Source organism: Aeromonas enterica, assembly GCF_054052465.1.
Genome location: NZ_JBSTYL010000018.1, coordinates 56,297 through 101,953, shown reverse-complemented (window position 1 = coordinate 101,953; position 45,657 = coordinate 56,297). Strand labels below are relative to the sequence as shown.

At 60.7% G+C, this 45,657-nt stretch carries 49 protein-coding genes; 23 read left to right on the top strand and 26 right to left on the bottom strand.

The window, feature by feature from the left end:
- Positions 1–127 precede the first annotated feature (127 nt).
- From ACW5XD_RS17230 to ACW5XD_RS17200, 7 genes are all read left to right on the top strand, one after another.
- Positions 128–328 (top strand): hypothetical protein, encoded by a 201-nt coding sequence (locus ACW5XD_RS17230; protein WP_456495910.1) that lies wholly within the window; start codon positions 128–130, stop codon positions 326–328.
- Between the two features lie 56 nt (positions 329–384).
- Positions 385–621: a hypothetical protein gene (locus ACW5XD_RS17225; protein ID WP_456495909.1), complete on the top strand. Its 237-nt coding sequence runs from the start codon at positions 385–387 to the stop codon at positions 619–621.
- A 118-nt stretch (positions 622–739) separates the two neighbouring features.
- Positions 740–1,102, top strand: a complete 363-nt coding sequence (locus tag ACW5XD_RS17220) for a VOC family protein (protein WP_456495908.1) — start codon at positions 740–742, stop codon at positions 1,100–1,102.
- Between the two features lie 370 nt (positions 1,103–1,472).
- On the top strand, positions 1,473–2,192 hold the full coding sequence (locus tag ACW5XD_RS17215; protein WP_456495907.1) for a hypothetical protein: 720 nt from the start codon (positions 1,473–1,475) through the stop codon (positions 2,190–2,192).
- Positions 2,193–2,475: 283 nt separating this feature from the next.
- Positions 2,476–2,772, top strand: a complete 297-nt coding sequence (locus tag ACW5XD_RS17210; RefSeq protein WP_043135238.1) for a putative quinol monooxygenase — start codon at positions 2,476–2,478, stop codon at positions 2,770–2,772.
- A 115-nt stretch (positions 2,773–2,887) separates the two neighbouring features.
- Positions 2,888–3,691, top strand: a complete 804-nt coding sequence (dkgB, locus tag ACW5XD_RS17205) for a 2,5-didehydrogluconate reductase DkgB (RefSeq protein ID WP_456495906.1) — start codon at positions 2,888–2,890, stop codon at positions 3,689–3,691.
- A gap of 380 nt (positions 3,692–4,071) precedes the next feature.
- On the top strand, positions 4,072–5,253 hold the full coding sequence (locus tag ACW5XD_RS17200; protein ID WP_456495905.1) for an MFS transporter: 1,182 nt from the start codon (positions 4,072–4,074) through the stop codon (positions 5,251–5,253).
- A 96-nt stretch (positions 5,254–5,349) separates the two neighbouring features.
- Here ACW5XD_RS17200 and ACW5XD_RS17195 read toward each other — a convergent pair whose 3' ends face one another.
- The 8 genes from ACW5XD_RS17195 to ACW5XD_RS17160 all read right to left on the bottom strand — a co-directional run bounded on the left by ACW5XD_RS17195 (position 5,350) and on the right by ACW5XD_RS17160 (position 11,802).
- On the bottom strand, positions 5,350–5,958 hold the full coding sequence (locus tag ACW5XD_RS17195; protein WP_456495904.1) for an HvfX family Cu-binding RiPP maturation protein: 609 nt from the start codon (positions 5,956–5,958) through the stop codon (positions 5,350–5,352).
- Positions 5,955–6,749, bottom strand: coding sequence for an HvfC/BufC family peptide modification chaperone (locus tag ACW5XD_RS17190; RefSeq protein WP_456495903.1), 795 nt, complete (start codon positions 6,747–6,749; stop codon positions 5,955–5,957). Before ACW5XD_RS17190 ends, ACW5XD_RS17195 begins: the two co-directional genes overlap by 4 nt.
- The gene (locus tag ACW5XD_RS17185) at positions 6,742–7,599 is read right to left on the bottom strand and encodes a DUF692 domain-containing protein (RefSeq protein WP_456495902.1); all 858 of its coding nucleotides are present in this window, start codon (positions 7,597–7,599) and stop codon (positions 6,742–6,744) included. Before ACW5XD_RS17185 ends, ACW5XD_RS17190 begins: the two co-directional genes overlap by 8 nt.
- The gene (locus ACW5XD_RS17180) at positions 7,587–7,922 is read right to left on the bottom strand and encodes a hypothetical protein (protein ID WP_456495901.1); all 336 of its coding nucleotides are present in this window, start codon (positions 7,920–7,922) and stop codon (positions 7,587–7,589) included. Before ACW5XD_RS17180 ends, ACW5XD_RS17185 begins: the two co-directional genes overlap by 13 nt.
- Positions 7,915–8,874 (bottom strand): MBL fold metallo-hydrolase, encoded by a 960-nt coding sequence (locus ACW5XD_RS17175; RefSeq protein ID WP_456495900.1) that lies wholly within the window; start codon positions 8,872–8,874, stop codon positions 7,915–7,917. The genes ACW5XD_RS17180 and ACW5XD_RS17175 overlap by 8 nt, the downstream gene beginning before the upstream one ends.
- Before the next feature lie 78 nt (positions 8,875–8,952).
- Entirely contained in the window at positions 8,953–9,075 is a 123-nt protein-coding gene (gene cydX / locus ACW5XD_RS17170; RefSeq protein ID WP_042865745.1) for a cytochrome bd-I oxidase subunit CydX, read from the bottom strand.
- A 16-nt stretch (positions 9,076–9,091) separates the two neighbouring features.
- A complete protein-coding gene (gene cydB, locus ACW5XD_RS17165; RefSeq protein WP_456495899.1) occupies positions 9,092–10,231 on the bottom strand; it encodes a cytochrome d ubiquinol oxidase subunit II in 1,140 nt (379 codons plus the stop codon).
- Entirely contained in the window at positions 10,231–11,802 is a 1,572-nt protein-coding gene (locus tag ACW5XD_RS17160; protein WP_456495898.1) for a cytochrome ubiquinol oxidase subunit I, read from the bottom strand. Before ACW5XD_RS17160 ends, cydB begins: the two co-directional genes overlap by 1 nt.
- A 121-nt stretch (positions 11,803–11,923) precedes the next feature.
- Between ACW5XD_RS17160 and ACW5XD_RS17155 the strand changes: the two genes are divergently transcribed.
- The gene (locus ACW5XD_RS17155) at positions 11,924–13,366 is read left to right on the top strand and encodes an aminotransferase-like domain-containing protein (protein WP_456495897.1); all 1,443 of its coding nucleotides are present in this window, start codon (positions 11,924–11,926) and stop codon (positions 13,364–13,366) included.
- A 49-nt stretch (positions 13,367–13,415) separates the two neighbouring features.
- On the opposite strand, the gene ACW5XD_RS17150 is transcribed toward ACW5XD_RS17155, so the two are convergent.
- Positions 13,416–13,874: an N-acetyltransferase family protein gene (locus ACW5XD_RS17150; protein ID WP_456495896.1), complete on the bottom strand. Its 459-nt coding sequence runs from the start codon at positions 13,872–13,874 to the stop codon at positions 13,416–13,418.
- 189 nt (positions 13,875–14,063) lie between these two features.
- Complete coding sequence (locus tag ACW5XD_RS17145; protein ID WP_456495895.1) at positions 14,064–14,714, bottom strand: tellurite resistance TerB family protein; 651 nt, start codon at positions 14,712–14,714, stop codon at positions 14,064–14,066.
- 143 nt (positions 14,715–14,857) lie between these two features.
- On the opposite strand from ACW5XD_RS17145, the gene ACW5XD_RS17140 reads away from it, so the two are divergent.
- The 4 genes from ACW5XD_RS17140 to ACW5XD_RS17125 all read left to right on the top strand — a co-directional run bounded on the left by ACW5XD_RS17140 (position 14,858) and on the right by ACW5XD_RS17125 (position 16,412).
- Positions 14,858–15,175 (top strand): hypothetical protein, encoded by a 318-nt coding sequence (locus tag ACW5XD_RS17140; RefSeq protein ID WP_456495894.1) that lies wholly within the window; start codon positions 14,858–14,860, stop codon positions 15,173–15,175.
- Positions 15,176–15,195: 20 nt separating this feature from the next.
- Entirely contained in the window at positions 15,196–15,666 is a 471-nt protein-coding gene (locus tag ACW5XD_RS17135) for an acyl-CoA thioesterase (RefSeq protein WP_043135262.1), read from the top strand.
- 82 nt (positions 15,667–15,748) lie between these two features.
- Complete coding sequence (gene rsmS / locus ACW5XD_RS17130) at positions 15,749–15,904, top strand: pleiotropic regulatory protein RsmS (RefSeq protein ID WP_456495893.1); 156 nt, start codon at positions 15,749–15,751, stop codon at positions 15,902–15,904.
- 40 nt (positions 15,905–15,944) lie between these two features.
- Positions 15,945–16,412 carry a GyrI-like domain-containing protein gene (locus ACW5XD_RS17125; protein WP_456495892.1) on the top strand — a complete coding sequence of 156 codons (468 nt, stop codon included), beginning with the start codon at positions 15,945–15,947 and terminating at the stop codon, positions 16,410–16,412.
- 30 nt (positions 16,413–16,442) lie between these two features.
- Here the strand turns inward: ACW5XD_RS17125 and ACW5XD_RS17120 are convergent, their stop codons facing one another.
- Complete coding sequence (locus ACW5XD_RS17120; protein ID WP_456495891.1) at positions 16,443–17,285, bottom strand: LysR family transcriptional regulator; 843 nt, start codon at positions 17,283–17,285, stop codon at positions 16,443–16,445.
- Between the two features lie 110 nt (positions 17,286–17,395).
- Between ACW5XD_RS17120 and ACW5XD_RS17115 the strand changes: the two genes are divergently transcribed.
- Together ACW5XD_RS17115 and ACW5XD_RS17110 are read left to right on the top strand one after the other, a co-directional pair.
- Positions 17,396–17,929, top strand: coding sequence for a nucleoside deaminase (locus ACW5XD_RS17115; RefSeq protein WP_456495890.1), 534 nt, complete (start codon positions 17,396–17,398; stop codon positions 17,927–17,929).
- Positions 17,922–19,169, top strand: a complete 1,248-nt coding sequence (locus ACW5XD_RS17110; protein WP_456495889.1) for a cyanate transporter — start codon at positions 17,922–17,924, stop codon at positions 19,167–19,169. The genes ACW5XD_RS17115 and ACW5XD_RS17110 overlap by 8 nt, the downstream gene beginning before the upstream one ends.
- A 52-nt stretch (positions 19,170–19,221) precedes the next feature.
- Here ACW5XD_RS17110 and rluF read toward each other — a convergent pair whose 3' ends face one another.
- Positions 19,222–20,256: a 23S rRNA pseudouridine(2604) synthase RluF gene (rluF, locus tag ACW5XD_RS17105; RefSeq protein WP_456495888.1), complete on the bottom strand. Its 1,035-nt coding sequence runs from the start codon at positions 20,254–20,256 to the stop codon at positions 19,222–19,224.
- The gene (locus ACW5XD_RS17100; protein ID WP_456495887.1) at positions 20,246–20,368 is read right to left on the bottom strand and encodes a hypothetical protein; all 123 of its coding nucleotides are present in this window, start codon (positions 20,366–20,368) and stop codon (positions 20,246–20,248) included. The genes rluF and ACW5XD_RS17100 overlap by 11 nt, the downstream gene beginning before the upstream one ends.
- 558 nt (positions 20,369–20,926) lie before the next feature.
- Here ACW5XD_RS17100 and gdhA point away from each other — a divergent pair.
- Complete coding sequence (gene gdhA, locus ACW5XD_RS17095; RefSeq protein ID WP_456495886.1) at positions 20,927–22,273, top strand: NADP-specific glutamate dehydrogenase; 1,347 nt, start codon at positions 20,927–20,929, stop codon at positions 22,271–22,273.
- A gap of 371 nt (positions 22,274–22,644) precedes the next feature.
- On the opposite strand, the gene ACW5XD_RS17090 is transcribed toward gdhA, so the two are convergent.
- Entirely contained in the window at positions 22,645–23,013 is a 369-nt protein-coding gene (locus ACW5XD_RS17090) for a VOC family protein (protein WP_456495885.1), read from the bottom strand.
- A gap of 154 nt (positions 23,014–23,167) precedes the next feature.
- Positions 23,168–23,632: a hypothetical protein gene (locus ACW5XD_RS17085; RefSeq protein WP_456495884.1), complete on the bottom strand. Its 465-nt coding sequence runs from the start codon at positions 23,630–23,632 to the stop codon at positions 23,168–23,170.
- Between the two features lie 155 nt (positions 23,633–23,787).
- Between ACW5XD_RS17085 and ACW5XD_RS17080 the strand changes: the two genes are divergently transcribed.
- Positions 23,788–26,931: a DUF3427 domain-containing protein gene (locus ACW5XD_RS17080; RefSeq protein WP_456495912.1), complete on the top strand. Its 3,144-nt coding sequence runs from the start codon at positions 23,788–23,790 to the stop codon at positions 26,929–26,931.
- Between the two features lie 41 nt (positions 26,932–26,972).
- Here the strand turns inward: ACW5XD_RS17080 and ACW5XD_RS17075 are convergent, their stop codons facing one another.
- The 4 genes from ACW5XD_RS17075 to ACW5XD_RS17060 all read right to left on the bottom strand — a co-directional run bounded on the left by ACW5XD_RS17075 (position 26,973) and on the right by ACW5XD_RS17060 (position 30,106).
- Positions 26,973–27,560, bottom strand: a complete 588-nt coding sequence (locus ACW5XD_RS17075) for a histidine phosphatase family protein (protein WP_456495883.1) — start codon at positions 27,558–27,560, stop codon at positions 26,973–26,975.
- 141 nt (positions 27,561–27,701) lie between these two features.
- Positions 27,702–28,355, bottom strand: a complete 654-nt coding sequence (locus ACW5XD_RS17070) for a helix-turn-helix transcriptional regulator (RefSeq protein ID WP_098985182.1) — start codon at positions 28,353–28,355, stop codon at positions 27,702–27,704.
- Positions 28,356–28,410: 55 nt separating this feature from the next.
- Positions 28,411–29,700 (bottom strand): L-cysteine desulfidase family protein, encoded by a 1,290-nt coding sequence (locus ACW5XD_RS17065; protein ID WP_456495882.1) that lies wholly within the window; start codon positions 29,698–29,700, stop codon positions 28,411–28,413.
- Positions 29,701–29,722: 22 nt separating this feature from the next.
- Positions 29,723–30,106, bottom strand: coding sequence for a RidA family protein (locus ACW5XD_RS17060; RefSeq protein ID WP_043135200.1), 384 nt, complete (start codon positions 30,104–30,106; stop codon positions 29,723–29,725).
- 248 nt (positions 30,107–30,354) lie between these two features.
- Here ACW5XD_RS17060 and ACW5XD_RS17055 point away from each other — a divergent pair, with 248 nt between their 5' ends.
- The 3 genes from ACW5XD_RS17055 to ACW5XD_RS17045 all read left to right on the top strand — a co-directional run bounded on the left by ACW5XD_RS17055 (position 30,355) and on the right by ACW5XD_RS17045 (position 34,421).
- The gene (locus ACW5XD_RS17055; protein WP_043557169.1) at positions 30,355–31,650 is read left to right on the top strand and encodes an SLC5/6 family protein; all 1,296 of its coding nucleotides are present in this window, start codon (positions 30,355–30,357) and stop codon (positions 31,648–31,650) included.
- Positions 31,651–31,861: 211 nt separating this feature from the next.
- A complete protein-coding gene (locus ACW5XD_RS17050) occupies positions 31,862–33,868 on the top strand; it encodes a methyl-accepting chemotaxis protein (RefSeq protein WP_456495881.1) in 2,007 nt (668 codons plus the stop codon).
- A gap of 262 nt (positions 33,869–34,130) precedes the next feature.
- Entirely contained in the window at positions 34,131–34,421 is a 291-nt protein-coding gene (locus ACW5XD_RS17045; RefSeq protein ID WP_456495880.1) for a hypothetical protein, read from the top strand.
- 61 nt (positions 34,422–34,482) lie between these two features.
- On the opposite strand, the gene ACW5XD_RS17040 is transcribed toward ACW5XD_RS17045, so the two are convergent.
- Together ACW5XD_RS17040 and speA are read right to left on the bottom strand one after the other, a co-directional pair.
- Positions 34,483–34,671 (bottom strand): hypothetical protein, encoded by a 189-nt coding sequence (locus ACW5XD_RS17040; RefSeq protein WP_042865725.1) that lies wholly within the window; start codon positions 34,669–34,671, stop codon positions 34,483–34,485.
- 288 nt (positions 34,672–34,959) lie between these two features.
- Positions 34,960–36,861, bottom strand: a complete 1,902-nt coding sequence (gene speA / locus ACW5XD_RS17035) for a biosynthetic arginine decarboxylase (RefSeq protein WP_043135196.1) — start codon at positions 36,859–36,861, stop codon at positions 34,960–34,962.
- Between the two features lie 144 nt (positions 36,862–37,005).
- On the opposite strand from speA, the gene ACW5XD_RS17030 reads away from it, so the two are divergent.
- The 3 genes from ACW5XD_RS17030 to ACW5XD_RS17020 all read left to right on the top strand — a co-directional run bounded on the left by ACW5XD_RS17030 (position 37,006) and on the right by ACW5XD_RS17020 (position 41,076).
- Positions 37,006–37,344: a hypothetical protein gene (locus ACW5XD_RS17030; RefSeq protein ID WP_456495879.1), complete on the top strand. Its 339-nt coding sequence runs from the start codon at positions 37,006–37,008 to the stop codon at positions 37,342–37,344.
- 595 nt (positions 37,345–37,939) lie between these two features.
- The gene (pepT, locus tag ACW5XD_RS17025; protein WP_456495878.1) at positions 37,940–39,163 is read left to right on the top strand and encodes a peptidase T; all 1,224 of its coding nucleotides are present in this window, start codon (positions 37,940–37,942) and stop codon (positions 39,161–39,163) included.
- Between the two features lie 143 nt (positions 39,164–39,306).
- Positions 39,307–41,076 carry a lysophospholipid acyltransferase family protein gene (locus tag ACW5XD_RS17020; protein WP_456495877.1) on the top strand — a complete coding sequence of 590 codons (1,770 nt, stop codon included), beginning with the start codon at positions 39,307–39,309 and terminating at the stop codon, positions 41,074–41,076.
- Positions 41,077–41,131: 55 nt separating this feature from the next.
- On the opposite strand, the gene ACW5XD_RS17015 is transcribed toward ACW5XD_RS17020, so the two are convergent.
- The 4 genes from ACW5XD_RS17015 to ACW5XD_RS17000 all read right to left on the bottom strand — a co-directional run bounded on the left by ACW5XD_RS17015 (position 41,132) and on the right by ACW5XD_RS17000 (position 44,137).
- On the bottom strand, positions 41,132–41,443 hold the full coding sequence (locus tag ACW5XD_RS17015) for a SelT/SelW/SelH family protein (RefSeq protein WP_456495876.1): 312 nt from the start codon (positions 41,441–41,443) through the stop codon (positions 41,132–41,134).
- A gap of 88 nt (positions 41,444–41,531) precedes the next feature.
- Complete coding sequence (locus ACW5XD_RS17010) at positions 41,532–42,653, bottom strand: adenosylhomocysteinase (RefSeq protein WP_456495875.1); 1,122 nt, start codon at positions 42,651–42,653, stop codon at positions 41,532–41,534.
- Between the two features lie 186 nt (positions 42,654–42,839).
- Positions 42,840–43,577 (bottom strand): hypothetical protein, encoded by a 738-nt coding sequence (locus ACW5XD_RS17005; RefSeq protein ID WP_456495874.1) that lies wholly within the window; start codon positions 43,575–43,577, stop codon positions 42,840–42,842.
- Positions 43,577–44,137 carry a YceI family protein gene (locus ACW5XD_RS17000; RefSeq protein ID WP_456495873.1) on the bottom strand — a complete coding sequence of 187 codons (561 nt, stop codon included), beginning with the start codon at positions 44,135–44,137 and terminating at the stop codon, positions 43,577–43,579. The genes ACW5XD_RS17005 and ACW5XD_RS17000 overlap by 1 nt, the downstream gene beginning before the upstream one ends.
- 110 nt (positions 44,138–44,247) lie before the next feature.
- Between ACW5XD_RS17000 and ACW5XD_RS16995 the strand changes: the two genes are divergently transcribed.
- Positions 44,248–45,150 (top strand): LysR family transcriptional regulator, encoded by a 903-nt coding sequence (locus tag ACW5XD_RS16995; RefSeq protein ID WP_456495872.1) that lies wholly within the window; start codon positions 44,248–44,250, stop codon positions 45,148–45,150.
- A gap of 14 nt (positions 45,151–45,164) precedes the next feature.
- Here ACW5XD_RS16995 and ACW5XD_RS16990 read toward each other — a convergent pair whose 3' ends face one another.
- Positions 45,165–45,602 carry a hypothetical protein gene (locus ACW5XD_RS16990; protein WP_456495871.1) on the bottom strand — a complete coding sequence of 146 codons (438 nt, stop codon included), beginning with the start codon at positions 45,600–45,602 and terminating at the stop codon, positions 45,165–45,167.
- Between the last annotated feature and the right edge of the window lie 55 nt (positions 45,603–45,657).

Here is a 45,657-nt window from a genome sequence, read left to right as displayed (position 1 = left end):
TGTTGAAAGGCAGGGGTATCCATGATGGTAGACCTCAAGGAGATGGCCTACTTCAAGATTAGCCTTTCAACACGTAATTGGGACAGAGCCTATAAAAAACGGTTCTTGCCTACATGGAGCTCTGATTTTGCTGGATTTTGTCGTCACCTTTGCGCTAACCCTTTTCTTCGGTGGCCTGCTGATCATCTACCGGGTTTTGCGCCATCACAACAGAAGTTGGCACACCTACAGACGCAGCAAGGATCCTGTCCCACTCATTTTTTACATTCCCATCAGCACTGGGGGCGCCAACATTCTGAAACAGTTCATCATGGCAGCCCTGTTCTAAACCGTCGAAAACGGGTCGAGGCCCACGGTTTCAAACCACAAAGAGGAGTGCAACGAATGACCAGACAGTGTTGCCCGCGCTGCGGAATGGATACAGAGCACAGCGAGCGGATAAAACAGAAGCCCTCCCCTTATCCCAAGACCCGCCGCGGCCAGTTCAGGGAGTTTCTCAACGGATTTTTCTCCGGGGTCGGCGGTCATGGCATAGCCGCACTTGAGCTGCTCGACCGCTATGTGGTGTGCCAGCAGTGCGGACTGGAGCGACTGGAAAACCACGGCGAAGAGTTCAAATAGCCTTCCGTTTTGCCAGCGCCACAATTTCAGGGAAATGATTTGATGGGGTATCGTTAACCAGGCACTCTTTAATCAGCCTCTTCTTGACACAAGATGGACACGCAGGGAGCAAAACAGCATGAAAGCCCATGAAAAACTAAACTATGTGGAGTTTGCCGCCAGGGATCTCGCGGCCACCAAAGCCTTCTTTCAGGCCGCCTTTGACTGGCAGTTTGCCGATTATGGCCCCGATTATTGCGCCTTCGAGGGAGAAGGGCTGGATGGCGGCTTCTACCGCGCCGATCTGTGCAACCAGAGCGCGCAAGGCGGCGCACTCTTGGTGTTCTACAGCGCCGATATCGAGGCGACCCAGAGCAAGGTAGCCAGCGCCGGGGGCACCATAGTTCGCCCCCTGTTCGACTTCCCCGGTGGCCGTCGCTTCCACTTCGTCGAGCCCAGCGGCAATGAGTTCGCGGTCTGGTCGGAAACGACTATCGTCTAATAGAGATAGGGGGCATTAGCAATATGCCCCCTCAGATCCACAAACCAAACTTTACCCCCAGTGACCTATCTAAAAAGCCTATGATAAATCACATATTTTTTGATGTTACCACTATTAGTTTTGGTTAGAATGAAATACTATTCCCATCTAGGTTGCTCCTTTAAATGTGGCGACAGCGTTGTTTATTTAAATAAAAATAATAAATTAGATGATTGTTTATTAAAATGAATTCTGATGTTGTTGTTATAGAATGTTAAAGTGAAAAAAATATTTCACATGAAAAGTTGACATATATAGCCGCCCATGATTTTTATGGGAGTGCTTCCATTGTTTTTAAAGGTTTTATACATTAGATATGTTGAGGGTTATTATGGAAAATAGAAACATACTTGGATGGTCTTTTGGAGTTTTAACCTCAATCCTTGGTGCTGGGTGGGGTGTTTTCACTTATGTTGTGCCGGACCCTTCAGTATTAGGGATGGAAGCTATAAACTGGAAAAACATTCTCCTTTTTACATCTTTTTTAGTAGCGACGCTTTGGGTTTTTATTTATTTTTTCTTGCAGAAAGTTCCATCATTCCTTCGCCATTCGTCAATTATAATTCTATACTCCTTGACGGCTATTAGCTTTTTCTGGGTGGGAACTAAATATCAAGATCCATTATTTGGTAGTTCAGAGCAAGAGGCTATATACGCATATAATGATAGTACAACTATTCTTGGAAAAAGAATTGAAACTATTGAAAATGTTTCAATTCAATTAAAAGGGTGCCAAAAGGTCATGGGTAAGATAGTTTGTAGACTAGACCTCTTAAATAAAAATGCAGACCGAGACCTATCGTTATCTGGGGAAACTAGAGCATTTGATGATGCAAGCAATGAAATGGAGCTAGATTCATTAGCTATAGGTTCTTCCAATGTATCTACTTATAAAACATTTGTGCTGCCCAAAGGGGTTAAAACTACAGTGATAATAGCATTCAAACTCCCGAATGAATCATCCCAGAGATTAACATCTTTACGTGTGAAGTTTTCAGGCATGAATGGTATAAGAAAAGGAGTGAAATTTGATGGAGTACCACTAGTTTAGCCTAATTTAACAGTTATGGTGCTAGCATCTCTAGCACCATAACTAGAGATATACATCCAACTAAGCGAAAGTGTATGTAGTTACAGCTATCTTCAGACCACATGAACATTATGTTTTAATAAAATTATTTAACAACCATCCTTGGGTTCGCCACGACAAGTAAAAACGCCCCAAGATTTAATATCCATTGCTGCTCTCACCTCAATTCACTATTGCCATAATGGCCCTATTTCCCTCCCCTTGCGGCAGGCATACTGACCTTCGTTTTCGCAAGGAGGTTCAGATGTCATCACCCGTGATTGTGATTGCCCAACTTGAAGCCAAACCCGAATTTTCCGCCCAGTTTCGGGCCGCTCTTGAGCCGCTGATAGCGGCCACCCTGCAGGAGGCCGGCTGCCTGCGTTACCAGTTGCACCAGAGCCTGGACAACCCCCATGGCTGGATGCTGCACGAGGAGTGGGAAAGCGAAGCCGCGCTAAAAGCCCACCAGCAGCAAGCTCACTTCCTCGCGTTTGTCGCCAGGGCCGAGCCCTGGTTTGCCAGCAGCCATATTCGCAATTACCGCCGACTGCCGGCCTGAGTCTCCCGAGACTCGTTGACGATGGCGCTACCAACTTGCAACGCCGCCACGGCCTTTGCACCGAGCCAACCCCCTTGCTCTGGGCAAGGGCCAACCACCCCATTTGAGGAAATAGATGATGAAAATGCCCGCCATGGGTCTGGGCACCTTTCGCCTGAAAGGTGAGCCCCTGCTTGCAACCCTGAATACCGGCCTGGCGCTCGGCTATAGCCATATCGATACCGCCCAGATTTACGACAACGAAAGTGAAGTGGGCGAGGTGCTGGCCAGCACGGCTGTCCCCCGCTCGAATATCTACCTCACCACCAAGGTGTGGACCAGCGCGTTCGGCCCGGGCAAGCTGATCCCCAGCCTCAAGACCAGCTTGGCGAAACTGCGCACCGATTATCTGGATCTGGCGCTGATCCACTGGCCCTCCCCCAAGGATGAGGTGCCGATGGCGGTCTACCTGGAGCAGCTGGCCGAGGCCAGGGCACAAGGCCTGACCCGGGAGATCGGGGTCTCCAACTTTACGGTGGCCCAGCTCAAACAGGCCGTCGAGATCCTGGGGCCGGGCGCCATCGCCCACCAGCAGGTGGAGATCCACCCATTGCTGCAAAACCGCAAGGTGGTAGAGTTCTGCCGCGAGCAGGGCATCGCCATCACCGCCTACATGCCGCTCGCCTATGGCAAGGTGCTCACCGAGCCACTCTTGATCGAGATTGGCAAACGCCACGGCGTCTCGGCGGCCCAGGTGTCGCTGGCCTGGCTGCTGGCCCAGGGCATGACGGTGATCCCGAGCTCCACCAAGCGAGAGAACCAGGCCGCCAACCTGGCCGCCCTCAAGGTACAGCTCAGCCCCGACGAGATGGCCCAGATCGCCACCCTGGAGCGGGGCGAGCGCTGTGCCAATCCGGACTTCGCACCGGCCTGGGACTGATCCCCCTCATCCCCGGCCCTTCTCCCGCCAAGGGAGAAGGGCGAACAACAGTTCGGGACATCTCTTCGACCCCAAGCGGGAGGCACCATGCCTCCCGCTTTTTTTGTCTCCAATACCACACGCCACTGCCGCCTGTGCAGCTGGCATCTTCCCGCCACCTTCTGTTGTCCATTGTCTGGTTGCGCGCGCTTCGCACGCTATTTATTCTCGCTACTCTCTACTCCCCTGCATGGCCCATCTTGTCTCCCTCACTCCATGCCACGGTGCCATTGCTGCTAATTAAGCAAAAGTAATTTGATGTTGCCGTCATTTTTGCCAACAAAGCTCATCGGCATACTGGCCCCCTTCTCCCGTCGGGAGTCCCTATCCAAGGAGTCTGTATGCCACTGGCATTATTTGCCCTCACCCTGAGTGCCTTTGCAATCGGCACCACCGAATTCGTGATCGTGGGGCTCATTCCCACCATTGCAGAACAACTCAAGGTCTCGCTCCCCTCGGCGGGCCTGCTGGTCAGCCTCTATGCCATGGGGGTAGCCATAGGCGCGCCGCTGCTGACCGCGCTCACCGGCAAGTTGCCACGCAAGTGGCTGCTGGTGGGCTTGATGGCGCTCTTTACCGCTGGCAACCTGCTGGCCTGGCAGGCCCCCGGTTACGAGAGCCTGATCGTGGCCCGGGTGCTGACCGGCTTGGCCCACGGAGTCTTCTTCTCGGTGGGGTCGACCATAGCCACCGGCCTGGTGGCAAAAGAGAAGGCGGCGAGCGCCATCGCCATCATGTTCAGCGGCCTGACGGTGGCGCTGGTGACCGGCGTGCCGCTCGGCACCTGGATTGGCCAGCAATTTGGCTGGCGTGAAACCTTTCTGGTAGTGAGCCTGCTCGGGGTCATCGCCATGGTGGGCAGCCTGCTGCTGATCCCGAGCAACCTGCCCAAGGGGGCGGCCTCCAGCATCCGTGAACAACTGCTGGTGCTGACCAAGAAGCCGCTGCTGCTGGTCTACGCCAAGACAGCGCTCGGCTACGGCGGCGCCTTCACCGCCTTCACCTTTCTCGCCCCCATACTGCAACAGGTGAGCGGCTTCGGCGCCAACGCGGTCAGCCTGATCCTGCTGGTGTACGGGGTATCGGTGGCGTTCGGCAACATCTGGGGCGGCAAACTGGCAGACCGACTGGGCCCCCTGCCCGCCCTGAAACTGCTGTTCGGCGGTCTGGCTCTGGTGCTGCTGCTGCTCACCTTCACCGCCCCCCATCCGGTGCTGGCGGTACTGACCGTGCTGGTGTGGGGCGCCTTTGCCTTCGGCAACGTGCCGGGTCTGCAGGTGCTGGTGGTGCAGCAGGCCGAGCGCCATACCCCCAATGCGGTGGATGTCGCCTCCGGCCTCAACATCGCCGCCTTCAACGTCGGCATAGCACTGGGATCCGTGGTGGGTGGCTTAGTGGTGGAACACCTGGGCCTGATGCACACCCCCTGGATTGGCGCCCTTATCGTGCTGCTGGCCTATGGGCTGACCCACGTCAGCGAGCGGCGCGAAGCCAGACTGGCGCTGGCCTGCCCCCAGTATTGAGGGCACAGACCAGCCACCGGCCCCTTCTCTTCTCCCAATAAAAACGAGCGGCCCATGCCGCTCGTTTTTTTCACGCTCTGTTATTTTTGCTTGTCGTTATGCCGCCTGCGGGCGAACGGCCCCTCGGTTCACTGCTCGCGTGAGCCAGTAGTCGAGGCTGACATAGCGACCCCCGCCGTACACCAGCAGCACCAGCAACATCACGAAATAGGTGGCGGCAAACTCCATACCGTTGTTGAGCATCACGGGATCCCCGAGCTCGGTGATGTAGTTGTAGCGACCGGGGAAGTTGGCGGCCAGCCACTCGATAAAGCCGTTGAGGCGCAAGGTGGCCTCCATGCTGCCGGTGGCGATGGCGTCCCAACCGTGCTTCCAATGCACCATGGCGCTCGCCACGCTCATCAGGAAGATGGTGGGGATGGCCATGATGCGGGTAAAGAGGCCAAGGGCGATGCAGATGCAGCCCAGCACCTCGGTGCCCGCCGCCAGAAAGGCGAGCAGGATCGGGAACGGCAGGTTGAGCCCCCCTTCCGAGACCGGCGCACCAAACCAGGCGGCGGTGCCAGCAAAGCCCACCACCTTGGAGTGGGCTCCCACATAGATGACCGGAATGAGATAGAGGCGAATGGCCAGCAGGGCCAGAAAATCGAGCCGCTTGCACTGGGCCACCGCCCGCTCGTACCACTGGATCAGGGTATTGTTCATGGGAATTCTCCTTGGTGTTTGCTAAATGAGGGCAAGGGGGCGCCGGGCTGGCGCTCGCCAACGGGCAGCGTCAGCAGACCAAGCCGGTGAAAATGGCGCGCCCACTCGGTCAGATCAAAGTCTCTGCGAACCTGTTGAACCTGTTGCTGGAACGCCGCTCGGCTAATCCCCGGCTGCTGTTGCAACAGCTGGATCAGCGCCACATCCCATTCGCGCAACCGCTGGATCACCACCTGATGATCCGGGCTGCGAAACAGGCCATAGAAGTGGTTGCCCTGCCGGGTCGGCACCACGCCGCTGCGACGAATGGCAAAGGGGAGCTCAAGCAGTTGCAGGGTGGGATTGAGCGCAAACGAACTCTCCGCCGTCACCTCCTCCCCCGGCACAACTTGCGGCACCACCCTTTCGTCAATCTCGACACACAGGCAGGCCCACTCATACTCCAGCAGCGCCAGCCGCTGCTTTGGCCAGTTGAGGGAGCCCTCGCCGTGGCGATGCTGCACATAGCGGACAAACTCGGTGGCAATATGGTGAAACTCGGGGGCATCGGCGCCGTGGTGGGCGACAAAGCCCTCCACCAGCTGCCATCTGTCCACCGGCTCCCAGTGGCTGTAGATGAGCGGAAACGCGCTCTCCAGCACAGACTCCACATTGGCGCGCACGCTGCGGGCATACTGGCTGGCGATGCCATCCTGCGGCAACCGCACCCGGCTCGCCAGCCAGGCGGTCTGCTGCTGCATCCGCTGTGGGGCCGCTTTGGCCGCAGTGATCAGTGATAACCGCCTATCCATAACGCACCTCCCGCACCTGACTGTCGCTCGCCTCGCAACAGGCGCCGTGCACTCGCGCCAGCTCGGCCTCCAGCTCTGCCAGCGGTGGCAGATGGTGATCCCGCTCCAGCAGCAGGGGGCGCAGGCCGTGGGTCTGTACCGTATAACGGGCCAGCGCCACCACCTCTTCGCACACCGGTTTGCCGTGGGTATCCAGCAAGGTGCCGTCCGCCTCTTCCAGATGACCGGCGATATGGAAGTAGCGGATCGCACTGCCCGGCAATCCGGCGATCATCCGCTTGGGGCAGTAGCCATGATTGCGGCTGTTCACAAAAACGTTGTTGATATCGAGCAGCAGCTCGCAACCGCTGCGCGCCACCAGCTCGGCGAGAAAATCCTCCTCCGGCATCTCGTGCTCATAGCCGTGGTAGTAGGAGATATTCTCCAGCACCAGCGGGCGGGCCAGCGCCTCCTGTACCTGCTCGATCCGCGCGGCCAGATAAGGGATGTTCTCCCACTGGCGCGGCACAGGTAAGAGCTCGTAGAGATAGCCCTGCTCGTCGCGGGAAAAGCTCAGATGCTCGCTATAGATCTCGATGCCGAACTCATCAAGAAAGGTGCGGATCTGGCCAAGCAAAGTGCGATTGAGGGGCTGACAATCGCCGAGGGAGAGGCTGAGCCCATGGGCCACCAGCGGGTAACGCTCGGCCAGCTGATGCAGCTGCGCCCGCTTGGCGCCGCCGATGGCCATCCAGTTCTCCGGCGCCAGCTCGAGAAAGTCGATGCCGGGGCGTATGGGGCCGCTACAGAGCGCATCCAGATGCTCCTGACGCAGCCCTATCCCCCGACTGCGGGAGCTTATTGGCCGCATACCCCCTCCGTCATCTTGCTGCCCTTGCTGGCACTGGATGTGTCGCCATCGATCCCCTGCCCTGCCACGCCGCACTTGCCATCGCGGGCACGCACCAGCCGGCCTTGCGGATCGCTGTCTAAAGCCTGCTTTTCGAAGCGCTTCTCAGTGCCACACTTGCCCGCCGCGCACTTGCCGCCGTGCTGTTCGCCGGAGGCGGCTTTCACCGGCGCATCGCTCGGGGTCGCCGCCAGCGCCAGTCCCGGCGTCAGGACAATCAGGCTGGTCATGGCGATGGAGAGGGTGAGTTTGCCGGTGGTTTTGTTGCTGCTTGAGTTACTCATAAGCGGACTCCTTGACGGATGAAACGGGGTAGCTGGAGAGATCGCGGGCGGCCACAATCTGGCCGTGGAACTGCTGTTTGACGATGGCCATCGCCTCTTTCTTGTGATTGAGGCCCACCCCCATCCAGTGGTTCAGCACCAGCAGCTTGGGGTTCACCTCGGCGGCAATCTTGGCCACCACAGATGGCTTGGCATGAAGCGAGGCGGAGACAGGGTCGGCCGCTTCGTGGATGGCGAGCGGCATCACCAGAATGTCGGCCCCCTTGGCAAACGGCACAAAGGCCGGGTTGCTGCCGTTCTGATCCGCCGAGATGACGATGGTCCCCTCGGCACTCTCGATGCGATAGGCCAGACAGGGCACGTCACCGTGGGGGATGCCGAGCGCGGTGATGGTCAGCCCATCCTGCTGATAGACAGTGTGGGGCTTGGGTGTCTGGTAGGGCACATCGTGCAAGGTGATGGAGAAGAGGCCATCAGTGCCATCCTTGAAGCCGCTCAGGTAGGCATAAGCGCCCTTGTCCTTGTTGAAGAGGGCATCAAAGTAGCCGCTCATGCTGGGGAAGGCCGAGCCGGCTTGCGGCCCCGCCAGATCCAGCGGATCGCTGCGCTCGAAGAAATAGGCCCCCTTGAGCAGAGCGGGCAAGTCGGTCACATGGTCGGTGTGAAAGTGGGTGATGCCGATAAAATCGACCTCTTCGAGCTTGGCGCCCGCCTGGCCGAAGCGCAGGTAGACGCCGCCACCGGCATCGATCAGGATGCGGGATTTCCCCTTCCACCAGATCACCTCGCTCGAGGAGGCGCGCAGATCGTCGGAGATCGGGCCACCACTGCCGAGCACCTGCAGGGTGAAGGCTTTGTCCAGCGGGGTCAGTTGTACCGGTTCGGCATTCGCCTGGGCGGCGGCGAGCGCGCAGCCGATGGCCAGCGCCATCGCTTTCAATGTCTGTTTCATCACAATTACCTGTCGGTTGTATGACAAGAGAGGTTGGCCGGGGCTATGCACCTGGGTGCATCCCCCGGCCGACGGAGGTCATAGGTGGGGCGGATTGTCGTCCCGTTCATCGGCTTCCCAGCGCGCTTCCAGCCAGAGCAGGTTGCACAGGCCCAGCAGCAGGGCAAACCCGAGGCCCAAAATCCAGGTGAAGTACCACATAGCGGCTCCCTTGAGGTCAGTAGAGTTGATGGCTGTCGCGCTTGATGCGAGCGCGGTCGAGCTTGCCGCGCACCACCCGGTAGACCCAGCCGGTGTAGCCGAGGTTGATGGGCATCAGCACCAGCACGATCCCGAACATGATGGCCAGGGTCTTGTAGCTGGAGGTGCCATCCCACAGGGTCAGGCTGCTGCCGGCATCGAGGGATGAGGGCAGCACGAAGGGAAACAGGGCGATGGCCACCGAGCAGAGCATGGCGGCGCAGGCCAGGCCGCTTGCCAGCAGCGCCAGCCGGCCCTTCTCCAGCCAGGCCGCGATGCCGCTTGCCAGCGGCGCCAGTGCCCCGACAAGCGGCACCAGCCACAGCAACGGGTAGTCGAAGTAGTTGCCAAGCCAACCGCTTGCGTGGGGGATCACCCCCTTCATCAGCGGGCTGATGGCGGCATCGGGATCAAAGGGCTGGCCTGCCAGGCCGGTCAGCTGATAGCCGGGCAAGTCCAGCAGATGCCAACCGGCCAGCAGGTAGCAGAGGGTCACCAGGGGGGCCAGCAGGATGGCGAGGCCGCGAGCGCGCAGCGCAGGGGTCCCCTCCACCTTGGCTTGCAGGAAACTGGCGCCATGCAGCAACAGCAGGCTCACCCCGGTCGCTACCACGCTGGCGAACCAGCCCCAATGCCAGTCAAACGGGCCATAGTGCAGGCGCAGTGCGCTGTCGAAGCGAAACGGCAGCCCCTGCATCACCAGCGCGATGGCGGCGGCGAGCACCAGGGTCGGCACCAGGCCACCGGCCACCAGGGCTCTGTCCCACCAGCGGCGCCACACCGGGTCGGCCAGCTTGCTGCGATAGTCAAAGCCGACCGGACGCAGGAAGAGGCCGAACAGCAGGAACATGAAGGGCACATAGAGCGCCGAGAAGGCGGCGGCATAGACCAGCGGCCAGGCGGCGAACAGGGCGCCGGCGCCGGCGATGAGCCATACCTGGTTGCCCTCCCACACGGGCCCCACGCTGTTGATCACCAGTCGCCGGTCTTCATCATCCTTCGAGACCAGGGGCAGCAGCATGGCGATGCCGAGATCGAAGCCATCCATCACTATAAAACCGACCATCATGAAGAGCACCAGCCCCCACCAGATGAGTTTCAGGGTTGCGTAGTCCATCAGGCGATCCTCGCAAGTTCGGGTTGTTCACCGCGGTAGCGGCCGGTATGAAGAATGGCGGGCCCCTGGCGGATCACGTGGCGCAGCAGGAACAGCTCCACCACCAGCAGGCAGGAGTAGATGAGGCAGATGGCGATGAGGCTGAACCAGAGCTGGCCTGGCTGCAGCAAAGAGACCGAGGCCGACACCGGCAGCACGTCGCTGATGGTCCAGGGCTGACGACCAAACTCGGCCACGAACCAGCCCGCTTCGATGGCTATCCAGGGCAGCGGAATGCTCCACAGCAGCGCCTTCAGCAGCCGGGGTGACCCGAGCAGCCGATTGCGGCAGAGCTGGACGAAGCCGGCCACGAACAGCCCCAGCATCAGCATCCCCAGCCCGACCATGATGCGAAAACCCCAGAACAGCGGCGCCACCTGTGGCACCGAGTCCTCCACCGCCCTGGCTATCTCGGCCTCACCGGCCTTGGCGATGTCGCTGGCATAGGGAGTCAGCAGCAGCCCGTAGCCGAGATCCTGGCCGTGCCGATCGAACAGCGCGCGGTTTTCGGCCGAGTCGTTGCCCGCGCGGATCTGCTCAAGCGCCCCGGCCGCCACCATGCCGCTGCGGATGCGCACCTCGTGCTGCACCTTGAGATCCTTGATGCCGGTCACCGCCTCATCGAGAGATCGGGTAGCGATGATCCCCATCAGATACGGGATCTTGACCGCCGCATGGGTGGTCTCGGCACCCTGATCCGGGAAACCGAACAGGGTGAATGACGCAGGCGCAGGCTCCGTCTCCCACTCCGCCTCGATGGCGGCAAGCTTGACCTTCTGCACCTCGCCGGTGCGGTAGCCCGACTCGTCCCCCAGCACGATGACCGAGAGGATGGCGGCCAGCCCGAAGCCGGAGGCGATGGCGAAGGATCGCAGGGCGAAGCGCACCTCCATCCGGCGCAACAGATACCAGCTGCTGACCCCCATCACGAACAGGGAGGCGGCCACATAGCCCGCCGCCACCGTGTGCACGAACTTGACCTGGGCCACCGGGTTGAGCAGCACGGCGGCGATATCCACCAGCTCCATGCGCTGGGTCACCAGATTGAATTCGGCGCCGACCGGGTTCTGCATCCAGCCGTTGCCGATCAGGATCCAGAGTGCGGAGAGGTTGGAACCGAGCGCCACCAGCATGGTCACCAGCAAGTGTTGACCGCGGGAGAGCTTGTCCCAGCCGAAGAAGAAGAGCCCGACCAGGGTCGACTCGAGGAAGAAGGCCATCAGCCCCTCCACCGCCAGCGGGGTACCAAAGATGTCCCCCACATACTGGGAGTAGTAGGCCCAGTTGGTGCCGAACTGGAACTCCAGGGTAATGCCTGTGGTCACCCCCATGACGAAGTTGATGCCAAACAGCTTGCCCCAGAAACGGGTGATGTCCTGATAGATCACCTTGCCGGTCATCACATAGGCCGACTCTGCGATCACCAGGATCCAGGACAGCCCCAGCGTGAGGGGCACAAACAGGAAGTGGAACATGGCCGTGGCGCCAAATTGCAGGCGCGACAGGCTGACCACGTCATCCGGATTGATCATGCGTCACTCTCTTTTGTTGTATTTGTCTTGCACGTTTTGTGCGAGACAAGTACACCACGGAGCATGACACCTATAACAGATGCAGTTATAGTGAATTACACCTATAACAGTTGTGCATCCCATGTCCCTCTACCGCCAGCTGGCCGACCGCCTGCAACACCAGATAGATACCGGTATCTGGCAACCGGGGGAGCGCATCCCCTCCATTCGCCAGAGCTGCAAGACCCACGGGCTCAGCCCCATGACGGTGCTGCAGGCCTATCAGCTGCTGGAGAGTCAGGGGTGGATCCTCGCCCGCCCCCAGTCCGGCTACTACGTCAAGGCCGCCCCCTCCCGCCTGCCGCACTATGCGCCGCAACAGACCCATTACAGCGGCTCGGTGGACATCAACGATCTGGTGTTCGAGGTACTGCAGGCGAGCAAGTCGCGGGAATTGGTACCCCTTGGCATGTCGGTGGCCGATCCGACTCTGTTCCCCCATCCCCAGCTCGGGCGGGCACTGGCCAGCTGCATGCGCAAACTCGATCCCTTCAGCACGGTGGCGGACCTTCCCCCCGGCAACGAGGCGTTGCGCCGCGCCATCGCCCAGCGTTACGCCAGCGATGGGCTGGCGGTCGACCCGCAGGAGATCATCATCACCACGGGTGCCATGGAGGCGCTCTCCCTCAGCCTGCAGGTGCTGACCGAACCGGGGGATTGGGTTGTAGTGGAGACCCCCACCTTCTACGGCGCCCTGCAGGCCATCGAGCGGCTGAAACTCAAAGCGGTGGAGATCCCGGTGATCCCGGGGGTGGGTATCGATCTGGCGCTGCTGGCCGAGGCGCTGGCCCAGCGCCCCATCAAGGCGTGCTGGCTGATGGGCAATGTGCAGCACCCGCTCGGCCACACCATGCCCGATGAACACAAACGCGGGTTGATGCAGTTGCTCAACACCCACGGTGTCGCGCTGGTGGAGGACGACGTCTATGCCGAGGTCTATTTTGGCCGCGAGCGGCCCAGGCCCATCAAGTATTGGGATGCGTGCGGCGATAGCCTGCTCTGCAGCTCGTTTTCAAAGTGCCTGGCACCGGGCTTTCGGGTCGGCTGGGTGGTGGCGGGGCCCCATGCCGAACGCATCCAGCGGCTGCAACTGATGTCGACTCTCTCCACCAATGTGCCCAGTCAGCTGGCGCTGGCCCAGATGCTGCTCAACGGCGGCGTGGATGCCCACTTTCGTCGCCTGCGCCACACCCTGGCCCAGCGCCAGCAGCAGATGCGGGCGGCCCTGCTGCGTCTATTCCCCGATGGGGTACGCATCAGCGCCCCCGATGGCGGTCACTTCCTCTGGCTGGAGTTTGACGCCCGCCTCGACAGCCGATCACTGCACGCCCGGGCGCTCACCTGCGGCTTCTCGCTGGCACCGGGCGCCCTCTTCTCCAGCCAGGGGATGCACAACCACTGCCTGCGCCTCAACAGCTCCCATCCCTGGAGCCCACCGCTGGAGGCGGCGCTTGCCCGATTGGCGCAACTTGTCCACCAGCAGCTCGTGGCACGCCGGACAGACGAAAACAACCAGGCCCCGTGACGGGGCCTGGTTGATCGTAAAAAGGCGCAGGCCAGCCCTGCGACAGGGGCTATCTGGCATAAATTTCAGACTGCCGTTGAAAGCCAAGGGATTGGTAAAGCGACTTGGCTCTCTCATTGAAAGACATGACTTCCAACCGGATCTGACAAGCATCATGGGCCTTGGCCCAGCCGTCGCAATGGGCAATCAAGGCCTTGCCTATGCCTCGGGATCTGTGGTTTTCGTCAACCACCACGGAGCCGATACGGCAGATGGGGAGCTTGGAGAGAAAAGGGACGGCATCATTGATGTCTATTCTGGCGGTCAGAAACCCCACCACCTCGGCATCCAGCACGGCAACGCAAAACAGTCGCCCTTCGCTGCCGATGGCATTGAGCAGAAAATCCCTCTCCTGCGGTGATGGCGGACAAAACACCTCGGGGGCATGCTCAAAGTGGATCAAACCTATCTGCCGATTCAGCTCGAGAATCGCGTCGATATCCTGCTCGGTTGCCTTGCGTATCTCCAACCTGTGCTCCTTGCAAACATGATGACTAACCCTGCCCCCTTATAGCACCCAAATGAGCCAATGAGCAGACCCATCTCAATGACAACTGACAACGAAAAAATAGGCCGGTGTGAATCATCTCCAATGACCACCAGAAACAACAACGCCCCGTGACGGGGCGTTATCGACCATCCATGTGCCTGAAAGGGTTCAGCTCGGAGCACCCAGCTGGGCCACCTGCCGCTCGATACTTCCCTTGAGGTTGTTATCGAGTTTCAAGGCCCGAGCCAGTTCATCCAGATAGCCGCGCTCCATGAAGTGATCCACTTCAATGGCGAGCAGAGAGGCAAGGTAAACCTCGGTGGCCTGTTCCATGTCGGTCACTTCCCGTGCCAGCGCCTGCGGGTCGAGGGGACGAGCCAGCTCGGCCTCAATCCAGCGCGCTGCATCACTTTGACCCTGCTCGGTCAGGTAGTCCTGGATCTTCTGGCGCTCGGCGGCATCGATATGACCGTCGGCCCGGGCCGCTGCCACCATGGCCCGCACCAGCAAGGTGGCGCGGGCATCCAGTGCTTGCCCCTGCAAGGAATCCAACGGCTGGGCCGGCTGGATTGGCCCCCCCTGCTGGGCCTGCCAATCCTGATAAAGCTTGTAGGCCAGCCCACCGAGGGCTGCTGCCCCGCCAACTGCCGCCACCTTGCCGCCATATTTGCGTATCTTCTTGTTGCCAAGCAGCAAGGCCATGGCACCCGCCGCCAAGCCCCCCTGCGCCATGCCCTTCATCTGCGACTTGCGGCTGTCGCCGCCTTCGTTGAGCCAGCCCTTGCCGGCGCCCAACAACTGATCCAGCATCTGTTTCATCATGATTCCTCGCAATTGATCCCCCTTATGCTTGCGCCGGGGTCATGAACCAAAAGTGAATAAGCGCGCATTATCGCGCTGGGTCCTGTGCAACTTGTCGTCATTCGCGGTATACCTGACACAGGCTTAAGAGGAGCATCAGGATGCGCACCACATCCCCATTTCACCCGCTCGGACTGATCCCGTTGCTGCTGTGCGGCAACATCTGGGCAGCCAACGAGCTGGATCGTCCGACCCAGCAGGCCAAACTGGATGCCGCCTGCCAGCAGGCCCAGCAACAGCTGGTCGAACAGGGCAAGCAACAGCGGATCGACGCCTGCATCAAGGCGGGCGGCAAGGCCGCCAAATGCGAGCAGGAGTTCGCCGGCTTTGGCCAGCGTGAGGGCAACAAGCGGCCCGACCTCAACAACCTGCCCCCCTGCCAGCAGGCCGATGCCTATCGCAAGAGCTACCGCCAATGAACCCGAAACCAGGAGAGAGCATGACCCCACCCCGCGAGCTGACCCTGCAGTTCCTGGCCGAGCCCGCCGACGTCAACTTCGGCGGCAAGGTGCACGGTGGCATGGTGATGAAGTGGATCGATCAGGCGGGTTACGCCTGCGCCGCCGGCTGGTGCGGCGGCTATGCGGTCACCGTCTACGTGGGGGGGATCCGCTTCCTGCGCCCCATCCAGATCGGCCAGCTGGTGGAAGTGCACGCCCAGGTGATCCACACAGGCACCACCAGCATGCACCTGGCGGTCGATGTCTACAGCCGCCACCCGGCCAGCCGGGAGCGCCACAAGACCACCCATTGCATCATCATCTTCGTCGCCATGGACGAGACGGGCACACCGACCCCTGTGCCCCAGTGGCAACCTGTCTCGGCCGCCGATCGGCAGTTGCAGCAGTACGCCAAGAAGCTGATGGCCCTGCGTGAGGAGATAGACAAAGAGATGCGCCAGCACCTCTGAGCCGGATCGCCCGTGACACAGGGCCGATCCCTATCCGGGTGCGGCTCTGTATAATGGCGTTTTGCCCATTACGGAGTCTGTCATGTCACTGGAAACTGCCCCGCCCGAGGTCAAGCTCGCGGTGGATCTCATCGAGCTGCTGGAGACCAACCGGATCGATCCGGCCCTGGCCCTGGCGGCGCTGGCCATCGTATCCGAGGACTATCAACGCAAGCTGAAAGAAGGCAAGGATTGCTGAGTGCGGCAGCGCTGCCGCCCCACCCAACACAGGAGGTGCCATGACAGATCCCATCCGTTTCGAAACCGGCCGCCCCATGCTGTTTGGCGGCCTGCGCCGCCACCATGCCTTCGCACACGCCGACTTCGGTGGCCAATGGCGTGACTTCAGCGCCCTGGGCCCGCTGCCTGGCCAGCTGGGCGAGCATGCCTATGGCGTCATCTGCGGCGTGACTGCCACGCAATGTGAATATATGTGTGCGGTGGAAGTCGCCGCGCTGGAGGTGTTGCCCAAGACGCTGGGGCGGATGAGCATCGAACCTCAGACCTATGCCGTCTTCCTGCATCAGGGTCATGTCTCGACCATGCCACACACCTGGCAGCAGGCGCTGGACTGGTTGGCACAGTCCGCTTACCTGTCTGCCCACAAGCCCGACTTCGAACGCTATGGGGCGGCCTTTGACCCGCTCACCGGCAACGGCGAGGTCGAGCTCTGGCTCGCCGTGCTGCCGCGCCAGGCCATGGCCTGAGGCTGGTCACTCGACGGCGAGCCCAACCATTCAGGCATGCCCCATCACCTGATCGCACAGGCTGATGAGGGCCTGGCTCAGCCGGGTCAGCGGCTCGCCACGCTCCGCCCCCAGGTGCAACGCCAGCTCCACCGGCGCCACCGCCGGCCAGTGGCTCAGCTCCCGCTGATCTGGTTGCAGCAGCCGTCTTGGCAACAGACTGACCCCGATCCCCGCACTCACGGCCCCCTGCAAACTGGCGAGGCTGGCGCTGACATAGGCGATGCGCCAGTGCCACCCCTGTCCATCGAGCGCCTCGGTGATCTGCCGTCGATAGAGCCCCTCGCTCGGGAACACCACCAGCGGCAGAGGATCACGCTCACAGGCGGGCCAGTCGCGACTGTCGACCCAAACCAGCGGTTCACGCCAGCTGGCAAGCGGCGCCCCCTGCCCCCGCGCCTGCTTGATCAGCGCCAGATCCAGCTCGCCGGCCTCGAAGTGCTGCCAGATCTCGTGACTGAGGCCGCTGTGTACCTCCAGCCGCACCTGCGGATAGTCGCGAGCAAAGGCCGCCAGCACTGGGGCAATGGCGCCAGCGGCGAAGTCCTCCGGCACCCCTAGGCTCAGTTGCAGGCTCCCTTCGGTCACCTGCTCCTCGGCCTGCATCAGCAGCGCCAGAATGCGGCGAGCCAGCCCCAGCAGCTTCTCCCCCTCTGCCGTGGTCACTACCTGGCGGCCGGAACGGTCAAGCAGCGGGCAGCCGAGCTGCTGCTCGAGGCGTCGCATCTGCTGGCTGATGGTGGACTGGGTCAGGTGCACCCGCTCGCCGGCGCGGGTGAAGCTGCCGGTGTCGACGATGGCGACGAAGCTGCGTAGCAACAGGGGATCCAGCATGGGGCACTCCATTTACAAAACCACTGAATGCCATTCTATCATTTAATTTCCACATGACTGGCTCCCCCGCTAGGCTGGTCTGCTCCCCCCATTGACTCAAGGTCTCTCTCATGTCCCATCCCCCTGTCGACCCCACCGGCGCTCGCCTCGTTCCCTCGCTGACCGCCCTCGCGGATCCCGCCCATCAAGGGTGGCTGGAGCAGGCGTTGCAACTGGCCCTCTGCAACCGCCAGCAGGGTGGCCGCCCCTTCGCCGCCCTGCTGGTACAGGATGAGCGGCTGGTGACGAGTGCCGTCAACGCCATGCATCTGGACGGTGACCCCACCCGTCACGCCGAGCTGGAAGCCCTGCGCCAGGCCAGCCTGTCGGGGCCGCTGGCGGGAGCTATCGTCTACGCCAGCGGTCACCCCTGCCCCATGTGCCTGAGTGCGCTGGTGATGAACGGCATTCGCGCCGTTTATTACGCCTTCGACAATCAGGATGCGGCCCCCTTCGGCTTTGACAGCACATCGAGCTATGACAAGCTGCGACTGCCTCTCAACCCGCCCCCCCTGCCCCTCATCAAGCTGCCGAGCCCCATCAGTGCCGCCTGCCTCTATGGCGATGAGGCTCCCAAATCACAGGCGGAGCCGGCTCATGAGTAAGAGCCTGCCCGCCGATGGCAAGCAGGCGCTGGCCCTGCTGGTGCTGGTGATCCTGATTGGCCTCAACCTGCGCCCCTTCCTCACCGCCATAGGCCCCTTGAGCCGCGATATTGCCGACGCGCTGGCGCTGGGCATGGATACCCTGGCCTGGCTCACCCTGTTGCCGCTCTGGCTTATCGGGGTCGGCGTGCTGATCACACCCAGCTTGCGTCGTCTCACAGGCCCGCGCCAACTGCTGGGAGCCGCCCTCTTGCTGCTGGGGATGGGGAATGCCATGCGTTTTGATGCCCAGAACGGCGCCCTGCTGATCGCCAGCGCAGCGCTCTGCGGCCTGGGCTCGGCGCTGGTGCAAGGAGTGCTGCCCGGCCTTATCAAGCAGTGCTTCGCCCACAAGGTACCGCTGGTGATGGGGATCTTCTCGGCCTGCATGATGGGGGGCGGGGCACTGGGGGCCAGTCTCACCCCGCAGCTGGCGACAAACCTCGACTGGTCGCGGGCGCTGGCGCTGTGGAGCCTGCCGGTGCTGCTGGCCATGGTCTGGCTTGTCTGGCGGGTACGGCTGCCAGGCGCCGCTGCGGCCGCAGTTCCCCACAGCGAGCAGCGACTGATCGCCCTGCCCCGTAGCTGGCTGCTGATCGGCTGTTTTGGCATCATCAACAGCGGCTACGGCATCGTCGTCGCCTGGCTGGCACCCGCCTACATGGCGCAAGGATGGAGCGCCCAGCAGGGAGGCGAGCTGGTGGCCTGGCTGGCATTGGCCCAGACCGTCAGCGGCCTCGGCCTGCCCCTGCTGGCGGCCCGCAACACAGACCGGCGCCCCTGGATGGGGTTGGCGATTGTCATGCAGCTGGCCGGTTTTGGCGGCCTCTGGCTCGCCCCACAAGCCGCCCCCGTCCTCTGGTGCATGCTGTGTGGCGCAGGACTCGGCGGTAGCTTCTCCCTCATCATGGTCATCGCGCTCGATCACCTGCCGGATCCGCGCCGTGCCGGCACCCTCAGCGCCCTGATGCAGGGATTCGGCTTCATGCTGGCGGCCACCGGCCCCTGGGTGGCGGCCCGCCTCCATCACCTGAGCGGTGACTTCGCCGCCGCCTGGCAGTGGCAGCTGGGAGGCCTGCTGCTGATGAGCCTGCTGGTGCTGCGCCTCGATCCGCGCGGCTATGCCAAGGTGATGAGGTTGCCAACCCCAGCGCCTGCGGCCACGGCAAGCAGTGCGGCCCAAAGCAACACACCGGCCTGAGCCGGTGTGTTGGGGATAACAAGAGAAGGCTGACGCCGCTCAGGATTGCGCCTCAGCGCCCCTTCTTCTGGCGGCCGGACTGGCCGGCGCGCGGTTTGGCTGCGGCTGGTTTGCCGCCCTTGTTGGGGGCTCCTTTGCCTGCGGCGGTTTTTCCAGCGCCGCCTTTGCCAGCAGCCCCCTTACCCAATCCCACCTTGCCTACCGGGCTCTTCTTCTCGAAGGCCTCCGGGCCAGGCACATTGGGGCGGCCGCCTATCTCGTGATCATCATCCCGGCGCGGCTTCTTGCCTTGCGCCGCTTTGCCGGTTTGAGCAACAGCGGCTTTAGCCGCCTTGGGCTTGTCGCCTTTGGCCGGTTTCACCTCGGAGGAGGAGTCTTCGATCAGCTTGAACAGCTCGATCAGCTCGTCGTCGGTCAGATCCCGCCACTCGCCTACCGGCAACCCCTTGAGGCTGACGTTCATGATGCGAATGCGCTCGAGTTTGGTCACCTCGAAGCCGAAGTGCTCGCACATGCGGCGGATCTGGCGGTTGAGCCCCTGCACCAGGGTGATGCGAAACACGAAGGGCGCCTCTTTCTTCACCTTGCACTTCTTGGTGACGGCGCCGAGGATCGGCACCCCGGCCGCCATCCCGCGCACAAACTCGTCGGTCACCGGCTTGTCGACGGTCACCAGATACTCTTTCTCGTGATCATTGCCCGCCCGCAGTATCTTGTTGACCAGATCCCCGTGGTTGGTCAGGAAGATGAGCCCCTGGGAGTCCTTATCGAGCCGCCCGATGGGGAAGACGCGGGTGCTGTGGTTGACGAAGTCGACTATGTTGTCCTTCTCGCCCGCCTCCGTGGTGGAGACGATGCCCACCGGCTTGTTGAGCACGATGAACACCAGGCTGTCGGCTTCCCGCGCCTCGATCACCTGACCGTTGACCTTGACCAGATCCCCGGCAAACACCTGATCGCCGATCCCGGCCCGCTTGCCATTGATAAAGACCTGACCCTGCTCGATGAAGCGGTCGGCCTCACGGCGCGAGCAGATGCCGCTCTCGCTGATGTATTTGTTCAGGCGCATGGATTCATCAGCCAGCATGAGTCACCTGCCACAGGCCGATAGCCCCATCCAGTTGCGCGGTTGCCGGTGCCGGCCAAGCCGGGGAGGCTGTCTGCTGCATCAGCCGATTCACTACGTCAAAGTTCTGCATACCATTCCATCTTCAAAAAGGCCAAGGCCAGCTTAACCATCAAAAAACGCCGCTACAGTAGCATATTGCCCCGTCCAGCACGCCGGATACTTGCCCTTCACGGCGACGCGCCGCAGCAAAATGTGCGGGGCGTCATGCCATTATGCAACCGCACCGCGGGTGCATTGCTCCTAGCCCAACACGGCAAGGCCCGGATGCAACCAAGAGAAAGGTTAAAAAATGTCGACCAGAACGAGGCCGAAGAGCCTCCCATTTTCACCCTGAAAACATTCATGCCATATGCAATCGGCTTGTCCCGGCGCCACACAGCACCAATAAGCGCTTGCTATTTATTGACTTAAAACGCATAAAAAGATTTTAGTTATCGCGAATTATCTTGCTGCAACCACCCCGCTCTTCTGTGACTTTCGGTGGAAAACACAACAATCGTTGGCGAAAAAGACACAAAACCAAATCTTTGCCCGCATTCACCCCCAACACAAATCATAAATTTGGATGCACGGCATACGCTTTTCTCTGGCAAGAGGCCAATTTCATCATTCACTACAGGAGTTACAGATGAGTCATTCCCTATCCCAGACGGATTTTCTGGCCCAGGTGGCCAGTCGCAACCCCCACCAGCCCGAGTTCATTCAGGCGGTGAGCGAGGTGGTCGCCTCCATCTGGCCCTATGTGGAACGCCACCCCCGCTACCTGCAACATGGCCTGCTGGAGCGACTGGTGGAGCCGGAGCGGCTGATCCAGTTTCGGGTGAGCTGGGTCGACGATCTGGGCCGGGTGCAGGTCAATCGCGGCTATCGCATCCAGCACAGCTCGGCCATTGGCCCCTTCAAGGGCGGCATGCGCTTTCACCCCTCGGTGGATCTTTCGGTGCTCAAGTTCCTCGCCTTCGAGCAGACCTTCAAGAACGCCCTCACCACCCTGCCCATGGGCGGCGGCAAGGGGGGTAGCGATTTTGACCCCAAGGGCAAGAGCGAGGGAGAAGTGATGCGCTTCTGCCAGGCGCTGATGCTGGAGCTCTATCGCCACCTCGGGGCCAACACAGACGTGCCCGCCGGCGACATCGGCGTGGGGGGGCGCGAGGTGAGCTACATGGCAGGCATGATGAAGAAGCTCACCAACAACGCCGAGTGCGTCTTCACCGGCAAGGGACTCTCCTTTGGCGGCAGCCTGATCCGCCCGGAAGCCACCGGCTACGGCCTGCTCTATTTCGCCCAGGCCATGCTGGCCCATCGCGATCAGTCGCTGGCGGGCATGACGGTGTCAGTGTCAGGCTCGGGCAACGTGGCCCAATACGCCATCGAGAAGGCGATGGCGCTCGGCGCCAGGGTGATCACCGCCTCCGACTCCGGTGGCACAGTCCATGATCCGGATGGCTTTACCCCCGACAAGCTGGCCCGACTGATGGCACTCAAGAACGAGCAGCGCAAGCGGGTGGCGGATTACGCCCATGAGCTGGGGCTGGAGTTCTTCACCGGTCGCACTCCCTGGCATCTGGCGACCGACGTCGCCCTCCCCTGCGCCACCCAGAACGAGATCGATGAATCAAATGCCGCCGCCCTGATCGCGAACGGCGTGCTGCTGGTGGCCGAGGGGGCCAACATGCCCTCCAACGCAGCGGCCATCCGTCTCTTCCACGACGCCAGGGTGCTGTTTGCCCCGGGCAAGGCCGCCAACGCCGGTGGGGTCGCCACCTCGGGCCTCGAGATGAGCCAGAATGCCCAGCGCCTATCCTGGAGCCGGGAAGAGGTGGACGCCCGTCTCAAGGGGATCATGACCAGCATCCACGCCACCTGCGTGCGTTATGGACAGGATGGCGAGGGCCATGTGAACTACGAAAGTGGCGCCAACATCGCCGGCTTCGTCAAGGTGGCCGACGCCATGCTGGCGCAGGGAGTCTGCTAACCAGACTCAACACACAGCGCGGCCGCCCTGGGGCGGCCGCGTTTTTCATGGCCTTCCCCCTGCCTCCACCAGCACTTGTTACTTTGCCTCCCTTTGCCCGCGACGCCGGCCCAGCCCCCGTCGGCGGCCATGGGGCAGCCGGAACCTATCGGCGACGATCTCAGGGATGCCGACTATCGGGCCGACATAGACGCGTTTTTAGATGAAGCGGATACGCCGGACTCACCCTTTTAGGGCGGTCGGCAGGCAGTAAAGCGCGAGCCGGAAGCCGAGGGGTGTCATCCCCCCTCCAGAGGCAGCTGATTACGATAGGGTCTGACGGGTCCATGGCAGGGCCCGCAGCATTCGCCGGCAGGGATCAGACCGTGCCATCAGGGATAACGGCTGATCTCGACCAGGTTCTGATCCGGATCCAGGCAGTAGACGGATTCGATGGGCCCGCAGGCGCCGCTCTTGGTGACGGGCCCCTCCACTATCTCGACTCCGTGACAGTGAAGCTGGGCTATGACCTGTTCCAGCGGCCAGCGAGTGATGAGGCAGAGATCCCCCGCCCCCACCTGCGCCCGGTTGCGTGGCTCCTGCCCCGGCAGTTGCAGATTGATCTTCTGGTTGCCAAAGCGCAGCGCCCGGCGCCCCTTGCCAAAGGTGATGGCCTCCATGTTGAGCACAGAGCTGTAAAACGCGACGGCCCGATCTATGTCGCTCACCGTCAATACCAGATGGTCGATGTGGCTGATCATGTCCCCTCCTGGTTGCTGTGTGTCGATGCCGCAGGCCGTACAGACTGGCCCGCCAACCCCCTTCATCATATCCAATTGCACACATGGCAACTGTGCCGCAAGGCGCAAAGATGGCCTAGAACGGCTGATGGCTGAGTGAAAGAGGCCTTGGTGTTCACCGCTGCGCGCCACAAGCCTGTTCACGCTGAGCCAGCAGGGTTTCATCATCACTGTCCATGGCCGCTAGAATGGCCTGATTGCAGGCGCGTTCAGCCTGCCGGGCAGGATCCTGTTTGCTCTCGCGAATGTCGGCGATCATGGGGCGATAGTTGACTAACGCCGCGCAGTACATGGCGCGATACTGAGGTTGCTGCCAATTACTGTCCTGGCGGGACAACTGATCGCACAGCTTGCTAAATAGCGCCGCCGCCTTGACAGTGCATTGGCTGAAGCGCCGTGCATCCTGCTCGTAGCTGCGGCAGACGCTTTTCGGCTGCAGCTGCCAAAACTGGAAGGCAAAGGGGATCTGCTCCCCCTCATACTCCACCACCAGCGACTTGAGCTCAGTACCATAAATATCCGATACCTGCTGCTGTACCAGATTGAGATAAGCCGAGAAAAGATAAGAAACCGGATCCATCACCACCTCCCTGTGGTTACCACTGCCGAGCTGTATCACGGAAAACCGTGAGCGATCTTCAAACGAGTAACAGGCGACAACAGCTTACTGATTTGGTTGGAAAAAATGATACTCTTCTCTCCACCCTTATGTACAACGTTCAAGGCCAGTGTGCGATGCAACAATGCGGTATTTATGAACAGCTCATTACTCAACTGCTGACATCTCGACTCGACCGCGAGCGTTTTTACGTAGGGGAACGCCAGCTTGAGCCGGCCGAAGCGGCAGTCTGGTTATCACGATTTCTGAGCCGTGTTTTGGAATATGCGGTGGGTTCGGTCACTGGAGAGGATCAGCTGCAACGGCAAATTGAACTGGCTAACCAGTTATTGCTTTGGTTAAAGGATCGCACACAAGACCCAGACTTTATTGGCGAGAACCTCATCGATAGTCAGGGAAAAATCCTGACGGCGCTCTACCAGTTGGATAACCCCATCTCCGCTAATTTAAAGCAATATGCCGAAGATATTTTCCCTCTGACAGGTCTAACGCAAAGTGAGCTTTTCTGCGGCAGCAATGCGGGTTTGTCGATGGAATCAGAGATTAAACGGGAAATATTATCGGCAGATAGCATCTGCTGGCTGGTCTCATTTATCAAATGGGCAGGCATTCGTATTTTTCGCCATGAGCTGGAGGAGTTCACCCGTAGTGGCCGCCAATTAAAAGTGATTACCACTTCTTATATGGGGGCAACCGATGCCAAAGCAGTCGAATTTTTAGCCAGCCTGCCCAACACAGAAGTCAAACTCAGCTACAACACCCAGCGCGAGCGGTTGCATGCCAAGAGCTATCTCTTTTGCCGAAATACGGGCTTTCATACCGGCTATATAGGTTCATCCAACCTCTCTCATTCTGCCCTCACCAGTGGTTTGGAGTGGAACCTAAAAATCACCTCGCAAGAGATCCCTCATATTATTGAGAAATCCCTGAGTACCTTTGAAACCTATTGGGAGTCCGATGATTTTGAGCTGTTTGATGGCAAGCTCGAAAGCCGTACAAAATTGCAGCATGCGCTGCAAGAGGCCCGTGGGAATGGGGACAAAAATAGCCCCGCCTATTTCTTTGATATCGCGCCATTTCCCCATCAACAGGAGATCCTTGAGCAATTGGCGATGGAGCGCACTTTACACCAGCGCTTCCGTAACTTGGTGGTTGCGGCCACCGGAACAGGGAAAACCCTGATCTCCGCCTTTGATTTTGCGCGTTTTCTGAAAACCAAACCCGACGCCAAGTTCCTGTTTGTCGCCCACAAAGAGGAGATCTTGCGCCAAGCATTGGCCTCATACCGCGGAGTGCTCAAGCAATCCAATTTTGGCGAACTCTTGGTCGGCGGTGCCGTGCCTACTCACTACCGTCAGCTATTTGCCTCGGTGCAATCCTTGAATAACCAGCTGGCTACTTTGCGTCTTAGCCCAGACTATTTCGATTACATCGTCATCGATGAGGTTCACCATATTGCAGCGGTCAGTTATCGTGGTCTGCTCGCTGCCTTTGAACCTCACATTCTGTTGGGATTAACCGCAACGCCAGAGCGCCATGATGGCGGTGATATTCTCGCTGACTTTTGTGGTGTCATCGCAGCGGAGATTCGTTTACCAGAGGCCATCAATCGTCGCAATCTCTGCCCGTTCCAATATTTTGGTATCGATGATGATACTGACTTGCGCCAAGTCGCTTGGAAAAATGGTCGTTATGACATCACTGAGCTCACCAATATCTATACCCATAATCAACAGCGGGTGCAGAAAATAGTCCAAAGCCTCTATGAGATCGTCACCGATATTGCCAAGATCAAAGCGCTGGCATTTTGTGTGAGCCGTGAACATGCCGATTTTATGTGCAAGGCATTTTTATTGAAGGGCATCAAGGCTGACATCCTCACCAGCGATAACCGAGACGAGCGCCATAGCAAACAACAAGATTTGCGTACCGGCGTCATCAATATTCTCTGCGTGGTAGACATCTTCAACGAAGGTATTGATATCCCGGAAGTCGATACCTTGCTGTTTTTACGACCAACGGAAAGCCTCACTATTTTCTTGCAGCAATTAGGGCGGGGCCTGCGGCTGGCGAGCGATAAAGAGTGTTGTACCGTGTTGGATTTTGTTGGCAATGCTCGCGCAGAGTACGACTTTGCCCAGAAATTCCGGGCTCTGGTGGGTAAAACCAATAAGGCGATCAGCCACGAAATCAAACAAGGCTTTCCCCATGCCCCATTGGGTTGCCGCATCGAACTCTCAAAACAGACCCAAGAGTTAATTCTGAGCAATATCAAGAAGGCGACCCTCAATACCTCGCGCCTCATGGGCCTGATCCGCCGTTTCTCACAGGATTGCGATTTACCGCTGACACTGGCGAATTTTTTGAAGTTTTACCCTCACATCAGCCTTGAGGAGATCTACAAACGCAGTAACTGGAGCGCCTTGGTCAAACAGGCCCGCAACCACACCGTTTCTGAAATGAGCGATGAGAAGCTATCTACCCTCTATACCCGGGCTATCAGAACCCGGCTATTGGGTTGCGATGCGCTCCATTACTTGAACTTCTTACAAACCTTGGTGGAAAGCGCCTTTACCTTAACGGCTGAGCACGATGAACGGATGGCCTTGATGTGCCATTACGACTTCTGGCAACAGAGCGGCCCCAACGCAGGCTTTAGCACGTTGTCGCACAGCCTGAAACAACTCAATCAACCAGAGTTAAGGACCGAGCTGGCAGATCTGTTACCCATGCTGATCAACCGGGTGCAGCACGAACAACGAGCCATGCCCGGTCTTCCCGGTAATCCGCTGCAACTGCATGCTCGCTATGCCAGAGAGCAGGTGCTGGTTGGCTTTGGCGCGACCACCTTCGCGCAGCAACCCACTGCTCGCGAAGGGGTCTATGTCATCGCAGAGCAAAATATCGAGTTGCTGTTCGTGACTCTGAACAAAACGGAGCAGCACTTCTCCCCCACCACCCGTTATCACGACTACGCCATCAACGAGTCACTGTTCCATTGGCAGAGCCAAAACAGCGCTCGCCCCGAGCGGGGTAAGGGTCTGAGTTACATAAACCACAGAGCAGAAGGTAAGCGTTTGTTTTTGTTCGTCCGTGAGCAGAGCAAAGATGAATTTGGCCGCACCCTTGGCTTTGTGAACTTTGGTGAGGTGGAGTACGTCTCCCACAGCGGCAGCCAACCGATGAACATTAGGTGGCATCTCACTACTCCGATGCCGCCATTTATGTGGAAGGATGCAGCAAAATTGGCCGTTGGCTAAACGACAAACGGCTCGCCAATGGCGAGCCGTTTTGGCCGGGGTCAGCAGGGGATCCGCTCGATGCGACCGCCGCTCAGTTTGAAGAAGGCATCCTGCGGCAGCTCTTGTGACCAGGTGGTGGTGTAGTCCAGATCGGCATAGGCGCCGCGCAGCATGGCGCCGAACAGGCCGTGGGAGACCACGATGGCGCGCTCGGCAATGCGCTCATCCTGCAGCCACGCCTGGGCCCGGCGCTGTATGCCTTGAAAATCTTCACCACCAGGGGCCTGCAGATACCAGTCGGGCTGTTCCAGATCGAGATCTGGGTAGGCCGCCAGCAGCTCGGGCACCCGACGACTCTCCCACTCCCCCATGTTCAGCTCCACCAGCCGCTCGTCCCAGACGATGCGCTCGCTATCGAACCCCAGCTGTTGGCACACCAGTTGCGCCGTCTGCCGCGCCCGACCGAGCGGGCTGGCATAGATAGTCCAGTGTGCGGCGTCATCCAGCAGGTCGTGCAGGCGAGCGCCCATGGCGGTGGCTTGCGCCTCCCCTTTGGCGGTCAAGTCCGAGTTGCAGCGCCCCTGCAGCCTCAGCTCGGCGTTATAGCGGGTTTGGCCGTGGCGCAGCAGATAGAGGGTGCGAGGCATGGTTTCTCCAGCAAGTTGAGATAGACGAGAGGGCAGATGATAACAGATGAGCGGGGCGATGGAGACTCAGCTGACAGCAAGGGGCGGGCAAACGGGTCAGGGCTGACCCGGTTCCTGCCACGACGTTCAGGCTGGGCGGGCTCAGCCTTTCTTGATTTCCCGCAGATAGCGGTAGATGGAGTGCACCGAGATGTCGAGCTGGCGGGCGGCTATCTGGGCGCTGTCTTTGAGCTCGAAGATCCCCAGATCATGCAGCTGCTTGACCATGACCCGGGTCTTCTGGGACGGCGGCACGGCGTCGTTGCCACGCACCTCGGCACTGACGGTGTCTATGGTGCTGTTGAGGGCCTCGTCTATGTTGCGGGCGAACACTTCCGGCGTGCCGCTCGGCTCATGGTGCTGCATGCACTCGGGCATCATGGTGCGCAGCACGGATTGCAGCGGGGCATCCATGTCGGTGTTGATGCAGAGCAGCCCTATGGCCTGCCCCTCGCCATTGCGAATGACGGTGGTGAGGGAGCGCAGGGTCTTGCCGGTGGCGCACTTGGTCATGTAGGGGCTGGAGATATCCTGCCCGCTCTTGAGCTTCATCATCGCCAGGTTGGTGATGGGAGCCCCGACACTGCGACCCGTGATATGACCGTTGGCAATCTTGATGATGGCAGGATTGCGCACATCCAGACTGTGCAGCAGCACCTCGGTGTGCTGGCCATACATGGCGGCGATGCCGTCCACTATGATCTCCATCGCCTTGAGGATCTCGAAGTCAGTCGGGGTCAACTCTTGCAGTTTCATGGGGGCCTTCATGGTAGTGCTGCTGCCCGTCACCGGCAGCAGCCAGGTCGCGTGATCAAGCAGACATGATGTCGATAATGGTGGTGTCTGTGGCAGACATGCCGTCTTTTACCATCTGCCCGATATTTTTGATAGTTTGCTCGACATCGTGCGAGACGATCCCCTGCCCCGACACCGAATGGCTGTTGATGGCCATCAGGAAGCCGCGCACGGCCGCGCCGGAGGAGGTGCTCACCTTCATGGCGCAGGAGGCTTTCGCCCCGTCACACACCATGCCGGCGCTGTCGCTCAGCACGTTCTGGATGGCGTGACAGGATTGCGCCAGGCTGCCACCCGCCAGATAGACCATGGCCATGGCGGCCGCCGCACTGGTGACCGTATTGCCACAAAACGCCGACAAGGGCGGATAGTGGGACTTGATGTAGATGGCCCCCAGGTGGCTCATGATGAGGGCCCGCGCCAACTGCTCCTCGCTGGCGCCGTAGCGCTCGGCGATCACCACCACCGGGATGGTGGCGGCTATGCCCTGGTTGCCGCTGCCGAAGTTGCTCATGGCCGGCAGGCTGGCGCCCCCCATGCGGGCGTCGGAGGCGGCGGCGGTACGCATCACGATGCGATTCATCACATCTTCGCCGATGAAGCCGGCGCTGATGCTCTTTTGCATGGTGCGGCCTATCTCCAGGCCATAGGGGTGATTCATCCCCTCGTCGGAGAGCTTGCCGTTGAGCTCGGATGCCTGGAGGATGAAGCGGATCTGCTCAAATTCCACCTGGGTAGCGAACTCATGGATGGCGGCGATGCTGATGTCGACGCCGTCACAGATGGCGCCTGTGGCCCCACGCTGGCTCTGATCGGCGGTGAAAGTCACCTCGCCGTCGCGGCGCTGCTCGACGATGCGGGTATGGCCGCCGCACAGGGTCACGTCGGCGCTGTGCTCCTCCCCCTTCTCATCAGCGCCGAACACACTCACGCGGCAGTAGATGAACTCGGGCGCCTCGGTGCGGCTGACCTGGACGCCACCGGCATCGATCAGGGTCTGGGCTTGGGCAACCTGCACCGGGGTGATGGCGGCCAGCACCTCAAGTCCGGCATCGGCCTTGCCGCCGATGGCACCGGCGGCCGCGGCGATGGCCAGCCCTATCTTGCCGGTGCCGGGCACATAGACCCCCATGGAGTTTTTGTAGAGATTATCCGACACCGCGACCTCAATGCGCCGGACTTCACAGCCCAGTTGCCGAGCGGCGACGGCGGCGGCATAAGCGGCGGCGACGGGCTCGGTACAGCCCAGCGCCGGTTTGACAACCTGTTGAATAATCTGCAGATACTGCTGCCATGCTTGCTTCATTGCGGGGACCTTTTTATCAGCATTAACGGGCGATGTGGGCGATCGCTTCGATTTCAACCTTGACGCCCATCGGCAGATCCTTCACTGCAAAGCAGCTGCGGGCCGGGCAATCTTGCTGGAAATAGTCTTTGTAGACGGCATTGAACTGGGCAAAATCGCCGATCTCCGCCAGATAACAGGTGGTCTTGAGCACGGTATCCAGGCTGCCACCGGCCGCTTCCAGCACGGATCTCAGGTTTTCCAGCGATTGGCGGGTCTGGGCTGCGATCCCCCCCTCCACCACGCCGCCCTGCTGCTTGCACACAGGCAACTGGCCTGAGGTAAAGATGAGGTCGCCATAGGCGGTGCCATGACTGTAGGGACCGATGGCATCGGGTGCTGCGGCTGATGTGATGATGGTTTTCATATGGCCTCCACTTACATTCAAATAATGTTGCACTTGTGCAATTTGTTTCATGCAACATTATTTGCTTTTAAAACCATTCGTTCAACTATTTTATAAATTTAAAACCAGATTAGCGCGATAACGCCGCATTAACACAAACTGTGAGCGCCATTCCGATTTGAGCCGATGAGAGAAACCCGCCATTGTTTAGGGTTTTTTATTCAACTATATTTGCGCCAACAATCACTCACATAACAACAAGGTCAACCATGGACGCTCACAGCACGACACTCACCCGGCCCGCCATGGGCACGCTGGAATGGAAAGAAGCAGTTCGTTTTGACAGCACCGACTGGGGCTGGATCATCATGAGCATCGGCATGGCCATAGGCGCGGGGATCGTCTTTTTGCCGGTGCAGGTGGGGTTGATGGGCTTGTGGGTCTTCCTGCTGTCGGCGGTGATCGGCTACCCGGCCATGTATATGTTCCAGCGCCTCTTCATCAATACCCTGGCCACCTCGCCCGAGTGCAAGGATTACCCCAGCGTCATCACGGGCTACCTCGGCAAGAACTGGGGCATGTTGCTCGGCGCCCTCTACTTCGTGATGCTGGTGATCTGGGTGTTCGTCTACTCCACCGCCATCACCAATGACAGCGCCTCCTTCCTGCAGAGCTTCGGGGTAACCCAACAGCTGCTCTCCGAGAATCCCTTCTACGGCCTAGTGCTGATCTGCGGCCTGGTGGCGCTGGCCTCCCGTGGCGAGAACCTGCTGTTCAAGATCTCCACCTTCATGGTGCTGACCAAAATCAGCGTGGTGGCCGTGCTCGGCCTCATGATGGTCGACAAGTGGGATGCGGCCAACATCACCGCCATGCCGGCGGCCGGTGACTGGATGAAGGACGCCATCATCATGCTGCCCTTCACCCTCACCTCCATCCTCTTCATCCAGAGCCTGAGCCCCATGGTGATCTCCTACCGCTCGCGGGAGAAGTCGCTGGAAGTGGCCCGCTTCAAGGCGATGCGCGCCATGAACATCGCCTTCGGCATCCTGTTCGTGGTGGTCTTCTTCTACGCCGTCTCCTTCACCCTGGCCATGGGTCACGAGCAGGCGGTCAAGGCCTCCGAAGAGAACATCTCGGCGCTGGCCATGGTGGCGCAAGGTATGCCGGGCCAGACCCTCAAGCTCTTGAGCCTGACCCTCAACATCTTCGCCGTGATGACCGCCTACTTCGGCGTCTACCTGGGCTTTCGTGAAGCCTGCCAGGGGCTGGCGATGAACCTGCTGCGCCGGATGATGCCGGAAGATCGCATCAACAAGGGGTTGGTGGGTCGCGGCATCATGCTGTTCACCGTGCTGCTCTCTTGGGGCGCCATCGTGCTCAACGCTCCCGTGCTGAGCTTCACCTCTATCTGCAGCCCCATCTTCGGCATGGTGGGTTGCCTGATCCCGGCCTATCTGGTCTATCAGGTGCCGGCGCTGCACAAGTACAAGGGCGCCTCCCTCTACGTCATCATAATCACCGGCCTGCTGCTCTGCGTCTCGCCCTTCCTGGCGTTCAACTGACCCGCCGCCAACCGGGCCGCGCGGCCCAATGTTCAACCGATAACGGGCCACCCTCTGGGTGGCCCGTTTGTCTGACTCATACAGCCCCGCCCTGCCCCGAAAAAGCCAAGGGGATCACAACTTGCACCCCAGTCTCACCGGACGTCGCCGGCTAAGGGTAATATCCAGCCATCGCGGTGCACACCCGCCACTTCGGGTATCGAGGCTTCACATGAAATGGATTTTCACCCCGGCCATCCGGCTGGGCAATCAGCTCTCCTTCAAATACAAATTCCTGCTCTGGTCCTGCCTGATGTTGTTGCCACTGGCCTACAGCATGACCAACCTGCTGGGGCGATTGCAGGATGACAACAACCTGGCCCGCAGGGAGCTGGCGGGCGTGGTCAAGCTGGCGCCTGTTCCCGCCATCGAGCAGGCCCTGCTGACCCATCGCAATCTGGTCACCCGGCACGCCTATGAGCAGGCCCCGGCCACCGAGGAGGAGGTCAAGGTGGCGGCCCGGGCCGTGGAGGCCAGCCTGGCCGCCTTCGCCAACACCAAACAGAGCAACCCCGCCTTCGACGCCCTGGCGCAAGGCTGGTCAAGCCTGCAGAACGAGGCGCTCACCCTGGAGGTGGAGCAGAGCAACCTGCGCCACGACAAGCTGCTGACCGAGGTGCGCCACCTCTACAAGAGCACCACGGCCGCCAGCAGCCTGATCCAGGATCCGGCGCTTGGCACCTACTACATGGTGATCCTGGCCAGCGAGCGGCTGCCCCAATTGCGCGATCTGCTGGCCCAGGTGCGGGACAGGGCCGCCACCATAGCCGACTTCGGCCTGTTTCAGGCCGAGGGCTACAGCGGCCTGCGCTTTCGCCTCGATCTCATCAGCGCCACCCTGCAGGAGCTGGAGGCCGACTTGACCCTGCTCTACCAGATAGCTCCCGCCTACCGCACCGAGCTGGGCCAGCAGACCGATGCCCTGTTGCAGCAGCTGCGCCAGGGAGTCGATACCCTGGAAAACAAGATGATGAAGGATCAGCTGGTACAGCTCTCGACCAAAGAGGTGCTGGCGCTGGGGGATGGCATGGACACCGCCATCACGGCACTGGCTGCCCAGGTGCGCCAGCGGCTGGAGGCAGATCTGCACCAGCGGCTGGCCGCCAACCAGCGCCACTTCTGGTGGGTGACGGCGCCGCTGACCGCCATACTGCTGCTCTATATCTATCTGATGATCGGCGCCTACCTCTCCCTGCGCGGCACAGTGGGCCGGGTGCGGGAGATTGCCGCCCGGGTCAATGCCCAGGATCTCAGCCAGCAGATCGAGATCGTCGGCCAGGATGAGCTGGCTGACATCAGCCGGGATTACAACGTGACGCTGCAGACGCTGCGCACCCTGATGCTGCGGGTGCGGGAAAACGGCGTTACCGTGGTGGAAAGTGCCGCCGACATAGAGGCGCGCACCTGCCGCTCCCAGGAGGTGATTTCCGATCAGCAAGGGGAGACCCACCAGGTCGCCACCGCCATCAAGGAGCTGGCCGCCACCTCCCACGACATGGCGGGCAACGCCCTGCAGGCCGCCCGCATGACCCAGGAGGCGCAAACCGTGGTCGGCCAGGGCGAGGCCGTGGTCGAGCGCACCATAGCGGCCATCGACCACATCAACCGCGAGGTGCTGCGCACCGCCGACGCCATCGGCCAGCTGGAGCAAAGGTGCAGCCAGATCGGTGGCGTCATCAGCGTGATCCGCGGCATCGCCGAGCAGACCAACCTGCTGGCGCTCAACGCCGCCATCGAGGCGGCGCGCGCCGGCGAGCAGGGACGCGGCTTTGCGGTGGTGGCCGACGAGGTGCGCTCCCTTGCCAACCGCACCCAGGGGGCGACCGTCGAGATCCAGCAGATGATAGAGCAGCTGCAGTCCGGCGCCCGCGCCTCGGTCAGCGCCATGTCGTCGGCCAGCCATGAGGCGCAAGAGGGGGTCGGTCTGGCCCGGGAGGCGAAACAGGCCTTTGGCGCCATTACCGAGAAGGTGGATCGCATGGTCGATACCAACTCCGTCATCGCCAGCGCCATCGAGCAGCAGGGGGCCGTGGTCAACGAGATAGAGCGCAACGTGGTGCGCATCTCGGATGGCAGCGACGAGGCGCTGCAGGTGGCCAACGCCGCCCGCGATGCCGCCCGCCAGATCCACCAGCTCACCGAGCAGATGCGTACCATGGTGCAGAGCTTCACGCTCTGACGCCGGTTGATGGCTCGTTCGACAACCCTGCCGCCAGCCTCCTGATGAGGCTGGCTTTTTTGTTTGCCCTGCCAGGCAGAGCCCATTGTTTTGTCTGGCGAAAAAAGTATCGACTACCCATTGTGCGATGCGGTGGAAGCAGGGTAATCTTCAGCCACAACAAGATTCGAACGTTACCTTTTTTGCCTGCAAGAGGCCCGGGGATCAATTCGACAAGATGAAGGTCACATCATTTATCACCCGTTCAGGCGAGGAATCGCAGATGGCCAGATACCAGTTTTTTACCGTCCCGGCATCCAACCGGCAGCAGTACACCTTTGTCGACATGGCCTCCCCCACCTTTCTGATTGAGAAAGAGACGCTGCTGGCGCAGGGGTTCGAGGTGGAAGAGGATTTTATCGATGCGCACAGCCGGGAAGAGGCGGTGGAGAAGTACAGATCCAACTTCCTCTACGTGGCCGATGAGGTTGGCAAGTCAGACAGCAGCTACGCCGCTGCGAGTGCCCTGATGGAGATGGGCAAGCAGCTGTTCGAGCGCAAGGCAAACGGCTGACGGAGAAAAACAGAAGGTGGCCATCGCGGCGCATTGCCCGATGGCCATCAGACAGCCCGGCTCAGAAGCGGGCCAGTTGCTGGAGCATGGCGATCAGCTCCTCCTCGCTGCTGGGCTCATAGGCCAGCTCCAGTCTCGGTGCCGCGCCCCCCATCAGCATGTAAACTTGCGTGCTGCAGTGGTCATAGTGATACCACTTACCGTCGATACAGACGTCGGTATAGCATCTCGGGTCCCTTTCAAGTTCCATATTCACATCCTTTTGTTACATACCACCAACATCACTCCTGACCGTAAAATAACCCGCCCGCGGCAGGCTTGATGCAGATCAAGAGAAGAGGTGGACTGAGGCCGATATCTGCCGGTTCCGGGCCTTGAGCACCCTACTGCAAATATCCACTACTCAAATGACGATGTCCGCCCCGCCTACCGCACGCCGCAAGAGGATGGCGATGCCATCAACAAAAACGGCGCCCGAAGGCGCCGTTTTTCATTCCCGTCTTTTTGTGTCCACCGACGGGGCGAACAAGCCAGAGGCTTATTCGTCTTCCAGATAGGCATAGCCTTGCAGACCCAGCTCCAGCTCGTCAAGCAGGGCCTTGCGGGTCGCGTCGTCCAGCGCCGGGTGGGAGACGATGCGCTGATAGTTCTCGCGAATGACGGAGGGGTCGATGTTGACGTAACGCAGCAGCTGATCGACGGTGTCGCCGCGCACCACGTTGCGAATGTCCATCTTGCCTTCGTCATCGAGCCACACTTCTGCGCAGTGGGTGTCACCGAACAGGTTGTGCAGATCCCCCAGGATCTCCTGATAGGCACCGACCAGGAAGAAGCCGACGTGGCACACTTCGTTCTCGGCGTACTCCGGCATCGGCAGCGTGCTCTCGACACCCAGACCGTCGACGTAGTGCTCCACCTGACCGTCCGAGTCGCAGGTGATGTCCATCAGGATGCCGCGGCGGCTGAGCGGACGCTCGAGACCGGTCAGCGGCATCACGGGGAACACCTGGCCGATACCCCAGGCATCCGGCAGGGACTGGAACAGGGAGAAGTTGGCAAAGCACTTGTCGGCCAGTTTCTCGGAGAGCTCGTCAGCCAGCGCGCGGTGGTTGCGGTTGACCGGGTTGAGCAGCTCTTTGAGCGCCAGACAGGTGTTCTGGTGCAGCATCTCGGCCCAGGCGCGTTGCTCCAGGTTGAGCAGACCCATGGTGTACTGGGTGTTCACGTCGCCCAGATCCGCCACCGAGTCGTGGAAGATCTCCAGCAGGGAGGGATCTTCGCTGCGAAGATCCAGCCAGCCTTTCCACATGTTCTGCAAAATGGTGGGGGCGTCGTCATCCGGTGCGCTGATGTCGCTCATCTCCACCCCTTCGGCACCAATCAGATTGGTGACCAGCACGGCGTGGTGGGCGGTGAGGGCACGGCCGGACTCGCTGATGATGGTCGGGTGCGGCAGGTCGAACTCGCGGCACACATCGCCTATGCCCCACACCACGTTGTTGGCGTACTCGGACAGGCTGTAGTTGGCGGAGCAGTGACTCTGGGAGCGGGTGCCCTCATAGTCCACACCCAGACCACCACCCACGTCGACCACGTCGATGGGCACGCCCAAACGACGCAACTCGGAATAGAAACGGCCGCACTCGCGGATACCGCCCTGGATGTCACGGATGTTGGCGATCTGGGAGCCCAGATGGAAGTGCAGCAGTTGCAGGCAATCCAGCTTGCCGACACTGCGCAGGCGCTCGACCAGCGCCAGGATCTGGGAGGCGGAGAGGCCAAATTTGGACATGGAGCCGCCGCTCGATTCCCACATGCCGGAGCCGGTGGAGGCAAGCTTGGCACGCACCCCTATGTTGGGCTTGATGTTGAGGCGAGCTGACTCGTCCAGCACCATTTCCAGCTCGGAGGGTTTTTCCACCACGATATAGACCTTGTGGCCCATCAGGTTGCCCAGGAGGGCGTGGCGGATATATTCGCGGTCTTTGTAACCGTTGCAGACGATCACCGAGCCTTGCTCATGGTGATGGGACAGCACGGCCAGCAGTTCCGGTTTGGAACCAGCTTCCAGGCCAAGCCGGGGCTTGTCGCTGTAGGACTGGCTAATGGTCTCGATGACACGACGCTGCTGGTTTACCTTGATCGGGTAAACGCACAGGTAGTCCCCTTCATAGCCTGACTTCTCGATGGCCTGACCAAAAGCGTTGAACAGCGCATCGACCCGACTCTTGAGGATGTCGGGGAAGCGCAGCAACACGGGGGTGGTCAGCCCGGACTGACGCAACTGTTCGATGGCATCAGAGATGACGATGTGTGCGTCAGGGCGTGACTTGTCGGGAGCGACGGTCACATGACCGGCGTCATTGATATTGAAAAAACCCGCACCCCAGTAGGGAACGTTGTAGACCTTCAAGGAGTCCTTGCTGGACCAGTTAGTCATGGGCTATGCCTCGCAAATGAGCGGCCAGTGGCCGCCTTCGTTACCCTCAATCACATCCAGACCATCTAGTGCAAAGCGTGGCGAGCCAAGGCTGCCTGCTGGCGCCTGGAAAGTCATACGTCCAAGCCCGCGGCGCAGGGCCGCTTGACCTCGACCGTGACTCTCTGTCACATCCAGACCATCTCTTTGCACATCGCGGCAAGCCTGTGGCTGCCTGGTGGATTTTGGGAAGTAACGAGTCTTGATGTGGGGCTGGTGGCTTTACATCAAGCTCAACGGTATGCGGTGCTGTGCAAACAGCGCCGCGGTACTTTGATGACAGACGACATCAGCCACGCCGTCAGTTCATCATTCGGCCGCATCACGACGACAAGGGAGGTTTCAAAGAAGAAAGCGAAGGCGCCAGCACGCAAGCGTGTTGATGGACGACCACGACCACAGCCCAACTCAACACCAGTGACCGCCCATGACAAGGGAAGATGATGAGCCATTGGCTCACTCGGTCAGATGGATAATGAGTGTCCGTTGTTCTCCCTGATACCGGAGCCTAACCGGTATTAAAGAAACCATACCCCAGCAGTGTCTGTCGTTTCTGCGTGCCTCGCCCTATAGGCGTATGATCTTTCAGGTTTCTGGCGGCCTCTGCCTGCTTCAGGGTTACCCTTGGATCGGCGCGGAGTGTACACACTTACCGCCAGCGGTGACAATAAAAAATAGTGTTCAAAATCCCCTTTTCATAAGGCGATCAAATCTTGCTGCCAATGAGGCTGGCACTGGGATGCCGAGGTTCGTCTGCAGGTCATTCTTGCCCCTGAAAATAGCGCGGGATTGGCCCCCTCGGGCAGAGCCCTAGTGACACCACGTCGGACACCTCATTGAGCCTCATGGCAACACGCTTAAAAATGCTGATTATTAGACACTTTATTCCGCATAGGACATCTGTGACCGCTGTTTACTCTACCTTACACACTTCACGCCACATCTTCGCCAAAAAGTGCGGCAAAAACTGCGCTGACTCAATAAGCGCCCCGGCAAGATTGGCCACAATGGCCCTTCACCACAGGTTTGAGGCTTGCCAATGGATACCCTGCTTGAGCGTTTTCTGCGTTACGTGACTTTTCATACCCGCTCCGATGCGACCAACCCCATCTGTCCCAGCAGCGAGGGGCAGCTGATCTTCGCCCGCGCCCTGCAAGGTGAGATGCAGCAGATGGGGCTGACCCAGGTCACCCTGGACGAGCACGGCTACCTCACCGCCTGCCTGCCGGGCAACCAGCCGGATGCCCCCGCCATCGGCCTCATCGCCCACATGGATACCGCCGACTACGAGGCCGAGCAGGTGGTGCCCCAGATCATCGAGAACTATCAGGGAGGGGACATCTGTCTGGGCAAGGGGGACGAGGTGCTGGCCATTCGCCAGTATCGCTGCCTGAAAAACTACCTGGGCCAGGATCTCATCACCACGGATGGCACCACGCTGCTGGGCGCCGATGACAAGGCCGGCATCGCCGAGATCCTCAGCGCCATCGCCCATCTGCAGGCCCACCCCGAGATCCCCCGCGGCGACGTCTGGGTCGGCCTCACCCCGGACGAGGAGATAGGCCGCGGCGCCGATCTGTTCCCCTTGGACAGATTTCCGGCCAAGTGGGCTTATACCGTCGATGGCGGTGAACTGGGCGAGCTGGAGTATGAAAACTTCAACGCGGCCAGCGCCACTGTGCGGTTTGTCGGCAACAACGTGCACCCAGGCACCGCCAAGGGCAGCATGATCAACAGCCAGACCCTGGCCGCCCGCTTCCATGCCGCCATGCCCCCCGAGCAGACCCCGGAGGCGACCGACGGCTACGAGGGCTTCTTCCACCTGGCCCAGATGAGCGGCACAGTGGAGGAGAGCACCCTGCATTACATCATCCGCGATTTTGATGATGACGCCTTCGCCGCCCGCAAGGCCCAGCTCAAGGAGCGGGTCGCCTCGTTGCAGCTGGATGCCCCCAAGGCACGCATCGAGCTCACCCTGACCGACAGCTATCGCAATATGCGCAACCAGATCGAGCCGCACATGCATATCGTCGAGCTGGCCAGGGCCGCCATGCTGGCCGCCGACGTAGTGCCCAAGATCAAACCGATCCGCGGTGGCACGGATGGCGCCCGCCTCTCCTTCATGGGCCTGCCCTGCCCCAACCTGTTCACCGGTGGCCACAACTTCCACGGCAAGCACGAGTTCATCCCGCTGCAATCCATGGAGAAAGCGGTCGCCACCCTGGTGGAGCTGGTGCGGCTGACCTCGGCCTGGCGCGGTTAATCGGGTAGCCAGCGCTACCATGACCACAAAGAGGGGAGCCGGTTAACCGGCTCCCCTCTTTGCCATCAAACTGTCATCCCGCTGCCATGGCGCGGGAACAGAAGGGCGTCACGCTAGGGCAACGACTCATCGGAGCCCAGCCCATGTTCAGCGTCGATATTCTGCTACGACAACACCTGCCCCACCTCTCGGACAAGATGCCGCTGCCCCCCCTGCTCGGCCGGGGCCTGCGCTGGCTGTTGCACGAAGAGGCCTTCCAGCACTTTGCCGGCCGCTACCCCCATCTGCGCGGACTCGATTTCGTTGAGCAGGCGCTGCAGCAGCTCGATTTTGACTACCGGGTGAGCGAGACACAGCTGGAGCACATACCGACCTCGGGTCGGGTCATTATCGTCGCCAATCACCCCATAGGCTCGCTGGACGGGTTGGCCCTGCTGCGCCTGCTCGGCCGCATCCGGCCGGACGTCAAGATAGTAGCCAACCAGCTGCTGGCCCAGCTGGCGCCGCTGCGCCCCTTGCTGCTGCCGGTGGACAACCTGGGGGGCAAGACGGAGAGGCGGGCCATACTGGCGATGAGTGAACATCTGGCGAGCGAGGGGGCCCTGGTTATCTTCCCCGCCGGCGAAGTATCGCGCCTCGGTCCCAAGGGAGTGAAGGATGGCCCCTGGCAGGGGGGCTTCATCAAACTGGCCCAGCGTACCCGCACTCCACTAGTGCCGATTCATCTGGGCGGGCGCAACGGTCTGGGTTTCTATCTCGCCGCCTGGCTCAACAATGCCTGGGCGGGCCTCTTGCTGGTCAAGCAGCTGTTTCGCCAGCAAGGCGGGCGCATTGCGGTCACCATAGGGGCGCGCATTCCGCCGGCCAGCCTGGCCGGACTCCCCGCCAAGACGGCGGCGCAACTGGTGCGCAGTCATCTCTACCGGATCGGCAAGGGCAAGCGGGGCAAACTCGCGACCGAGGCCCCCATCGCCCTGCCGGAGGAGCGCCGTCAGCTCAAGCAGGCCATCGAGGCCTGCGAGGCCCTCGGTCACACCCCGGACGGTCAGGGGATCTACCTCTATCGGCGCCATGAGCTGAGCCACTCGGTGATCCTGCGCGAGCTGGGGCGACTTAGGGAGATCGCCTTTCGCGCCGTGGGGGAAGGCTCGGGCAAACGGCGGGATCTCGACGCCTTCGACGATGACTACCACCACCTGATCCTGTGGGATCCGGCCCGGCTCGAGATCATAGGCGCCTACCGCTTCGCCCCCGTGGCCGAGCTGATGGCGAGCAAGGGATTGGCGGGCCTCTACAGCCATACCCTGTTCGGTTTCGAGGAGAAGCTGCTGCCCAGGCTGGAGCTCGCCATCGAGCTGGGCCGCAGCTTCATCCAGCCCGCCTACTGGGGCAAGCGGGGGCTGGATTACCTCTGGTTCGGCATAGGTGCCTACCTGGCCCGCTATCCCCACTACCGCTACCTGTTCGGCCCTGTGTCGCTGTCCGGCGGTCTGCCGCCGGCGGCCAAGGATCTGCTGGTGAGCTTCTATCGCCAGCACTTTGCCCCCGCACTGGCGCTGGCCCCCTCCCGTCGTCCCTACCCCCAGACGCAGCCGCTGTTCGAGGGGCAGAACTACGGCGCCGATCTCAAACACCTCAAGGCCCGGCTCGACAATCTGGGCTGCGCCATCCCCACCCTCTACAAGCAGTATTCCGAGCTGTGCGAACCGGGCGGCGTGCAGTTTATGGACTTTGGCACAGACCCCGACTTCAACCACTGTATCGACGGTCTGGTGTGGGTGGACGTGAGCCGCATCAAGCCCCACAAGCGGGCCCGCTATATCGGCAGTCTAATGAGTGACCCGAGCCGCACTCAGCGTGCCACGCCGACCGCCACCGTCGAGCGCGGCGGCACATCCTCAGCCGCGGACTGACCAACAACAAACAGGGAGGCCGCAGCCTCCCTGTTTGTCGTGCCATCCACCGCCATCACTCTGCGGCAGGTTTGCGATCCGAGTGGCCCAGGTCCCGCTGTGGGGCGATAACGTCGCGCACCCGCTGCTTGATCTCCTTGGCCTCGGGGAAGCCCTCGTCGGTCACCCGATCCCACACCAGCACCCCGTCCACCAGAATGCGAAACTCCCCCTTGCTGGCCGGCACCAGCGCCACCTCGCCCAGATCGCTGTCGAAGGTGGAGAGCAGCTCCTGGGCCAGCCAGGCAGCCCGCAGCATCCAGCGACAGAGGGTACAGTAGCGGATCTCGATACGGGGCTTGCTGATGGGGGTTAACGACTCTGTCATTGGGTGACTCCATAAAAATCGGCCAGCGCGGAATGGGAATAATGATGGCCCGCCATGCTTGCTGCAATCGCAAAAAACACAGCCCGGCTCACTGGTTGACCCCGTGAAAATCGCTTAGCCAGTGACGGGCTATGGTGCGCATGGTCGACTGCGGCAGATCGAACAGGCCAGGGGCCAGGGGTTGCTGCGCCAGCTGACGCACCCCTTCGATGATCTCCGCCAGCACTAGATAAACATATTCGCCGATGACGGCGCCGTGGACGAAATTGACCGCCTCCCCCCGGTTGAGCAGAAAGATGCAACTGCCATCGGGCCGGGTCAGTGCCAGCACATGGGGGCACACCTCCTCGCTCGGCCAGGGCAGCTGGGAGAGACAAAACGCGAATTCGTCGTCGGCCGAAGTGACCGAAGCCAGCATGGCGCCGGGGCGCAACTGCTGCAAGTCGGCCAGGTCCAGCGCCCCGTTGCCGGTGGAGCAGATCACCAGCTCGGCCCGGCTCAACGCCTCGGCCTTGCCCACCAGCTTGAAGCCGTGGGAGAGCGCCTCCACCTGGCGCAGCACGTCAGTCTCCACCAGCTCCAGATGCAGGTTGCGGCACCTGAGCTCGCGGGCGATGCTGCGCCCCACCTTGCCGTAGCCGAACAGGGCAGCCTGGCAGACATTGAAGGTGCGGTTGAGGGTGCGGGCCAGGGATTCGGCGGAGTAGACCACGCTCAGGCCAATCTGGATATCCTCGGCCTGCTTGAGGGGGCTGCGCGCCACCGAGATGACAGGGGTGGCCAGCACCTCCTGCTCGTAACGCTGATGGCCGTTTTCGGTCATCTCCACCACCCCGAGTAAACGGGGGCCGAAATACTCGCTCAGGGTCGCCTGGGTTTTGGCGAAATAGCCACCTATGTCCAGGATGATCAACCGCTCGTGGAGGGCCACCAGCGGGGCGATGTGCTCTATCACCCCCTGTGGCGTGTTGGTCCACTGGCGGTTGAGCGGCAACACGGGGTAGTGCTGCTGGGCCCAGGTCAGGGTTGGTCCGTGCACTGACTTGGGTTTGGGCAGGATGGCGCCGATCCGCCCGATCTGATCGAGGGCCTGAATAAACTGGGGGCGATCGGGAAGCAGATGAGTAACCAGCAGGATGCAGAGACCGTCGAGGCGTCCCTGCTCGGTGAAATGGCGAAAAAACAGATGCTCAGATCCTTGACTGCGCAACTGTGGCCTCCTTAGCGCGCCGCAAACAAGCAGGCAAACAGAACCCGGCATGACCGGGTTCTGTGTGTGTCCAGATAATTGAAAATCCTTTTTATCTGAATCCACAAGGGGGCTCAATCTTTATCTGTGCAGACTATGACGAAGTCGTCAACTTTTTGGTTAATTGACTGTTTTTTATGCAAAAAATCAATACAAAGAGGCCTCTGGCCACACCTTCCACAGACTCAATCCAGTGCCGACTCCCGCCAGCAGGATCAGCAGGGCCCAACGCTGGATCCAGGGCTTGTTGCGCAAGGCCCACTCCAGCAGCGGTAACAGCCAGACCGGCAGCAAGACCGCAAGCGGCACTTCCACGTATTGCCAGGCGAGCATCTGCATGAAGGCCAGCGCCAACCCGAGCGCGGCTGGCGCCGCCTTGACGCCGGCAAAGGCGCCAAGCAGGGCCCGGAAACCGGCAAAGGCAGCCAAGGCTCCCGCCAGCTGGGCAATCAACAAACTGCCGTCGATACCGATCACCAGCGCCAGCCAGATGAAGCCGAGCGCAAAGCCCAGCCCCTCGCGGCTGTCACCGTGCAGCTCGCCCCAACCGAGCCAGGCGATGGCAGGCAGCAGCGCCAACCAGATGCGAGGTTCACTGCTCAGCACAGAGGCCAGCCCCTGCCACCACACCAGAGCGGCGAGCACCCCGAATAGCAAGAGCGCGGCCCGCTTGTCAGCCAGTTGCGCCGCCATCACCGGCACCAGCAGGGTCAGCGGCAACCACTGCCACGCCTTGACCGGCAGCCCGTAGACACCGCCCAGCAGACAACCCACCAGCCAGAGCGCCAGGGCGCCCCACAGATACCCCAGTCGTGGCCAGCGCCATGACAACAAAGCGGCCCCCAAGGGAGCCGCCAGGGTTTGCAACAGGAGTGCTGCGCCCATTACTTGCGCACGCCTTCGACGAACAGGTTGATGCTCATCTCATCCGGGATGTTCGGCACCATGTAATTCACGCCAAAGTCACTGCGCTTGATGGTGGTGGAGGCGTTGAAACCGCTGCGGTAACCGCCCCAGGGATCCTTGCCCTCGCCGATGTGAACCAGCTCGAGTGCCACAGGCTTGCTGACGCCGTGCAGGGTCAGGGTGCCTTTCAGCACGCCCTTCTCCTTGGTGCCTTCATAACCGGTACTGACGAAGGTCATCTTGGGGTACTGCTTCACGTCCAGGAAGTCCGGGCTGCGCAGGTGCTTGTCGCGCGGCTCGTGGTTGGAGTCCACGCTGGCGGCATCGATCTCGAAGCTCGCCTTGGCCGCTGCCGGGTTGGCGTCGTCCATGCTGAAAGTGCCGCTGAAGGTGTTGAAACGACCCACCACCTCGGAGAAGCCGAGGTGACCCACCTTGAACTGAACCGTGGTGTGCGCAGGATCGATATCGTAATCGGCCGCCATCAGGGGAGCCGCCATAAACAGGCAGGATGCCAGCAGGGCCTTGGTCATTTTCATCCGTTCGTTCCTTCATATTGGGGGTTCACAACAACAACCAAGATGCTAACCTCCATATCGGAATAGATAATCAGCGATTTATTAAAATAATTATCAACTGAGAGTGAAAGATGGACCAGATAGCCGCCATGCGCACCTTCATCAAGGTGGTGGAGTGTCAGAGTTTTACCAAGGCCGCCAACCAGCTCGGCATCTCGGTCGCCATGACCTCCAAGCTGATGCAGCAGCTGGAGGAGTCCCTCTCCACCCGCTTGCTGTCGCGCACCACCCGTCAGGTCAACCCCACAGAGGCGGGCCAGTTCTACTACCAGCGCTCCCAGGCGTTACTGGCGGAGCTCGAAGAGACCCACAGCCAGCTGACCCGCAACAACCAGCAGCCCCAGGGTACCCTCAAGCTGTCGGTGCCGATGGACTTTGGCTACCTGCACCTCTCCCCCGCCCTGCCGCTGTTTCGCGAACGCTACCCGGACCTGAAGCTGGAGATAGAGTACAGCGACCGGCGGGTGGCGCTGGTAGAAGAAGGATTCGATCTGGCGCTGCGCATCGGCAACCTGCCGGACTCCTCCCTGGTGGCCAAGCCGCTGGCCATGATGCAACTGGAGGTGTGTGCCAGCCCCGCCTACCTGGCCCGCAAGGGTGCCCCCAGGACCCCGGAGGATCTCAAGCAGCACGACTGCCTCATCTACACCCTGACCCAGCCGGACTGGGTCTTCAAACGGGATGGGGAGCAGCTGAGCGTGCGCCCGCAGGGGCCGCTTCGCGCCAACAACGGCGTGGTGCTGACCCGGGCCGCCTGCGATCATCAGGGCATCATATTGCAACCCACCTTCATCGTCGGCGATGCGCTGCGATCGGGGGATCTGGTGTCACTGCTGCCGGAGTGGGAGAAGGGGCAGGTGGGCCTCTATGCCCTCTATCCGCACCGCCGTTTCGTCTCGGCCAAGGTGCGCTGTTTCATCGAATTCGTGCAGGAGCGCTATCTCGCCCCCCACTACTGGGATCGCAAAGAATAAGCCCGTGCCGGGATTTATGATGCGCAGGAGTCGGACTCTGGGGATGCTGGTTCGGCGGGCAGCGGCAGTTCGGCCACCAGCAACTGATCGGTCTGCATGATTTGCCAGCGCGGCAGGCGGCGCTGCAAGGTGGCAACTTGCTCCTCGCTCAAGGCATAGGGCAGAGTGATATGCAGGCAGTGGCAATCGAGCATGCCGGCCAGCTGCAACATCAGGATGAGATTGGCCTCATCCGTCTTGTGCTTGTTGATGCGCTTGCCCAGTTCGTGGCGAAAGTGGGTCTCGGGCTCCTGGGTCATTGCCTGCCAGCCATAACCGAACAGCGGCATGAAGGCACTGACGATGCCAAGGACGGTGAGCGGCCGCTTGGGCGGGTGATAGAGGGCGTTGAGATCCAGCAGTATGGGCGTTAGATGCAGCTCACGACTGCCGGATAAAATGTTATTACTCATTGGATAACCCTGTTGATTCCACTAGACTGCGCCGCATATTTGACCTGACATGCCA

Coding starts and splice junctions, on each gene's coding strand:
- ACW5XD_RS17225 (WP_456495909.1), top strand. CDS start 385: ATGACCAGACAGTGTTGCCCGCGCTGCGGAATGGATACAGAGCACAGC.
- ACW5XD_RS17220 (WP_456495908.1), top strand. CDS start 740: ATGAAAGCCCATGAAAAACTAAACTATGTGGAGTTTGCCGCCAGGGAT.
- ACW5XD_RS17215 (WP_456495907.1), top strand. CDS start 1,473: ATGGAAAATAGAAACATACTTGGATGGTCTTTTGGAGTTTTAACCTCA.
- ACW5XD_RS17210 (WP_043135238.1), top strand. CDS start 2,476: ATGTCATCACCCGTGATTGTGATTGCCCAACTTGAAGCCAAACCCGAA.
- dkgB (WP_456495906.1), top strand. CDS start 2,888: ATGATGAAAATGCCCGCCATGGGTCTGGGCACCTTTCGCCTGAAAGGT.
- ACW5XD_RS17200 (WP_456495905.1), top strand. CDS start 4,072: ATGCCACTGGCATTATTTGCCCTCACCCTGAGTGCCTTTGCAATCGGC.
- ACW5XD_RS17195 (WP_456495904.1), bottom strand. CDS start 5,958: ATGAACAATACCCTGATCCAGTGGTACGAGCGGGCGGTGGCCCAGTGC.
- ACW5XD_RS17190 (WP_456495903.1), bottom strand. CDS start 6,749: ATGGATAGGCGGTTATCACTGATCACTGCGGCCAAAGCGGCCCCACAG.
- ACW5XD_RS17185 (WP_456495902.1), bottom strand. CDS start 7,599: ATGCGGCCAATAAGCTCCCGCAGTCGGGGGATAGGGCTGCGTCAGGAG.
- ACW5XD_RS17180 (WP_456495901.1), bottom strand. CDS start 7,922: ATGAGTAACTCAAGCAGCAACAAAACCACCGGCAAACTCACCCTCTCC.
- ACW5XD_RS17175 (WP_456495900.1), bottom strand. CDS start 8,874: ATGAAACAGACATTGAAAGCGATGGCGCTGGCCATCGGCTGCGCGCTC.
- cydX (WP_042865745.1), bottom strand. CDS start 9,075: ATGTGGTACTTCACCTGGATTTTGGGCCTCGGGTTTGCCCTGCTGCTG.
- cydB (WP_456495899.1), bottom strand. CDS start 10,231: ATGGACTACGCAACCCTGAAACTCATCTGGTGGGGGCTGGTGCTCTTC.
- ACW5XD_RS17160 (WP_456495898.1), bottom strand. CDS start 11,802: ATGATCAATCCGGATGACGTGGTCAGCCTGTCGCGCCTGCAATTTGGC.
- ACW5XD_RS17155 (WP_456495897.1), top strand. CDS start 11,924: ATGTCCCTCTACCGCCAGCTGGCCGACCGCCTGCAACACCAGATAGAT.
- ACW5XD_RS17145 (WP_456495895.1), bottom strand. CDS start 14,714: ATGAAACAGATGCTGGATCAGTTGTTGGGCGCCGGCAAGGGCTGGCTC.
- ACW5XD_RS17140 (WP_456495894.1), top strand. CDS start 14,858: ATGCGCACCACATCCCCATTTCACCCGCTCGGACTGATCCCGTTGCTG.
- ACW5XD_RS17135 (WP_043135262.1), top strand. CDS start 15,196: ATGACCCCACCCCGCGAGCTGACCCTGCAGTTCCTGGCCGAGCCCGCC.
- rsmS (WP_456495893.1), top strand. CDS start 15,749: ATGTCACTGGAAACTGCCCCGCCCGAGGTCAAGCTCGCGGTGGATCTC.
- ACW5XD_RS17125 (WP_456495892.1), top strand. CDS start 15,945: ATGACAGATCCCATCCGTTTCGAAACCGGCCGCCCCATGCTGTTTGGC.
- ACW5XD_RS17120 (WP_456495891.1), bottom strand. CDS start 17,285: ATGCTGGATCCCCTGTTGCTACGCAGCTTCGTCGCCATCGTCGACACC.
- ACW5XD_RS17115 (WP_456495890.1), top strand. CDS start 17,396: ATGTCCCATCCCCCTGTCGACCCCACCGGCGCTCGCCTCGTTCCCTCG.
- ACW5XD_RS17110 (WP_456495889.1), top strand. CDS start 17,922: ATGAGTAAGAGCCTGCCCGCCGATGGCAAGCAGGCGCTGGCCCTGCTG.
- rluF (WP_456495888.1), bottom strand. CDS start 20,256: ATGCTGGCTGATGAATCCATGCGCCTGAACAAATACATCAGCGAGAGC.
- ACW5XD_RS17100 (WP_456495887.1), bottom strand. CDS start 20,368: ATGCAGAACTTTGACGTAGTGAATCGGCTGATGCAGCAGACAGCCTCC.
- gdhA (WP_456495886.1), top strand. CDS start 20,927: ATGAGTCATTCCCTATCCCAGACGGATTTTCTGGCCCAGGTGGCCAGT.
- ACW5XD_RS17090 (WP_456495885.1), bottom strand. CDS start 23,013: ATGATCAGCCACATCGACCATCTGGTATTGACGGTGAGCGACATAGAT.
- ACW5XD_RS17085 (WP_456495884.1), bottom strand. CDS start 23,632: ATGGATCCGGTTTCTTATCTTTTCTCGGCTTATCTCAATCTGGTACAG.
- ACW5XD_RS17080 (WP_456495912.1), top strand. CDS start 23,788: ATGCAACAATGCGGTATTTATGAACAGCTCATTACTCAACTGCTGACA.
- ACW5XD_RS17075 (WP_456495883.1), bottom strand. CDS start 27,560: ATGCCTCGCACCCTCTATCTGCTGCGCCACGGCCAAACCCGCTATAAC.
- ACW5XD_RS17070 (WP_098985182.1), bottom strand. CDS start 28,355: ATGAAACTGCAAGAGTTGACCCCGACTGACTTCGAGATCCTCAAGGCG.
- ACW5XD_RS17065 (WP_456495882.1), bottom strand. CDS start 29,700: ATGAAGCAAGCATGGCAGCAGTATCTGCAGATTATTCAACAGGTTGTC.
- ACW5XD_RS17060 (WP_043135200.1), bottom strand. CDS start 30,106: ATGAAAACCATCATCACATCAGCCGCAGCACCCGATGCCATCGGTCCC.
- ACW5XD_RS17055 (WP_043557169.1), top strand. CDS start 30,355: ATGGACGCTCACAGCACGACACTCACCCGGCCCGCCATGGGCACGCTG.
- ACW5XD_RS17050 (WP_456495881.1), top strand. CDS start 31,862: ATGAAATGGATTTTCACCCCGGCCATCCGGCTGGGCAATCAGCTCTCC.
- ACW5XD_RS17045 (WP_456495880.1), top strand. CDS start 34,131: ATGGCCAGATACCAGTTTTTTACCGTCCCGGCATCCAACCGGCAGCAG.
- ACW5XD_RS17040 (WP_042865725.1), bottom strand. CDS start 34,671: ATGGAACTTGAAAGGGACCCGAGATGCTATACCGACGTCTGTATCGAC.
- speA (WP_043135196.1), bottom strand. CDS start 36,861: ATGACTAACTGGTCCAGCAAGGACTCCTTGAAGGTCTACAACGTTCCC.
- pepT (WP_456495878.1), top strand. CDS start 37,940: ATGGATACCCTGCTTGAGCGTTTTCTGCGTTACGTGACTTTTCATACC.
- ACW5XD_RS17020 (WP_456495877.1), top strand. CDS start 39,307: ATGTTCAGCGTCGATATTCTGCTACGACAACACCTGCCCCACCTCTCG.
- ACW5XD_RS17015 (WP_456495876.1), bottom strand. CDS start 41,443: ATGACAGAGTCGTTAACCCCCATCAGCAAGCCCCGTATCGAGATCCGC.
- ACW5XD_RS17005 (WP_456495874.1), bottom strand. CDS start 43,577: ATGGGCGCAGCACTCCTGTTGCAAACCCTGGCGGCTCCCTTGGGGGCC.
- ACW5XD_RS17000 (WP_456495873.1), bottom strand. CDS start 44,137: ATGAAAATGACCAAGGCCCTGCTGGCATCCTGCCTGTTTATGGCGGCT.
- ACW5XD_RS16995 (WP_456495872.1), top strand. CDS start 44,248: ATGGACCAGATAGCCGCCATGCGCACCTTCATCAAGGTGGTGGAGTGT.
- ACW5XD_RS16990 (WP_456495871.1), bottom strand. CDS start 45,602: ATGAGTAATAACATTTTATCCGGCAGTCGTGAGCTGCATCTAACGCCC.